Origin of the sequence: Bradyrhizobium sp. in8p8, assembly GCF_000426845.1 — a bacterium.
Taxonomy (GTDB): Bacteria; Pseudomonadota; Alphaproteobacteria; order Rhizobiales; family Xanthobacteraceae; genus Bradyrhizobium; species Bradyrhizobium japonicum_C.
This window is the reverse complement of the sequence record NZ_AUGD01000001.1, coordinates 459,161-514,079: the sequence shown is the minus strand read 5'-3', so window position 1 is coordinate 514,079 and position 54,919 is coordinate 459,161. Positions and strand designations below refer to the sequence as shown.

The 54,919-nt window shown below is 64.5% G+C and carries 59 protein-coding genes and 1 pseudogene (2 of these 60 cut by a window edge); 41 read left to right on the top strand and 19 right to left on the bottom strand.

Annotated elements, in window-relative coordinates; genetic code table 11:
• The 4 genes and pseudogenes from K408_RS37525 to K408_RS0102420 form a co-directional block, all read right to left on the bottom strand.
• Positions 1-412: pseudogene (locus K408_RS37525) on the bottom strand (NAD(P)H-dependent oxidoreductase) (it extends 902 nt beyond the left edge of the window).
• Positions 413-573: 161 nt separating this feature from the next.
• Positions 574-1,374, bottom strand: coding sequence for a phytanoyl-CoA dioxygenase family protein (locus K408_RS0102430; RefSeq protein WP_024337308.1), 801 nt, complete (start codon positions 1,372-1,374; stop codon positions 574-576).
• A gap of 141 nt (positions 1,375-1,515) precedes the next feature.
• Positions 1,516-2,193: a GntR family transcriptional regulator gene (locus K408_RS0102425; protein ID WP_024337309.1), complete on the bottom strand. Its 678-nt coding sequence runs from the start codon at positions 2,191-2,193 to the stop codon at positions 1,516-1,518.
• Between the two features lie 184 nt (positions 2,194-2,377).
• Positions 2,378-3,235 carry a sigma-70 family RNA polymerase sigma factor gene (locus K408_RS0102420; protein ID WP_024337310.1) on the bottom strand — a complete coding sequence of 286 codons (858 nt, stop codon included), beginning with the start codon at positions 3,233-3,235 and terminating at the stop codon, positions 2,378-2,380.
• A gap of 99 nt (positions 3,236-3,334) precedes the next feature.
• Here K408_RS0102420 and K408_RS0102415 point away from each other — a divergent pair, with 99 nt between their 5' ends.
• On the top strand, positions 3,335-3,790 hold the full coding sequence (locus K408_RS0102415) for a carboxymuconolactone decarboxylase family protein (RefSeq protein WP_024337311.1): 456 nt from the start codon (positions 3,335-3,337) through the stop codon (positions 3,788-3,790).
• Positions 3,791-3,838: 48 nt separating this feature from the next.
• Here the strand turns inward: K408_RS0102415 and K408_RS0102410 are convergent, their stop codons facing one another.
• A complete protein-coding gene (locus tag K408_RS0102410) occupies positions 3,839-4,651 on the bottom strand; it encodes an alpha/beta fold hydrolase (RefSeq protein ID WP_024337312.1) in 813 nt (270 codons plus the stop codon).
• A gap of 2 nt (positions 4,652-4,653) precedes the next feature.
• Positions 4,654-5,472 carry an alpha/beta fold hydrolase gene (locus K408_RS0102405; RefSeq protein WP_024337313.1) on the bottom strand — a complete coding sequence of 273 codons (819 nt, stop codon included), beginning with the start codon at positions 5,470-5,472 and terminating at the stop codon, positions 4,654-4,656.
• 132 nt (positions 5,473-5,604) lie between these two features.
• On the opposite strand from K408_RS0102405, the gene K408_RS0102400 reads away from it, so the two are divergent.
• Positions 5,605-6,147 carry a methylated-DNA--[protein]-cysteine S-methyltransferase gene (locus K408_RS0102400; protein ID WP_024337314.1) on the top strand — a complete coding sequence of 181 codons (543 nt, stop codon included), beginning with the start codon at positions 5,605-5,607 and terminating at the stop codon, positions 6,145-6,147.
• Positions 6,148-6,209: 62 nt separating this feature from the next.
• Here the strand turns inward: K408_RS0102400 and K408_RS0102395 are convergent, their stop codons facing one another.
• Positions 6,210-7,757 (bottom strand): acyl-CoA synthetase, encoded by a 1,548-nt coding sequence (locus tag K408_RS0102395; RefSeq protein ID WP_024337315.1) that lies wholly within the window; start codon positions 7,755-7,757, stop codon positions 6,210-6,212.
• Positions 7,758-7,871: 114 nt separating this feature from the next.
• Entirely contained in the window at positions 7,872-9,044 is a 1,173-nt protein-coding gene (locus K408_RS0102390; protein ID WP_024337316.1) for an acetyl-CoA C-acetyltransferase, read from the bottom strand.
• A gap of 233 nt (positions 9,045-9,277) precedes the next feature.
• Here K408_RS0102390 and K408_RS0102385 point away from each other — a divergent pair, with 233 nt between their 5' ends.
• The 8 genes from K408_RS0102385 (at position 9,278) to K408_RS0102350 (ending at position 18,260) form a co-directional block, all read left to right on the top strand.
• Entirely contained in the window at positions 9,278-9,856 is a 579-nt protein-coding gene (locus K408_RS0102385) for a TetR family transcriptional regulator (protein WP_230646534.1), read from the top strand.
• A 66-nt stretch (positions 9,857-9,922) separates the two neighbouring features.
• Positions 9,923-10,681, top strand: coding sequence for an SDR family NAD(P)-dependent oxidoreductase (locus tag K408_RS0102380; protein ID WP_024337318.1), 759 nt, complete (start codon positions 9,923-9,925; stop codon positions 10,679-10,681).
• 188 nt (positions 10,682-10,869) lie between these two features.
• The gene (locus tag K408_RS0102375; protein ID WP_024337319.1) at positions 10,870-11,676 is read left to right on the top strand and encodes an enoyl-CoA hydratase/isomerase family protein; all 807 of its coding nucleotides are present in this window, start codon (positions 10,870-10,872) and stop codon (positions 11,674-11,676) included.
• A gap of 44 nt (positions 11,677-11,720) precedes the next feature.
• Positions 11,721-13,592, top strand: coding sequence for an AMP-binding protein (locus K408_RS0102370; RefSeq protein ID WP_024337320.1), 1,872 nt, complete (start codon positions 11,721-11,723; stop codon positions 13,590-13,592).
• Between the two features lie 97 nt (positions 13,593-13,689).
• Positions 13,690-14,817: an acyl-CoA dehydrogenase family protein gene (locus K408_RS0102365; RefSeq protein ID WP_024337321.1), complete on the top strand. Its 1,128-nt coding sequence runs from the start codon at positions 13,690-13,692 to the stop codon at positions 14,815-14,817.
• A 118-nt stretch (positions 14,818-14,935) separates the two neighbouring features.
• Positions 14,936-16,183, top strand: coding sequence for an acyl-CoA dehydrogenase (locus K408_RS0102360; RefSeq protein WP_024337322.1), 1,248 nt, complete (start codon positions 14,936-14,938; stop codon positions 16,181-16,183).
• A gap of 9 nt (positions 16,184-16,192) precedes the next feature.
• Positions 16,193-17,437 carry an acyl-CoA dehydrogenase gene (locus tag K408_RS0102355; RefSeq protein ID WP_024337323.1) on the top strand — a complete coding sequence of 415 codons (1,245 nt, stop codon included), beginning with the start codon at positions 16,193-16,195 and terminating at the stop codon, positions 17,435-17,437.
• A gap of 109 nt (positions 17,438-17,546) precedes the next feature.
• On the top strand, positions 17,547-18,260 hold the full coding sequence (locus K408_RS0102350) for a nitroreductase (RefSeq protein WP_024337324.1): 714 nt from the start codon (positions 17,547-17,549) through the stop codon (positions 18,258-18,260).
• Positions 18,261-18,343: 83 nt separating this feature from the next.
• On the opposite strand, the gene K408_RS0102345 is transcribed toward K408_RS0102350, so the two are convergent.
• Together K408_RS0102345 and K408_RS0102340 are read right to left on the bottom strand one after the other, a co-directional pair.
• Complete coding sequence (locus K408_RS0102345) at positions 18,344-18,892, bottom strand: sigma-70 family RNA polymerase sigma factor (RefSeq protein ID WP_018316216.1); 549 nt, start codon at positions 18,890-18,892, stop codon at positions 18,344-18,346.
• Complete coding sequence (locus K408_RS0102340) at positions 18,892-19,125, bottom strand: NepR family anti-sigma factor (RefSeq protein ID WP_024337325.1); 234 nt, start codon at positions 19,123-19,125, stop codon at positions 18,892-18,894. Before K408_RS0102340 ends, K408_RS0102345 begins: the two co-directional genes overlap by 1 nt.
• Positions 19,126-19,345: 220 nt before the next feature.
• Here K408_RS0102340 and K408_RS0102335 point away from each other — a divergent pair, with 220 nt between their 5' ends.
• The 11 genes from K408_RS0102335 to K408_RS37520 all read left to right on the top strand — a co-directional run bounded on the left by K408_RS0102335 (position 19,346) and on the right by K408_RS37520 (position 29,140).
• A complete protein-coding gene (locus K408_RS0102335; RefSeq protein WP_024337326.1) occupies positions 19,346-20,152 on the top strand; it encodes a response regulator in 807 nt (268 codons plus the stop codon).
• 133 nt (positions 20,153-20,285) lie between these two features.
• Positions 20,286-20,885 carry a nuclear transport factor 2 family protein gene (locus K408_RS0102330; RefSeq protein ID WP_024337327.1) on the top strand — a complete coding sequence of 200 codons (600 nt, stop codon included), beginning with the start codon at positions 20,286-20,288 and terminating at the stop codon, positions 20,883-20,885.
• Between the two features lie 248 nt (positions 20,886-21,133).
• Complete coding sequence (locus tag K408_RS0102325) at positions 21,134-21,556, top strand: hypothetical protein (RefSeq protein ID WP_024337328.1); 423 nt, start codon at positions 21,134-21,136, stop codon at positions 21,554-21,556.
• Between the two features lie 113 nt (positions 21,557-21,669).
• On the top strand, positions 21,670-23,547 hold the full coding sequence (gene htpG, locus K408_RS0102320) for a molecular chaperone HtpG (RefSeq protein WP_024337329.1): 1,878 nt from the start codon (positions 21,670-21,672) through the stop codon (positions 23,545-23,547).
• A 179-nt stretch (positions 23,548-23,726) separates the two neighbouring features.
• Positions 23,727-24,005 (top strand): DUF3551 domain-containing protein, encoded by a 279-nt coding sequence (locus tag K408_RS0102315; RefSeq protein ID WP_024337330.1) that lies wholly within the window; start codon positions 23,727-23,729, stop codon positions 24,003-24,005.
• Between the two features lie 10 nt (positions 24,006-24,015).
• On the top strand, positions 24,016-24,309 hold the full coding sequence (locus K408_RS0102310) for a DUF3551 domain-containing protein (protein WP_024337331.1): 294 nt from the start codon (positions 24,016-24,018) through the stop codon (positions 24,307-24,309).
• Between the two features lie 216 nt (positions 24,310-24,525).
• Complete coding sequence (locus K408_RS0102305) at positions 24,526-26,331, top strand: long-chain-acyl-CoA synthetase (protein WP_029673882.1); 1,806 nt, start codon at positions 24,526-24,528, stop codon at positions 26,329-26,331.
• Between the two features lie 143 nt (positions 26,332-26,474).
• The gene (locus K408_RS0102300; protein ID WP_007597226.1) at positions 26,475-26,720 is read left to right on the top strand and encodes an acyl carrier protein; all 246 of its coding nucleotides are present in this window, start codon (positions 26,475-26,477) and stop codon (positions 26,718-26,720) included.
• The gene (locus tag K408_RS0102295; protein WP_024337333.1) at positions 26,707-28,089 is read left to right on the top strand and encodes a class I adenylate-forming enzyme family protein; all 1,383 of its coding nucleotides are present in this window, start codon (positions 26,707-26,709) and stop codon (positions 28,087-28,089) included. The genes K408_RS0102300 and K408_RS0102295 overlap by 14 nt, the downstream gene beginning before the upstream one ends.
• A complete protein-coding gene (locus tag K408_RS0102290) occupies positions 28,082-28,804 on the top strand; it encodes an SDR family NAD(P)-dependent oxidoreductase (RefSeq protein ID WP_024337334.1) in 723 nt (240 codons plus the stop codon). Before K408_RS0102295 ends, K408_RS0102290 begins: the two co-directional genes overlap by 8 nt.
• A 126-nt stretch (positions 28,805-28,930) precedes the next feature.
• Positions 28,931-29,140 carry a hypothetical protein gene (locus K408_RS37520; protein ID WP_035697809.1) on the top strand — a complete coding sequence of 70 codons (210 nt, stop codon included), beginning with the start codon at positions 28,931-28,933 and terminating at the stop codon, positions 29,138-29,140.
• Positions 29,141-29,144: 4 nt separating this feature from the next.
• Here K408_RS37520 and K408_RS0102285 read toward each other — a convergent pair whose 3' ends face one another.
• Positions 29,145-29,543: a hypothetical protein gene (locus K408_RS0102285; protein ID WP_024337335.1), complete on the bottom strand. Its 399-nt coding sequence runs from the start codon at positions 29,541-29,543 to the stop codon at positions 29,145-29,147.
• A 214-nt stretch (positions 29,544-29,757) separates the two neighbouring features.
• Here K408_RS0102285 and K408_RS0102280 point away from each other — a divergent pair, with 214 nt between their 5' ends.
• Entirely contained in the window at positions 29,758-30,909 is a 1,152-nt protein-coding gene (locus tag K408_RS0102280; protein WP_024337336.1) for a DUF3095 domain-containing protein, read from the top strand.
• A 146-nt stretch (positions 30,910-31,055) separates the two neighbouring features.
• Here K408_RS0102280 and K408_RS0102275 read toward each other — a convergent pair whose 3' ends face one another.
• Both K408_RS0102275 and K408_RS0102270 read right to left on the bottom strand, forming a co-directional pair.
• Entirely contained in the window at positions 31,056-32,441 is a 1,386-nt protein-coding gene (locus tag K408_RS0102275; protein ID WP_024337337.1) for an MATE family efflux transporter, read from the bottom strand.
• Between the two features lie 81 nt (positions 32,442-32,522).
• Positions 32,523-33,050, bottom strand: a complete 528-nt coding sequence (locus K408_RS0102270) for a GNAT family N-acetyltransferase (RefSeq protein ID WP_024337338.1) — start codon at positions 33,048-33,050, stop codon at positions 32,523-32,525.
• A 246-nt stretch (positions 33,051-33,296) separates the two neighbouring features.
• On the opposite strand from K408_RS0102270, the gene K408_RS0102265 reads away from it, so the two are divergent.
• The 11 genes from K408_RS0102265 to K408_RS42610 all read left to right on the top strand — a co-directional run bounded on the left by K408_RS0102265 (position 33,297) and on the right by K408_RS42610 (position 41,308).
• Entirely contained in the window at positions 33,297-33,893 is a 597-nt protein-coding gene (locus tag K408_RS0102265) for a superoxide dismutase (protein WP_024337339.1), read from the top strand.
• Between the two features lie 253 nt (positions 33,894-34,146).
• Positions 34,147-34,752, top strand: a complete 606-nt coding sequence (locus K408_RS0102260; protein ID WP_024337340.1) for a permease — start codon at positions 34,147-34,149, stop codon at positions 34,750-34,752.
• Positions 34,749-35,249: a hypothetical protein gene (locus K408_RS0102255; RefSeq protein WP_024337341.1), complete on the top strand. Its 501-nt coding sequence runs from the start codon at positions 34,749-34,751 to the stop codon at positions 35,247-35,249. The genes K408_RS0102260 and K408_RS0102255 overlap by 4 nt, the downstream gene beginning before the upstream one ends.
• 43 nt (positions 35,250-35,292) lie before the next feature.
• Positions 35,293-35,517 (top strand): hypothetical protein, encoded by a 225-nt coding sequence (locus K408_RS43270; RefSeq protein WP_035728841.1) that lies wholly within the window; start codon positions 35,293-35,295, stop codon positions 35,515-35,517.
• A 2-nt stretch (positions 35,518-35,519) separates the two neighbouring features.
• A complete protein-coding gene (locus K408_RS0102250) occupies positions 35,520-36,275 on the top strand; it encodes a metal ABC transporter ATP-binding protein (RefSeq protein WP_024337342.1) in 756 nt (251 codons plus the stop codon).
• 6 nt (positions 36,276-36,281) lie between these two features.
• On the top strand, positions 36,282-37,151 hold the full coding sequence (locus K408_RS0102245; protein ID WP_024337343.1) for a metal ABC transporter permease: 870 nt from the start codon (positions 36,282-36,284) through the stop codon (positions 37,149-37,151).
• 2 nt (positions 37,152-37,153) lie between these two features.
• A complete protein-coding gene (locus K408_RS0102240) occupies positions 37,154-38,017 on the top strand; it encodes a metal ABC transporter solute-binding protein, Zn/Mn family (protein WP_024337344.1) in 864 nt (287 codons plus the stop codon).
• 53 nt (positions 38,018-38,070) lie between these two features.
• Positions 38,071-39,111 carry a CobW family GTP-binding protein gene (locus K408_RS0102235; protein WP_024337345.1) on the top strand — a complete coding sequence of 347 codons (1,041 nt, stop codon included), beginning with the start codon at positions 38,071-38,073 and terminating at the stop codon, positions 39,109-39,111.
• Complete coding sequence (locus K408_RS0102230) at positions 39,111-40,130, top strand: WD40 repeat domain-containing protein (protein ID WP_024337346.1); 1,020 nt, start codon at positions 39,111-39,113, stop codon at positions 40,128-40,130. Before K408_RS0102235 ends, K408_RS0102230 begins: the two co-directional genes overlap by 1 nt.
• Before the next feature lie 30 nt (positions 40,131-40,160).
• Positions 40,161-40,877: an MgtC/SapB family protein gene (locus K408_RS0102225; RefSeq protein WP_024337347.1), complete on the top strand. Its 717-nt coding sequence runs from the start codon at positions 40,161-40,163 to the stop codon at positions 40,875-40,877.
• A gap of 101 nt (positions 40,878-40,978) precedes the next feature.
• Positions 40,979-41,308, top strand: coding sequence for a hypothetical protein (locus tag K408_RS42610; protein WP_024337348.1), 330 nt, complete (start codon positions 40,979-40,981; stop codon positions 41,306-41,308).
• A gap of 130 nt (positions 41,309-41,438) precedes the next feature.
• Here K408_RS42610 and K408_RS0102215 read toward each other — a convergent pair whose 3' ends face one another.
• From K408_RS0102215 to K408_RS0102195, 5 genes are all read right to left on the bottom strand, one after another.
• A complete protein-coding gene (locus K408_RS0102215) occupies positions 41,439-42,881 on the bottom strand; it encodes a homospermidine synthase (protein WP_024337349.1) in 1,443 nt (480 codons plus the stop codon).
• A gap of 66 nt (positions 42,882-42,947) precedes the next feature.
• Positions 42,948-43,337: a RidA family protein gene (locus tag K408_RS0102210; RefSeq protein ID WP_024337350.1), complete on the bottom strand. Its 390-nt coding sequence runs from the start codon at positions 43,335-43,337 to the stop codon at positions 42,948-42,950.
• 146 nt (positions 43,338-43,483) lie between these two features.
• The gene (locus tag K408_RS0102205) at positions 43,484-44,071 is read right to left on the bottom strand and encodes a GNAT family N-acetyltransferase (RefSeq protein ID WP_024337351.1); all 588 of its coding nucleotides are present in this window, start codon (positions 44,069-44,071) and stop codon (positions 43,484-43,486) included.
• 144 nt (positions 44,072-44,215) lie between these two features.
• Positions 44,216-45,358 carry a type III PLP-dependent enzyme gene (locus tag K408_RS0102200; protein WP_024337352.1) on the bottom strand — a complete coding sequence of 381 codons (1,143 nt, stop codon included), beginning with the start codon at positions 45,356-45,358 and terminating at the stop codon, positions 44,216-44,218.
• A gap of 659 nt (positions 45,359-46,017) precedes the next feature.
• On the bottom strand, positions 46,018-46,272 hold the full coding sequence (locus K408_RS0102195) for a hypothetical protein (protein WP_024337353.1): 255 nt from the start codon (positions 46,270-46,272) through the stop codon (positions 46,018-46,020).
• A 133-nt stretch (positions 46,273-46,405) separates the two neighbouring features.
• On the opposite strand from K408_RS0102195, the gene K408_RS0102190 reads away from it, so the two are divergent.
• The 4 genes from K408_RS0102190 (at position 46,406) to K408_RS0102175 (ending at position 50,810) form a co-directional block, all read left to right on the top strand.
• The gene (locus tag K408_RS0102190; RefSeq protein ID WP_024337354.1) at positions 46,406-48,487 is read left to right on the top strand and encodes a M3 family metallopeptidase; all 2,082 of its coding nucleotides are present in this window, start codon (positions 46,406-46,408) and stop codon (positions 48,485-48,487) included.
• Positions 48,487-49,125 (top strand): DUF1007 family protein, encoded by a 639-nt coding sequence (locus K408_RS0102185; RefSeq protein WP_024337355.1) that lies wholly within the window; start codon positions 48,487-48,489, stop codon positions 49,123-49,125. The genes K408_RS0102190 and K408_RS0102185 overlap by 1 nt, the downstream gene beginning before the upstream one ends.
• A complete protein-coding gene (locus K408_RS0102180; protein ID WP_024337356.1) occupies positions 49,122-50,255 on the top strand; it encodes a nickel/cobalt transporter in 1,134 nt (377 codons plus the stop codon). The genes K408_RS0102185 and K408_RS0102180 overlap by 4 nt, the downstream gene beginning before the upstream one ends.
• Before the next feature lie 117 nt (positions 50,256-50,372).
• On the top strand, positions 50,373-50,810 hold the full coding sequence (locus K408_RS0102175) for an acyl-CoA thioesterase (protein ID WP_024337357.1): 438 nt from the start codon (positions 50,373-50,375) through the stop codon (positions 50,808-50,810).
• A 10-nt stretch (positions 50,811-50,820) separates the two neighbouring features.
• Here K408_RS0102175 and K408_RS0102170 read toward each other — a convergent pair whose 3' ends face one another.
• Positions 50,821-51,219, bottom strand: coding sequence for an MAPEG family protein (locus K408_RS0102170; RefSeq protein WP_024337358.1), 399 nt, complete (start codon positions 51,217-51,219; stop codon positions 50,821-50,823).
• A gap of 83 nt (positions 51,220-51,302) precedes the next feature.
• Between K408_RS0102170 and hemH the strand changes: the two genes are divergently transcribed.
• From hemH to K408_RS0102150, 4 genes are all read left to right on the top strand, one after another.
• Positions 51,303-52,340, top strand: coding sequence for a ferrochelatase (gene hemH, locus K408_RS0102165; protein WP_024337359.1), 1,038 nt, complete (start codon positions 51,303-51,305; stop codon positions 52,338-52,340).
• Between the two features lie 10 nt (positions 52,341-52,350).
• On the top strand, positions 52,351-53,328 hold the full coding sequence (locus tag K408_RS0102160; protein WP_024337360.1) for an ABC transporter substrate-binding protein: 978 nt from the start codon (positions 52,351-52,353) through the stop codon (positions 53,326-53,328).
• 188 nt (positions 53,329-53,516) lie between these two features.
• Positions 53,517-54,515: an SPFH domain-containing protein gene (locus K408_RS0102155; RefSeq protein ID WP_024337361.1), complete on the top strand. Its 999-nt coding sequence runs from the start codon at positions 53,517-53,519 to the stop codon at positions 54,513-54,515.
• A gap of 16 nt (positions 54,516-54,531) precedes the next feature.
• On the top strand, positions 54,532-54,919 hold the 5' portion of the coding sequence (locus K408_RS0102150) for an NfeD family protein (protein WP_024337362.1). It continues 56 nt past the right edge of the window; 388 of the gene's 444 nt are visible here — the first part of the coding sequence; it begins with the start codon at positions 54,532-54,534; its stop codon lies off the right edge, out of view.

Genomic DNA, 54,919 nt, shown 5'->3' with positions numbered 1-54,919 from the left:
CCACGCCCGCCTCGCGCGCTTCATCCGCGAGCAAAGGGCCCGCCAGCACGTCGGCCTCGACATTGACCATCACGATATGCTTGCCCGCCGCAATCGCGGCGCGCGCATGCCTGATGCCGGCGGCGGGATTGCCGGTCGCTTCCACCACCACGTCGATCGCGTCGCCGGCGATCGCGCGCACACCGTCATCGGTGAAGGCGGTCGCGGCGATGCGCTCTGGCTCCCAGCCGACGGTGCGGCACGCCTCGCGCGCACGGTCGCGGTCGATGTCGACGATGACAGCGACCTCCAGTCCCGGCGTGTGAGGCACCTGTGCCAGAAACATCGAGCCGAACTTGCCGGCGCCAATCAACGCAACGCGGACCGGCTTGCCGGCGGCGGCACGGGCCTGCAGGAGGCGGAAGAGGTTCATGGAGAAGAATCCGTGAGCGTTAAGGCTGCTAGGCGACGCGAACTATCAACGTTCGTCATCCCGGGGGCGCGCGAAGCGCGAGTCCGGAATCCATTTTTCCACAATCTCTGTCGCCCGATGGATTCCGGGCCCGACACTCCGCGTCGCTCCGGGATGACAGCTTACTCCGCCGCTTGTCGCGGCGCACGTGCGAGCCGCAGCAGCGCGTCGTCCGCCACCGTCTTTATCGGCGTAAAGTCGCGATGCGCAATGTAGTCCGGCCGCGTGGGGTTACGGATGTGGTTCGAGACGGCATTCAGCGTCAGATAAACGATCTTGCGCGGATAAGGCGTGATGTTGCCGCTGGACCCGTGCACGAGATTGCCGTGGAACATCAGCATGCCGCCGGGCTTGCCCGTAGGCGCGACGATCCCGCCCTGCTTGACGAGGCGCGTCACCGTATCCTCGTCAAGCGTCCACAGCGGATAGGACGTGGTGGCGAGGTCGTGCGAGGCTTCGAGATCACCGGCGTTCTGGCTGCGAGGCACCAGCATCAGCGGGCCGTTGATCGGCATCACCTCGTCGAGGAAGATCGCAATATTCATCGCCCGCGGCTCCGGCATGCCGTCGTCGCGCTTCCAGGTGCCGTAATCCTGATGCCACTGCCAGACATCGCCGGTGAAGGCCGATTTGGCGTTGATCTTGAACTGATGCATGTAGACAGGCTCGCCGAACACCTGTTCGACCGGCTCGATCATGCGCGGATGGGCGCCGAGGATGCCGAACGCTTCGTTGTAGAGATGCGCAGCAAAGGCCGTGCGTGGCGCGCCGCTCTTCTCACGCCAGACCTCCGGCCGGTTGGCGTCGTAGATGCCGACCGCCTCGCGCGCGAGCAGGTCGACCTCCTCCTGGCTGAACAATTCGGGCAGGAACAGCCAGCCCTCGCGATGGAAGAACTCCAATTGCTCCTGAGACAGTTTCATGGGTCGTCCTCCTGTAGCTTGTTTGTTGGTCTTTTCTCGTCGTGCCCGGGCTTGTCCCGGGCACCCAAGTTCTTCGAGCGTCGGGCAAAGGCGGGGATAGCCGGGTCAAGCCCGGCCATGACGGGCCGCAGCCGCGAACGGCTACGCCGCCGCCTCGTCCGCCGCCCGCAACCGCACCTCAGTCATCCGTCCCGCCGTCTGCGCATGGGCCAGCGCGGCGCGTTCGGCTCCATCCGCGTCACCCGCGAGAATGCGTCCGGCGATATCGGCATGCTCCGCCCAGGCGCTGCCGCGATAGTCGAGCTCCGACAGCACCGTCGCCATCGAGCGCCGCATATGCGGCCATTGCGGCGCGATGGTCTCCTCGATCACGGGATTTCCGGCCAGTTGGTAGATCGCGCGATGAAAATCGACGTCGAGGCCGATCAGATCGGCCAGCGTGGTGTCGCCGTCGATGCTGCGTCCTGCGGCGAGCGCCCCGTTCAGCCGCGCGCGCCCCGCAGCGTCGGTGCCCGCGCGCTCCGCGGCAAGCCGGGCCGCGAGAGCATCGATGGCACCGCGCACCTCGTAGAGCTGGCGGATGCGTGAGGGGTCGAGCTGGGTGACTTCGAAGCCGCGCTTGCCGCTCTCGGCCACGAGACCCTGCCGGTGCAACAGATGCAGCGCATGCGATACCGGCTGGCGCGAGACGCCGAGCCTGTCGGCGAGTTCGTTCTGCCTGATGCGCTGGCCGGGGCGCAGCGTGCGGTCGGAGATCGCCTCCAGGATCCGGGCGTAGACCTGGTCGATCAGATTCGGGAGCGGGTCGAGAGGGATCACGCCGGCAGCTCCGATAAAACCAAAAAGGAATACGGAATTCCGTATTCGAAGCTACGTCTCGTAAGCACGGACGTCAAGCGGTATCTCAGGGTGGCCGATAACCTCTCATCAGGTCCGCTAAGCCTCTGATTTTGCGGGGCTCGCTACTGTGCATGGGGTTGTTTCCGCGATATTGCGGGCGGCCTCAGCCCTCCAGCACCTCCACATGCAGCGCGGCGATTCGCTCCAGATCGGCCAGCGCCTCGATCCCAGCAATGCGGTCGCCCTTGAATGCCACGCGCAGCGCGACGCGCAGCTGTCCCCCAAGGATGACGGCAACACCGATCTCACCATCGACCAGCGCCGTCCGCGCGGCCTGGGCGCGACCTTTATAGAGCTGCGCCACCCGTTCGGCGCCGCGGACTTCTGCCAGCGTGCCGAGCCGCACCGCGGCCTGATCGGCGCGGAAGACGACATCCGGATCGAGCACGGCCAAAAGCCCTTCGAAATCGCCCTCACGCGATGCCTTGAGGAAGGCATCGAGGATACCGCGCCGCCGTGACAGGTCGGTCTCGGGCACCGGCGCCCCCTGCACGCGCCGCCGTGCCCGGCTCGCGAGCTGCCGCGACGCCTCGACCGAGCGGCCGACGATCGGCGCGATCTCCTCGAAGGGCACGGCGAACATGTCGTGCAGCACGAAGGCGAGCCGCTCCGCGGGCTGCAGCGTTTCCAGGACGACGAGCAGCGCCGCGCCGACGGAATCAGCCATCTCCGCCTCGCGCTCCCGCGTCTCGTCTACCGGTTCCGGCACATGCGGACCCATCGGGCTCTCGCGGCGCGATTTGCGCGCGCGCAGCATGTCGAGGCAGATGCGCGCGACCACGGTGGTCAGCCAGCCGCGCAGGTTCGCGACGTCGGACATGTCGTAGCGGCTGACCCGCAGCCAAGCCTCCTGCACGGCATCGTCGACCTCGGCGCGCGAGCCTAGCATGCGGTAGGCGACCGCGCGCAAATGGTCCCGGCTGGCCTCGAACTGTTCAGCGAGAAAAATCTGTTCGGTCATCGGTCACATTCCCTCGTCGCGATCCGTCATGCCCATGACGAAGCCAGTCCGGCCGATGTGACCGGAAACTTCGAGATTTGTGAGATGGAGACCAAAGCGATGCACGCCCGCATGAAACACCCTGTCATGGTCCTGCCCGAGGCCATGAATCTTCTTCAGTCCCTTGGCGGTCTGACCAAGCAGGGCCTGCCGGAAAAGCTTCTGGAACTGGTGCACCTGCGCGCCAGCCAGATCAATGGTTGCAGCGTCTGCGTCGACATGCATCCCAAGACCGCCCGCAAGCTGGGCGAAACCGACGAGCGCTTGTTTGCCGTGTCTGCCTGGCGCGAGGCGCCCTATTTCACCAACCCCGAGCGCGCCGCGCTGGCCCTGACCGAGGCGGTCACACGCCTCGCCGACCGCGAGGACCCGGTGCCGGACGCGATCTGGGACGAGGCCGCGAAGCATTTCGATGAACGCGAACTCGCGACGCTGATTCTCTCGATTGCGACCATCAATGTCTGGAACCGGCTGAACGCGACCATCAAGATGCCGGTCGGCGTGTGGAAGGTATGAGGTCTCACTTCTCCTCTCCCTGCATGCGGGGAGAGGAGAAAGGATCTCCTATTCCGCCAAGAACCTGCTCACCACCTCAGCGAACCCCAGCGGGTCCTGCTCGAACATCCAATGCCCGGCGTTCGGAATCACGGCCGTCTTGGCACCTGCGATGTGCGTGGCCAGCACGCGCCACAACACCGACAGGCTGCCGGTGGTGGCACCGCCGCCGATCAGCAACGTTTGCGTCCTGATCGCCTGCGCATCGCCGAGCGTGTAGGGCCGGCGCTGCTCGTTGACCTGGCCGAGGAAGGTCAGCGCGTTGTCACGCAGTTGCTGCTTCGCGGCGGCCGGCACACGCCGCCAGGAGCCATCGCCTTCGATGCCTTCATAGAAATTCTGAAGCGCACCCTCGACATCGCCGCCGCGGATCATTTCGACCGAGCGCACGGTGCGTGCAGCAAGTGAGGGGTGCGCGGGCGTGCCTTCCGGGGGCGGCAGGCTGGCATCGAGATCGCCGCCGGGCTCGGCCAGCACGAGCTTGCGCAGCAAATCCGGGCGCGTCTGCGCGACGCGGAAAGCGATGTGGCCGCCGCGCGAATGGCCCATCAGATCGACGGGGGCGGGCCGCACCTGCTCGATGAAGGCGATCGTATCAGCGACATGCTGGGCCATCTTGTAGTCGTCGCCGACGGCGTCCCAATGCTCCGGAAAGAAGTGCCGCAGGCTGACCGAGATCACGAGATGGTTCTTCGATAGCGGCCCAAGCACCGGATACCAGGTGCGGAAATCACTGAGCGTGCCGTGCACGCAAACCAGCGGCGGGCCGCTTCCCACTTCGAGATAGGCCATGTCGTAACCGTTGACACGAAAGCTCTGCATGTTCAGCTCGCCAGGAAGTCCAGCACGACGTCGGAATATTTCTGCGGCGCCTGCTCGAACATCGGATGCGTCGCGTTCGGGATGATCGCCGTCTTCGAATAGGGCACATGCGCCGCGAGCGCGTGCAGCACCTTCGGCAGCAGCCCCTTGGTCCTCGCGCCCAGGATGAACAGGGTCGGCATCTTGATCGACACCGCATCCGCCTTCGAGAACGGCGGGCGGTTGTCGCGGATCTGGCCGATCAGCGTCATGGCGTTGTCCCGCAGATTCTGCTTCACCATTGCCGGCAGCCGCGGCCAAGTGCCGGCACCCTCCAGCGTGTCGACGAAGACGGCAAGCCCGCCGTCGATATCGCCGGACGCGATCTTCTCCGCCGAGGCGGTGAAGCGGGCCAGCAGCGGCGAGGGACCGCCCACGTAATCCGGATCGAGGCTCGCATCCAGCTCGCCGCCGGGCTCGGCCAGGATCAGCCGCCGCAGCAGATCCGGCCGCTGCTGCGCCACGCGGAAGGAGATATGCCCGCCTCTTGAATGGCCCATCAGGTCGACCGGGCCGAGGTCGAGCTTTTCGATGAAAGCGATGACGTCTTGGACATGCTGGGCAATCGAATAGGTGACTCCGACGCCGTCCCAATGGTCGGGGAAGAAGTGCCGCAAGCTGACCGCGAGCACCCGGTGTCGCTGCGTCAATGGCCCGAGAACACAGCCCCAGACGCGGAAGTCGTTGAGCGAGCCGTGCACGCACACCAGAGGCGGCCGGCCTCGGTCTTCGCCCACGTCGAGATAGAACATGTCGTAACCGTTGACGTGGACGCTCTGCATTGTCGGGCCCGCGAGGGAATAGGAACTCCTGTGCAAGATCCCCGGAAACCGGGTGGATCGCAACTATTTCCAAGCCTAGATTTCGCTGGAGATGAAAGAGGGGGCCTGCACGAGAAGCAAGCCAGGACAGCCATGACCGACCACCATTTTGCCCTGTTCAACACCCGCATTGGCCTCTGCGCCATCGCTTGGGGCCCGCGCGGCATCAACGGCACGCAACTGCCGATGGGCGGCGAAGAGAAGATCCGCACCAGAATCCACCAGCGCCATGCCGAGGCGACCGAAACCGAGCCGACGGCCGAGGTGCAACAGGCCATCGGCCGCATCGTCAAGCTGCTCGCGGGCGAGCCGGATGATCTCACCGATATCCTGCTCGATCTCGACGGCGTCCCCGAGTTCAACCGCGGCGTCTATGACATCGCCCGCGCGATACCGCCCGGCAAGACCGTCACCTATGGCGACATCGCCAAGCAGCTTGGCGGCGTTCAGCTGTCGCGCGACGTCGGCCAGGCGCTCGGCCGCAACCCGTGCCCGATCGTCGTGCCATGCCATCGCGTGCTGGCGGCCGGCAACAAGCCCGGCGGCTTCTCGGCGAACGGCGGCGTGGTGACCAAGCTGAAGATGCTCGAGATCGAAGGCGCACTGGTGAACCACACGCCGAGCCTGTTCGACTGAAGTGGTCTGCACCAGCGCCGTAGGGGGATTTGCCGAAGGCGTAATCCCCCCTACCAACCCTTCTAGATCTTCGCGGCCGTCTTCGGCCAATATTTGTCGCGCAGATGCCGCTTCACCAGCTTGCCCGTCGGCGTCCGCGGCAGCTCGGCTTCGAAATCGATCGAGCGCGGGCACTTGATAGCTGAGAGGCGGGTCTTGCAATAGGCGATCAGGTCGGCCTCGAGCTCCTTGCCCGCGCGGCTCAGGTCGTGCGGTTGCACCACCGCTTTCACCTCCTCGCCCATCTCCTCGTTCGGCACGCCGAACACGGCGACGTCGGCGACGTCGGGGTGCGTGATCAGCACGTCCTCGGTCTCCTGCGGATAGATGTTCACGCCGCCCGAGATGATCATGTAGGACTTGCGATCGGTGAGATAGAGGAAGCCGTCCTTGTCGAGATAGCCGACATCGCCGAGCGTCGACCAGCCCTTGGCATTGTAGGCCTGTTTCGTCTTCTCGGGATCGTTGTGATAGGTGAACGCGGGCGCGTCGGCGAAATAGACTGTGCCGATTTCGCCGACCGGCTGCTCCTCGTCGTTTTCGTCCAGAATCTTGATCTTGCCGACTACGGCGCGGCCGACGCTGCCGCGATGCTCCAGCCATTGCTGCGAATTGCAAACGGTTACGCCGTTGCCTTCCGAGCCTGCATAATATTCGATCAGGATCGGTCCCCACCATTCGATCATCTTGGCCTTGACCTCGATGGGGCAGGGCGCGGCGGCGTGGATCGCGCCCTTCAGCGTGGAGACGTCGTACTTGGTGCGCACCTCATCCGGCAGCTTCAGCATGCGCACGAACATTGTCGGCACCAGCTGGGACTGCGTTACCTTGTATTTCTCGACCAGCCTCAGGAATTCTTCGGCATCGAAGTGCTCCATGATGATGGAGGTGCCGCCGAGCACGATTGCCATCATGTTGAAGCGCAAGGGGGCGGCGTGATAGAGCGGCGCCGGCGAGAGGTAAGTGCTGTCGGCATTCATGCCGCACATGTCGGCGCAGAGCACGCGCAGGAAGGCATTCGGTACGTCGATCCTGTTGCCCTCGAACGCCTTCTTGATGCCCTTGGGCCGGCCGGTGGTGCCGGATGAGTACAGCATATCGTAGCCGGCGACCTCGTCGGCGATGGGCGTGATCGGCTGCGCAGCCGCTTCCTTGTCGTAGGAGCGGAACCCCGGCAGCGGCTCGTCCATCATGTAGAAGATCGGCTCACCGGGAGTACTACCCCTGATCAGGCCCTTGATCTGATCGGCGCATTTCGGTGTGGTGATCACGAGCTTGGCGCCGCAATCCTTGATGATGTAGTCGATCTCGTCCTGCTTCAGATAGCGGCTGATCGCCGTGTAGTAGAGCCCGCTGCGCTGTGCCGCCCAGCAGATCTCCATGAAGGCGAGCCGGTTCTCCATCAATAGCGCGATGTGGTCACCGGCCTTGAGGCCGAGCGAGCGGAACAGATGCGCGCCCTGGTTCGAGAGCTCGTCGAGCTCGCGATAGGTGATCGCTTTGCCGGTCCCGGCCATCTGGTAGGCGATCTTGCTTGGCGTGGTCTTTGCGTAGACGGACGGATGGGTCATGGCGTTTCCTCAAAACGCGAATGGCGAGTAGCGAGGGGCGAACAGGGAAGGGCAAACCGCTCTTCGCCTACTCACCCTTCGCTACTCGCCACTCACGACTCGCTTTTGCTTTTCTTAGAGCCGCTCGACGATCGTCACGTTGGCCATACCGCCGCCTTCGCACATGGTCTGCAGGCCATAGCGCTTGCCGCGCTGATGCAGGGCATGGACCAGCGTGGTCATCAGCTTGGTGCCTGAGCCACCGAGGGGGTGGCCGAGTGCGATGGCGCCGCCGTTGACGTTAAGGCGCTCCGGATCTGCGCCGGTGGTCTTCAGCCACGCGGTCGGCACCGACGCGAAGGCTTCGTTGACCTCGAACAGGTCGATGTCGCCGATCTTCATGCCGGCCTTCTCCAGCGCGCGCTTGGTCGCGTGCAGCGGAGCGTCGAGCATGATCACGGGATCGCCGCCCGTCATCGTCATGTGATGGATGCGGGCGAGCGGCTTGACGCCGAGTTGCTTGAGACCACGTTCGTTCACCACCATCACGCCAGAGGCGCCGTCGCAGATCTGGCTGGCGCTGGCCGCGCTGAGCTTGCCATTCTCGGCGATCAGCTTGACGCCCTTGATGCCGTCGAGGCTGACGTCGAAGCGGATGCCTTCGTCGATATGGTGGGTGTCCTTGCTGCCATCGGCGCGCGTGATCTCGAGCGGCACGATTTCCTTCTTGAAGTGGCCGGCCTGGGTCGCTGCGATCGCGCGCTGATGGCTGTTGTAGGAGTATTCGTCGAGCTCATCCTTGGAGAGGCCGTACTTCTCGGCCATCATCTCCGCGCCGGTGAACTGGCTGAACACGATGTTCGGATACTTCTTCTCGATGCCCGGGCTCTTGTAATTGCCGAAGCCGTTCTTGGCCGGCAGCTGCGAGGACAGCCCCATCGGAACCCGCGTCATCGATTCCACGCCGGCGGCGATCACAACGTCCATCGCGCCCGACATCACGGCTTGCGCGGCGAAGTGCAGCGCCTGCTGTGAGGAGCCGCACTGGCGGTCGATCGATGTGCCGGGCACGCTTTCCGGCAGCTTCGAGGCCATCACGGCGTTACGCGCAACGTTGTTGGACTGCTCGCCGACCTGCATCACGCAGCCCATGATCACGTCCTCGACCAGGGCGGGATCGACCTTGGTCCGATCGACCAGCTCGTCCAGCACTTTCGCGGCGAGATCAGCCGGATGCCAGCCGGCGAGGCGGCCCCCCTTGCGCCCGCCCGCAGTGCGCGCAGCGGCGACGATGTATGCCTCGGCCATGTCGGTCTCTCCCTGAATTCTTGATGAGGTTGGTTGTCGGGACGGATTTAAGGGACGCCAGGACGTTTAGTCAATCGATCAATTAACTCTTGTGGTGAGGCGCCGCTTGGGCTTATCTGCGCCGCGCCTCCAGCGGCCAAACAGGGATTTCAGTGGCTACCAGCGTACCGAACAGGCTCCCCGCAGGGAAAAATTCCACGGCAGAGAAATTGCTGGTGGCCGCGAGCGAGCTGATGATCGAACGCTCTTCGATCGAGATCTCCCTGTCCGATATCGCGCAGAAGTCGGGCGCCAACGCCGCGCTGGTCAAGTATCACTTCGGCAACAAGGACGGTCTCCTTCTGGCGCTGCTCGCGCGGGATGCTGCGACCGAGATGTCGAACCTCGAATTTCTCCTGGCGCAACCGATCACGTCGACGGCGAAGCTGAAGCTGCACATCGCCGGCATCATCCGCGCCTATCACCGGTTTCCCTACATGAACCGGCTGATCCACTATCTGCTGCACGAGACCAGCGCGAGCTCTGCCGATGAAGTCTCGAAATTCTTCGTGGCGCCGCTGCTGGACTTCCACCGCCGCCTGCTGGCCGAGGGCGTCAGTCGAGGCGAATTCCGCCAGACCGACCCTGTGTTGTTCTACACCAGCCTGATCGGGGCCTGCGATCATCTGTTCTTCGGCCGGCATGCGATGTCCCGCGCGACCGGTGTCGGCCCGGTCACCGACGAAGTCTGCCGACAGTACATCAAGCATATGGAAACGCTGATCTGTGGCGGCATCCTCACGCAAGCCGAGGAAGCTGCCGCGGCCGGATAATCGGCCGAGCTCTTAAGAGTCTAGAGAAGAAACGCCCAAGGAAAAGGTAGAGGAAAGGTACAAGCGATGCAGTTGAAGGACGTAGCCGTTCTCATCACCGGTGGTGGTTCGGGCCTGGGTGCCGCGACCGCCCGCGCCATGGCCGCGAAAGGTGCCAAGATCGGCGTGATCGACCAGAGCAAGGAAAACGCCGAGAAGGTCGCCGCCGAGGTGAAGGGCGTTGCCCTCCACGCCGACGTCACCAGCGAGGAGCAGATCAAGGCGGCGATTGCGAAGGCGGAAGCCGCGCACGGCGTCGCGCGCGTGCTGATGAACTGCGCCGGCATCGGCGGCTCGCAGCGTATCGTCGGCCGTGACGGCGTCTACCCGCTCGAGAAGTTCGCGCGCATCATCAACGTCAATCTGATCGGCACCTTCAACTGCTTGCGGCTGTTCGCCGAGCGTCTCGTCACTGCGGAGCCCATCGGCGAGGAGCGCGGCGTCATCATCAACACCGCTTCAGTCGCCGCTTATGAAGGTCAGATCGGCCAGATCGCCTATTCGGCTTCGAAGGGTGGCGTTGTCGGCCTGACGCTGCCGGCCGCACGCGATCTCGCCAGCCAGAAGATCCGTGTCAACACCATCGCGCCCGGCCTGTTCTTCACGCCGCTGCTGATGGGATTGAACGAAGAGGCTCGCAAGAGCCTGGGTGCGCAGGTGCCGCATCCCTCGCGTCTCGGCGATGCCAACGAATACGGCATGCTCGCCGTGCACATTGTCGAGAACCCGATGCTGAACGGTGAGACCATCCGCCTCGACGGCGCGATCCGTATGGCGCCGCGGTAGGCGGCTCTCTCCTTAACCCTGCCCGGAGGGGGAGGGGCGGCGCGACGCGCCGGGGTGGGGTGATCTCTCCACTCGGGCATTGTTCGGTGCAGAGAGACCATCACCCCACCCCGGCGCTGCGCGCGATCGACCCTCCCCCTCCAGGGGGAGGGTGGCAATCCGGCTCATGACCGATGTGCGAGGCCCCCATGTCCCAACCGCTGCTGATCGAGCATGACGACGGCGTCGACCGGGTGACGCTCAATCGTCCCGAGAGTCTCAATGCGCTCGATCATGCGCTGATCGATGCGCTCAACGACTATTTCCAGGGCCTGCAGCGCAATCGCGACACGCGTGTCGTCGTGCTAAAGGGCGCCGGCAAAAACTTCTGCGCCGGTCTCGATCTCAAGGCGGCGATGGCGCGCCGCGCCGGGCAGCAGGAACCGCCTGGTGTGACGGAGTCGCTGGACTCACAAAGGCGTATCGCCGATATCGTGATGCTGATGCGGCGCTGCCCGCAGCCAATCATCTCGCTGGTGCAGGGCGCGGCAGCCGGCGGCGGGTTTGCACTGGCGCTCGCCTCAGACATCCGTATCGCGACGAAATCGGCGCGGATGAACTGCGCCTTCATCAAGCTCGGCCTCGGCGGCTGCGACATCGGCACCAGCTACTTTCTGCCGCGGCTCGTTGGCGTCTCCGTCGCATCGGAGCTGATACTGACGGGACACTTCATCGGTGCCGAGCGCGCGATGGCGGTCGGTCTCGTCTCGGAGGTCGTGGACGAGGACAAGCTCGATGCGGCGGCCGAGCCCTACGTCGAGGCGATGACGACGGCGTCGCCCGTGGGCCTGCGCCTGTCCAAGGAATGTCTCAACATGAGTGTCGATGCCGGATCGCTGGAAGCGGCGATCGCGATGGAGGACCGCAACCAGGTCCTGTGCAGCCGCTCGGAAGAGTTTTCGGAAGGAATCAGGGCCTTCCTTGAGAAGCGAAAGCCTGTCTATATCAAGCGCTGAACGGCGAAGATCCGCAAAGGACGAGTAATTCCGGGAGACGCAAAATGAGTGGAAGCGCGGCGGCGGTGATGACGAAGCCCGCCTTTCGCAAGGTCGAATGGCTCAAGCGCGACATCGATGTCGAGCGCCGCGCCGACGGCACGGTGGTGCTGAAGTCGCGCATTCCTCTTCAGGTCTACGAGGAGCATATTCCGGCGTCGCTAGCGAAATGGGCGCGGGAAGCGCCTGAGCGCATCTGGCTGGCGCAGCGCGGCGGTCCAAACCGCGAATGGCGCAAGGTGTCTTACGGCGATGCCAAGCGCATCGTCGATGCGCTGACGCAAGCGCTGCTGGACCTCAAGCTCGAGGGACGGCCCGTCACGATCCTCTCCGGCAACTCCATCGAGCATGCGCTGATGACGCAGGCGGCGATGCAGGCGCGCTCGCCCGCGGCTCCGGTGTCGCCGGCCTATTCCCTGATGAGCCACGATCACCTCAAGCTGAAGTACCTGTTCGACCTGATCAAGCCAGCCGTGGTAATGGTCCAGGACGGCCCGACCTTCGAGAAGGCGCTGAAGGCCCTCGACCTCAGCGGCGTCACCGTCGTTCATGTCGCGCGGCCCTGCGATGGCATCAAGAGCGTCAGCTTTGCCGAGCTTGCCGCGACGCCTGTCACCGCCGATGTCGAGGCCTCGATTGCGCAGATCACGCCGCGGACCGTCGGCAAGCTGCTGTTCACGTCGGGCTCCACGGGCATGCCCAAGGCGGTCATCAACACGCAGGAGATGATGTGCGCCAACGCGGCAATGATGATGCAGGTGCGGCCGCGCGATCCCAGCGGCCCGATCCCGACCATGCTGGACTGGATGCCGTGGAATCACACTATGGGCGGCAACGCGGCTTTCCACCCGATCCTGGTCGATGGCGGCACGCTCTATATCGATGATGGCCGGCCGATGCCGGGCCAGTTCGAGGAAACGCTGCGCAACCTCCGTGAGATCTCGCCGACCTATTACGCCAACGTGCCCGCCGGCTACGCCGCGCTTGCGGCGGCGATGGAGAAGGACGACGCGCTATGTCGCTCTTTCTTCAAGAACCTGTCGATCATGGCCTATGGCGGCGCGCGGTTGCCTGATGATCTCTACGATCGGATGCAGGCGCTGGCGGTGAAGACCACCGGCGAGCGCATCGTGTTCTACACCGGCTGGGGTTCGACCGAGACCGCGCCGACCTCGACCGGCACCTATTGGGACACCGAGCGCGTCGGCCTGATCGGCCTGCCGTTTCCGGGCGTCGAGTTGAAGATGGTGCCGTGCGGCTCGAAATACGAGCTGCGCCTGCGCGGCGTCAACGTCACGCCCGGCTATTTCGGCCAGCCGGAGCTGACCAAGAAGATGTTCGACGACGAAGGCTTCTACTGCATCGGTGACGCCGGGATCTTCGTCGACGATTCCAATCCGGTGCAGGGCATCATCTTCGCCGGCCGTGTCGTGGAAGACTTCAAGCTCACCACCGGCACGTTCGTGCATGTCGGCTCGCTCCGCACCGACGCGATCGCGGCTGCGTCTCCTGTCGTGCACGACGCGCTGGTCGCAGGCCAGGATCGTGCCTTTATCGGCCTGCTGGCCTGGCCGAACCTGCATGCCTGCCGGCAGCTCGTCGGCAACGCCGATCTGAGCTTTGCGGAGGCGGTGCAGCATCCTGAGGTGATCGCCTGCTTCCGCCGTGGGCTGGAAGCGCACAACAGAGAATGCGAAGGCGCCAGCAGCCGCATCATCGCGCGCGCGATGCTGATGGTCGAGCCGCCCTCGATCGACGGCAATGAGCTCACCGACAAGGGGTACATCAACCAGCGCGCCGGCTTGGAGCGCCGCGCTGCGCTGGTGGAGCGGCTCTACGCGGATCAGCCGGATCAGGATGTGATTGTGCTGAAATGAGTGCGCAACTCCCTCCACGTCATTCCGGGCTCGCGCTCCGCGAGCCCCGCAATGACGGCACCGATGAATGACAAGGAATAGACAAGGATAGCCCGCCATGAACTTCGATTTCTCCGACGACCAGAAGCAGCTCCGCGACCAGGCACGCAAGTTCCTCACCGAGAAGTGTTCGTCCAAGGCGGTGCGTGTCGTGCTCGACGGCAAGGCGCCGTATGACAAGGAGCTGTGGAAAGGCCTCGCCGAGATGGGTTTCCTTGGCGTCGCAATTCCGGAAGAGTTCGGCGGCGCGGGCGCCGGCCATCTCGAGCTCTGCGTGATTGCGGAGGAAATGGGACGGGCCAACGCGCCGGTGCCGTTCTCCTCGACCGTGTATCTCGCCGCCGAGGCGCTGCTGATCGCCGGCAGCGACGCGCAGAAGAAGAAATGGTTGCCCGCCATTGCTTCCGGCGAAGCGATCGGCACTCTGGCGCTGTTCGAGGGCAAGGGCAATCCGTCGCCGAAGAACGTCAAGCTCACGGCTGCGAACGGCGTGCTCAACGGCGTCAAGAGGCCGGTCGCCGATGGTGCTGTCGCCGATTTCGCGGTGGTTGCCGCGCGCACGGCATCGAGCGGGCGTGACAACGACATCTCGTTGTTCCTGATTGACCTCAAGGCCGGCGGGGTCGAAGTGAAGAGCCTCACCAATCTCGATCCGACCCGCGGGCAGGCCGAGATGACCTTCAAGGACTGCAAGGCGGAGCCGCTCGGCGCGGTCGGCGAAGGCTGGAGCATCCTCACCCAGGTGCTCGACCGTGCTGCGGTGCTGTGCGCGTTCGAGCAGGTCGGCGGTGCTGATCGCGCGCTGGAGATGGGACGGGACTACGCGCTCGACCGCATCGCCTTTGGCCGGCAGATCGGCTCGTTTCAGGCGGTCAAGCACATGCTCGCCGACATGTATGTCTCGGCGACGCTGGCACGCTCCAACAGCTATTACGGTGCCTGGGCGCTCTCGACCAATGCGGCCGAGCTGCCGGAAGCCGCAGCCGCTGCGCGCATCAGCGCGACGCAGGCGTTCCAGCATTGCGCCAAGAACAACATCCAGGTTCACGGCGGCATGGGTTTCACCTGGGAGTTCGACTGCCACATGTACTATCGCCGCGCCAATGCGATGGCGCTTGGGCTGGGTAGCTTGTCCTACTGGGAGGATCAGCTGATCGACCGCATGCGGAAGAAGAACGCGGCGTAATGTCATTCCGGGGCGGCGCGATGGCGTCGGACCCGGATCTCGAGACGAGTCGGTAACCTCCGGATTTCGGGTTCGATGCTCCGCATCGCCCTGGAATGACGGAAGAGAGAATAAAACCATGAACTTCGACGACACTCCGCAGGAAGCCGAATTCCGCGCCACCGCCCGCGCGTGGATCGCCGCGAATGCGCCCAAGCAATATGAGGAGGAGCTGCGCAAATCCTCGCTCGGCCGCACGCAACTGAAGAGCGCCAACATTCTGGAGGTCGCAAAGGCCTGGCAGAAGAAGAAGGCCGATGCAGGTTGGGCGTGTCTGCACTGGCCGAAGGAATATGGCGGCCGTGGCTCGTCGCCCATCGAGCGCGTGATCTGGCAGCAGGAGGAGGGCCCGTTCGGCAAGCTCTCGCAGATGTTCATCATCGGCCACGGCATGTGCGGGCCGACCATGATGGCGTTCGCGCGGGAGGAGCATAAGCGCACCTATCTGCCGCCGCTCGCGTCCGGCGAGAAGGTCTGGTGCCAGCTCTTCTCCGAGCCTGCCGGCGGCTCGGACGTTGCCGGCCTGCGCACGCGTGCCGAGAAGGACGGCGACGACTGGGTCATCAATGGCCAGAAGATCTGGACCTCAGGCGCGCATTATTCCGACTACGGCATCCTGTTGACGCGCACAGATCCGACCGTGCCCAAGCACAAGGGTCTCACCATGTTCTTCCTCGACATGAAGAGTCCGGGCGTCGAGGTCAGGCCGATCAAGCAGGCGAGTGGCGCCTCCGACTTCAACGAGGTCTACTTCACCAATGTCCGCATTCCCGATCACCAGCGACTCGGCGAGGTCGGTGACGGCTGGAACGTTTCGCTGACCACGCTGATGAACGAGCGCATGTCGATCGGCGCCGGTGTTGCGACCGGCTTTCCGGAGCTGTTCGAGTACTGCTCGAGCCTGATGCTCGATGACGGCCCGGCGATCGAGGATCGCGCGGTGCGCTCGAAATTGGCGAACTGGGCGGTGAAGGCGAGCGGCCTGCGCTATACCAGCATGCGCGCGATCTCGGCGCTGTCGAAGGGCGAGCGCCCGGGACCTGAAAATTCGATCGGCAAGCTGGTGGCGGGCTCGATGATCCAGGATGTGGCGACATACGCATTGGATTTGCAGGGCGCGGCGGGCGTTGTCAGCGGCCCCGAAGACGCCGAAGTGGCCGGCCGTTTCCAGGCCATGCTGCTGCGCGCGCCAGGCACCCGCGTCGAAGGCGGTACCGACGAGATCATGCGCAACATCATCGCCGAGCGGGTACTGGGCTTGCCCGGCGATATCCGGGTCGACAAGGACGTGCCGTTCAACAAGATCCCGACGAAGGGAAGAGGGTAGAGGTCCGCCATGAATTTCGATGACACCCCGCAGGAAGCCGCATTCCGCGAGACCGCGCGCAAATGGATCGAGGCCAATGCGCCGAAGGAGCTCCATGCCGAGCTGTCGAAATCCTCGCTCGGCCGCATCCGCCTGGCCAATCACGACATCGTCGATGTCGGCAGGGCCTGGCAGAAGAAGAAGTTCGAGGGCAATTGGGCCTGTCTGCACTGGCCCAGGGAGTATGGCGGCCGGGGTGCGACGCCGATCGAGAAGGTGATCTGGCAGCAGGAGGAGGGCGTCTACGGCAAGCTGACGCAACCATTTCAGATCGGCGAGGGCATGTGCGGGCCGACCGTGATGGCGTTCGGCAGCGAGGACGCCAAGCGGCGGTACTTGCCCAAGCTCGCCTCTGGTGAGGAGATCTGGTGCCAGCTGTTCTCCGAACCGTCCGCCGGCTCCGACGTCGCGGGTCTGCGCACCCGCGCGGAGAAGAAGGGCGACAACTGGATCGTCAACGGCCAGAAGATCTGGACCTCGGGTGCGCATTATTCCGACTATGGCCTTTTGATCGCGCGCACCGATCCGAACGTGCCCAAGCACAAGGGCCTCACCATGTTCTTCCTGGACATGAAGAGCCCCGGCGTCGAGGTGCGACCGATCAAGCAGGCCAACGGCATGCAGGAGTTCAACGAGGTCTACTTCACAGATGTCGTGATCCCTGACAGCCAGCGGCTCGGCGCCGTCGGCGAGGGCTGGAACGTCTCGCTGACCACGCTGATGAACGAGCGCATGTCGATCGGCGCGCGGCTCGCGACCGGTGTCCCCGAGATGTTCGAGTTCTGCTCCAACCTGATGCTCGAGGACGGGCTTGCCATCGACGATCCCGCCGTGCGCTCCAAACTCGCGACCTGGGCGGCGAAGTCGAATGGGCTTAAATACACCAGCTACCGCACGATCTCGGCGCTGTCGAAGGGCGAGCGGCCCGGCCCGGAGAATTCGATCGGCAAGCTGGTCTCCGGCATGATGCTCCAGGACATCGCGACCTATGCCATGGACCTCCAGGGCGCGGCCGGTGTTCTCACCGGCAATGACGAGGAGACTGTGCAGGGCCAGTTCCAGCAGATGCTGCTGTCCGCGCCCTCGATGCGCATCGCCGGCGGCACGGACGAGATCCTGCGCAACATCATCGCCGAGCGCGTGCTGGGCCTGCCCGGCGACATCCGCGTCGACAAGGACGTGCCGTACAACAAGATCCCGACCAAAGGGCGGTGATCTCTCTTTTGTCCCGGATGCGGTGCGGCGCGAAGTGCTGCTCCGCTGAGCGGGGATGCAGGAGTCACAATGGGCCTCGGCTCGGCGGGGCACGAAAGCGAGACTAGTCATGGACGCCAAAGGGCCCAACGCCAACTACTCCACCGAAGACCGCATCGGCGTGCTCGAAGAGCTTCTCAATGAGCGCTACTCCGTCCGCGCGTTCCTTGCCAAGGAAGTCGATCGCGCGATCATCGAGCATGTGCTGACCACCGCGCAGCGCACCGCGTCATGGTGCAACAGCCAGCCCTGGCAGGTCGTCATCGCCAGCGGCGAGGCCAAGGAGCGCTTTCGCAAGGCGATCTACGCGGAGGCCTCCAAGGGGCTCGGTGATGACTACGACTTCACCCCGCCGCGCGAATATGTCGGGATATATCTGGAGCGTCGCCGCGAGAGCGGCTTCCAGCTCTACAACACGCTCGGCATCGCCCGCGGCGACAAGATGGCTTATGCCAAGCAGGCGCTGGAGAACTACAATTTCTTCGGCGCGCCGCACGTCGCCGTCATCCACACCAACGAGCCGCTCGGCATCTACGGTGCGATCGATTGCGGCGCCTATGTCAGCAATTTCATGCTGGCCGCGCAGGCGCTCGGGCTCGGCACGATACCGCAGGCCGCGCTCGCGCGGCATTCCGGGTTGATCCGCCGCCACTTCAATCTGTCCGACGATCGCCGCGTCGTCTGCGGCATTTCGTTCGGCTATGCGGACAATGCGCACAAGGTCAACAGTTATCGCACCTCGCGGGCGAGCTTGGGCGAGACCGTAACGTTCGTGGACACGTGAACGCCTGCCCTGAGCTCGACGCCCTCGGTGTAGACGTGCCAAAGACGGCCGTCGATACGGCCGTCTTTCAGCATTTCCGGCTCTTAGCCGCCGCTGCCGCCGATCACGGCGCGCACCGTCTCGTCGGGCCCGAAATCCTCGGCGCCGTCGACATAGAGCAGCGCGGCGAGCTTCGAACGGGCTCGGTTGACGCGGCTCTTGATGGTGCCGACCGCGCAGCCGCAGATCGAGGCTGCGTCCTCATAGGAGAAGCCGGACGCGCCGACCAGGATCAAGGCTTCCCGCTGATCTTGCGGAAGCTTATCGAGCGCGGTGCGAAACTCCTCGAATTCGAGGTGCGCATTCTGCGAAGGCTGCGTCTTCAGAGTCTTCGCATAGTTGCCTTCGGCATCCTCGACCTCGCGCCGCCGCTTGCGATAATCGGAGCGGAACAGGTTGCGCAGGATCGTAAACAGCCAGGCCGGCAGGTTTGAGCCGGGCTGGAACGAGTCGATGTTGGCGAGGGCACGCAGCAGCGTCTCCTGGACGAGGTCGTCCGCGCGGTCCGCATTGCCGCTGAGCGATATGGCGAAGGCGCGCAGGCTGGGCACGGCCGCCAAGATGTCGTTGCGCAGGGAGTCCGTGAGAGGCATTAATCCCTCCCATTGTTGTTGTCGTTGGATCCACCCTCATTTTCCACGTGGGGAGTCGCTCCTGGCGCATCAAGCTTCTTGATCAGTTCTGCGAACCGATCGGGAACCCCTTGCCGCACGACATCATCGTACATGGCCCGCAACTGGTGCCCGATCCGGGATTGAATCTCCGGAGTGAGGCCTCCCTTGCCGGGGGTCGTGCTTCTGCTGGCTTGAGACTTGAGATCTTTCATGACCTGTTCCACGTTTCCCCGAGTTAAGTTACTGTGAAATCGAGAAGTTTTCTCAACCGGGAGCCGTTCCCTGGATAGGCACAATTCCAGCTGCGCTAAAAAGTTCCCAGTTCGTCGGAACTTTTCTCGGCCAGAGGCGTAGTCAGCCCAGCAGGGGAACCTGGGCCCCCCGCGTGACGCCTCGTCGTGTAAGGTTGGCCCGAAGACGAATGGAGTGGGGATGTCCCGTTCACAGCTTGTTGCTGAACACTTGCCGTTGTTGCGCCGGTACGCGCGCGCCCTGACGGGCAGCCAGGCCTCCGGTGACGCCTATGTCGCAGCCATGTTGGAGGCCATGCTGGGAGACCCGTCGGTGCTCGATGAGAGCCATGGGCCCAGGGCTGGCCTGTTCCGGCTGTTCACGCAGATCTGGAATTCGGTCTCCGTCAACGACGATGCCGAGGTGACGACCCTGCCGATGCCGCCGGAGCGGCGGCTGTCGAACATCACGCCGTTGCCGCGCCAGGCCTTTCTGCTGCTTTCGCTCGAGGGCTTTTCGGAAGAGGAAGTTGCCTTCATTCTCGGGACCGACGTCGCGGAGACGCGGCGGCTCGCGGATGCTGCAGGACGCGAGATGGCCGCCGAAATCGCGACCGATGTCCTGATCATCGAGGACGAGACCTTCATCGCGATGGACCTCGAGAGCCTGGTGAAGAATCTCGGCCACAACGTCGTCGGCGTCGCCCGCACCCATGCCGACGCGGTGGCCCTCGCCAAGAACAAGCGGCCCGGCCTGATCCTCGCCGACATCCAGCTCGCAGATGGCTCGTCGGGCCTCGATGCCGTCAACGAGCTGCTGCGCACCTTCGAGGTGCCGGTGGTCTTCATCACGGCCTATCCGGAGCGCTTCCTCACCGGCGAGCGGCCCGAGCCGGCATTTCTGATCTCAAAACCGTTCCAGCCCGCGATGGTGTCGGCGGTCGCGAGCCAGGCCCTGTTCTTCCAGCGCAACTCGCGCAACCGCACGCCGAAAGCGCCGGCGGCATAAGGCGCCATTTCGCGAAACGATCTGATCCGGCGTGCTGCAAGGCACGCCGGATTTTTCATGCCGCCGCTCGCGCTTGACGCGGATCGACTTCGCCGCTCATACCTCATGCCTTGATCCCCGTCGGAGATTTGCAATGGACCAGCGGCTCCTCGATCGTCTCACCATCCGCGACCTCGTCGAAAACTGGGCGGTGTGGCGCGACGCTGGCGACTGGGAGCGCTTCGCCACGGTGTGGCACGAAGAGGGCTGGATGTCCGCGACCTGGTTTCAGGGACCGGCGCGGGATTTCATGCGTGTCAGCCAGGAGGGATTTGCCAAAGGCGTGCGCATCCTGCACTTCCTCGGCGGCACCAGCATCGACCTCTCCGGCGCACGCGCGATCGCCCAGACCAAGATGACGATCTCGCAGCGCGCACTCGTGCACGACGTGCTCTGCGACGTCGTCTGCACCGGGCGCTTCTATGATTTCCTGGAGAAGAGGCAGGGCCGATGGGGCATCGTCCGGCGCCAGCCAATCTACGAGAAGGATCGGATCGATCCGGTCGATCCCGCCGCGACGCTGCGCCTCGATCAGCAGGCGCTCGCCGTGCTGCCCGAAGGCTACCGTCACCTCGCCTATATGCAGGAGCTGATCGGCTATAAGGTCAAGCGCGACATGCCGGGCCTCACCGGATCCGAAGTCGAGAAGCTCTATGACGAAGGACGGGCGTGGCTGGCGCGGCCGGCGGAATGACACCAGACAAAAGTAAGGCGCGACTGGCATCACCACAGTCGCGCCCTACGTCGCCGGCCTATGGGGCAGGGGGGAATAGCCGGCTGCTGAGACGACTCCTGGTCGCGGAAGTCGTTCCCCCAAGTGCGAAATATTTTTGTGCCTGCGGCCCTTTTCGCACACGGTTAAGTGATCGTAACGGTCAAGAACTCCCGCTCCTGCGGCGGCGTTGTTCCCGCGATCGCCATGGGGGCGAGGGATCGACAGCCATGTCACAGATTCAAAAGGTCTTTTTGGGTGCCGTCGCGATCGTCGCGACGCTGGGTGCCGTGCAATTGGCGTCTGGGCACGATCTGGCCGACCGTTGGCAGGCAGTCGCCGATATCCCCAGCCACAGCTCGATTTCCGCGCCCAGCCAGAACGTCAATCGCGCCGCGAAGGCGGACCGTCTCGCTGGGCTTAAGCCGGCGCCGGTTGCCACGCGCACGGTGTCGATGCGGCTGAACGACCTCGCCGAGACGTCCGTGCTGCTGCGGGTCCCCGCGACCATCGAGACCGGCAACGCCAAGCCGCCACTGCTGCTCCAGAACCAGAAGAAGGTGCGCAGCAAGCCAACGATCGCCTGTGAGCCGATGGTGAGCTCCCTGACCGAAGTCGCCAAGCTTCTCCAGCCCGGCCGCTGCGTGACCTGATCTGCGCTCTCAGGACGACAGCACCGCCGGGCGATCGCTTCACATCCTCTTGATCCGTCATTGCCTCGCGCTATATCCGGGTTCCTTCCCTTTTGTTTTGACCGGGTAAGCGCATGACGACGTCAGATACGGCTGTGCATACGCAGCCTTTCCAGGCCGAAGTTTCCGAACTGCTGCACCTGATGGTGCATTCCGTCTATTCGGAAACCGACATCTTCCTCCGCGAGCTCATCTCCAATGCCTCCGATGCGTGCGACAAGCTGCGCTACGAGGCCATCGGCAGTCCCGCCCTGCTGGGTGAGGGCGACGCCCTCAAGATCCGCATCATCCCGAACAAGACCGCCAAGACGCTCACGATCGCCGACAACGGCATCGGCATGGAGCGGCAGGAGCTGATCGACCACCTCGGCACCATCGCCCGCTCCGGCACCAAGGCGTTCGTGGCGAAGCTGAAAGAGGCCAAGGACGGGCTCGGCCTGATCGGGCAGTTCGGCGTCGGCTTCTACTCCGCCTTCATGGTCGCCGAGAAGATCGTCGTCGTCAGCCGCCGCGCCGGCGAGAGCGACGTCTGGACCTGGAGCTCCCAAGGCGGCTCCGGCTTCGAGATCGCCCGCGCGAGCGACGAGGACGCCGCGCGCGTGACGCGCGGCACCGAGATCGTCCTGCACCTGAAGGACGATGCCAAGAAATATCTCGAGACCTACGAGATCGAGCGCATCGTCACGGCCTATTCCGACAACATCCTGTTCCCGATCGAGCTCGTGCCCGAAGAGGGCGAGCCGCGCCAGATCAATTCGGCGAGCGCGCTATGGCAGCGGTCGAAATCCGAGCTGACGGCGGAGGACTACAAGAAGGCCTATCATCAGATCGCCTCCGCCTTCGACGACCCCGCGATGACGCTGCATTACCGTGCCGAAGGCCGGTATTCCTACGCCGTGCTGCTGTTCGCGCCCTCGACCAAGCCGTTCGACCTGTTCGAGCCGAACCGTAAGGGCCGGGTCAAGCTCTACGTCCGCCGCGTCTTCATCACCGATGACGCCGATCTGTTGCCGGGCTATCTGCGCTTTGTCCGCGGCGTCGTCGACAGCGAGGATCTTCCGCTCAACATCTCGCGCGAGATGCTCCAGAACAATCCGCAGCTCGCGCAGATCCGCAAAGCCGTGGCGACCCGTGTCGTATCCGAGCTGGAAAGCCTTGCCGAGAAGGACCCGGAGAATTTTGCCAAGATCTGGGACGCCTTCGGCGCGGTGCTGAAGGAAGGCATCTATGAGGATTTCGAGCGGCGCGAAAAGCTGCTCGCGCTGTCGCGCTTCACCACCACATCGGGCGAGAAGCGGTCGCTGAAGCAGGTCATCGCCGATTTCAAGCCGAACCAGACCGAAATATATTACCTGGTCGGCGACAGCATCGAGCGGCTGAAATCCAACCCACGGCTCGAGGCCGCGACCGCGCGCGGCATCGAGGTGCTGCTGCTGTCCGACCCGGTCGATGCCTTCTGGACTTCGATGCCGTCGGAGTTCGACGGCAAGCCGCTGAAATCGTTGAGCCAGGGCGATCTTAATCTCGACCTGATCCCACGCATTGACGACAAGGATGAGGCGAAGAAGGAAGAACCGGCCGCGGATGAGGCCGCCACCATCGCCGTGATCAAGGCTGCGCTCGGCGAACGCGTCAGCGACGTCAAGGCCTCGACGCGGCTCACCAGCTCGGCCTCCTGCCTCGTCGCCGACAGCCAGGGGCCGAGCCGCGAGCTGGAGCGAATCCTGGCGCAGCAGAACCGCGGCATGAAGACCAAGCCGATCCTCGAGATCAATTTGCGGCATCCGCTGGTTACCGCGGTCACCAAGGCGCAAGCAGGCTCGAAGGTCGTGGACGATCTCAGCCTGCTTCTGCTCGAGCAGGCGCAGATCCTGGACGGCGAATTGCCGGAAGATCCGGCGGCGTTCGCGGCAAGGCTGAACCGGCTGGTGTTGCAAGGGCTCGGCGCGTAGCCGCTGGTTCGGCCGTCAACCCCGGCTATGGCGAGGGCGAGTGCTGCGAGAGCGCTCCACTCACCTTGCCGTCATCTCTCTCTAGGAACAGTCGCCTCCAGCGTGGTGTTATGCCATATGAGGTGACTGAGGTGACCGGCATCCGTGCCGGCGCCGTGTTCGATTCGAGGATTTTTTCCATGCGCTTGCCGATACTGACCGTCACCGCAATTGTGACCCTATTCGTCGCGGCCGATGCCAGCGCCCAGACCTATGATCCGCGCTATCCCGTGTGCATGCATGTCTATACGCCCGGCGGCTTCGGCGGCGGCGGCGATTATTTCGACTGCTCCTTCACCTCACTGCCGCAGTGCCGAGCCTCCGCCTCGGGCCGCTCGGCGAGCTGTGACCTGAATCCCTATTACGCCTTCGACCAACCCCCGCCGCGCCCGCGCAAGCGACAGAGGCAACAGTACTAGCGGTCCCACGATGCGGTTTCCTCGGATCTTCTCGTCCTGTGCTTCGCTCGCCCTGCTCCCCGCCGTCGGCGCTTCGCTTGTGATTGCGCCCTCCCACGCGCAGACCTTCGATCCACGCTACCCCGTCTGCATGCACGTTTATTCCGGCGCGAATGGCGGTGGCGGGGAGTGGTACGACTGCTCCTTCACATCCATCCCGCAATGCCGCGCCACCGCTTCGGGCCGCGCCGCGACCTGTGACCTCAATCCATATTATCCCGTCAACGCACCGCCGCGCCATTTGCGCCGCGGGCGAAGCGGCTAGCGCCTGCCTGGCGTTTCGGCGCCGGTGCTGGCGTAACAGCTGAGCCGCCAATTTCGTTGGCCTTGTGCGGGCCGTCTCGTGCAGCCGGCGGGCTGGTAAGGAATGACTAGCGTTAATCGCGCACTAACCGGCTTTTACCCTGCCCCTTAACACCTGGGCAGGGCGGTGCGGGCTAAGATCGGCGAACCAGCAGCCATGGCCCGAGAGAACAACAGCATGACCACCGCTGTCATCGAGCAAGCGAAATCCGCGCGCGCGCCGTCGGCGTCGAAGATCTGGCTGAAGGCGATCGAGCTCACCGCACGGATCGAGACGCTGCCGGGACGTCTGTTCGCCGACGTCGTCGACGATTGGGCGCGACGCCAGCCCGATCGCGCGGCGCTGGTCACCGACATTGGCGCGCTCGATTACGAAGGCCTGTCGAAGCGTATCAATCGCTACGCGCGCTGGGCGCGCTCGGTCGGCCTCGTCAAGGGTGATACCGTCGCACTGATCATGCCGAACGGCATCGACTATCTCGCGGCATGGCTCGGCATCAGCCGCGTCGGCTCTGTGGTCGCGCTGCTCAACACAAAGCTGGTGGGGCAGTCGCTTGCGCATTGCATCGATGTCGCCGCACCCCGACACATCATCGTCGCGCATGATCTTTCGGAGGTGCTGGAGAGCGCGAAGCCGCATCTGAAGACGCAAGCCAAGGTCTGGACCCATGGCGATGCCCGCGGCGAACGTGCGATCGACGTCGCGCTTGCCGTCCTGGACGACGGCCCGCTCGCGCCGGACGAGCACGGCGATGTCAGCATCGAAGATCGCGCTCTGCTGATCTACACATCGGGCACCACGGGCCTGCCGAAAGCGGCCAGTATCAGTCACCGCCGCATCCTCAACTGGGGCTTCTGGTTCGCTGGTCTCACAGGCGCGACACCGCAGGATCGGCTCTACAACTGTCTGCCGCTATTCCATTCGGTTGGCGGCATCGTCGCCCCATGCAGCATGCTGGCTGCCGGCGGCTCCGTGGTGATTGCGGATAAGTTTTCGGCTTCGAACTTCTGGTCCGACATCGTGCGCCACGACTGCACGCTGTTCCAGTATATCGGGGAGCTCTGTCGCTATCTGCTGAAGGCGCCGCCGTCGGAATATGAGAACCGCCATCGCCTACGGCTGGTCTGCGGTAACGGCTTGCGCGGCGACATCTGGGAAGACTTTCAGGCTCGTTTCGCCATTCCGCGCATCCTCGAATTCTACGCGGCAACGGAAGGCAATTTCTCGCTGTTCAATGTCGAGGGGCAACCTGGCGCAATCGGGCGCATCCCGCCGCTGCTCGCGCATCGCTTTCCGGCCAGTCTCGTCAAGCTCGACCCCGATAGCGGCGCGCCGCTGCGCAGTGACGAGGGCCTCTGCATGGCCTGCGCCCGCGGCGAGGCCGGCGAGGCCATCGGCCGCATCGGCACCGCGGACCAGGGCGGCGGCCGATTCGAGGGCTACACCGATGCCGACGAGACCGAGAAGAAGATCCTGCGCGACGTCTTTGCCAAGGGCGACGCCTGGTTTCGCACCGGCGACTTGATGCGGATGGACGACAAGGGCTTTTTCCATTTCGTCGACCGCATCGGCGACACCTTCCGCTGGAAGGGCGAGAATGTCGCGACCTCGGAGGTCAACGACGCCGTGCGCGATTTCACCGGCGTGGTCGACGCCACCACCTATGGCGTCAGCATACCCGGCGCCGACGGTCGGGCCGGGATGAGTGCGATAGTCGTGAACGAGGGTTTTGACATCACCGCGCTGCCTGCTCATCTCGCACTTCGCCTCCCGGCTTACGCCCGCCCGGTCTTCATCCGTATCTCGCGGGAGCTCGACGCCACCGAAACGTTCAAGCAGAAGAAAGGCGTTCTCGCGCGGCAGGGGTTTGACCCCAGCGCGATCTCCGATCCGCTGTTCATGCTCGAGCCGAAATCCGGCGCCTACGTCGCGCTGGATGCCGAGGTCAATGCACACATCAACGACGGCACGATCAGGCTGTAGGCCTGCGGAAATCAGCAGATAGGTCCAATTTTATCTGAATTGTCCAAGAAGCCATTTACTTCTGTCGGGTAAACAGACGGTCATGGGGAGGCGGTCATCAAGAGCCGCCGTAACACGAATTGATAATGAAAAGCGAGCCAGCCATGTCGGTAAGGTCAAAGGTCATCGAAGCCATTCAGCAGATCGCCAAGGAACAGCACGTCGCGCTTCCTGCGCTCTCGGACGATCTGTCCCTGCACGAGACGGGCTTCGACTCGCTCGCCTTCGCGATCCTGGTCGCGCGTCTCGAGGACGAGACCGGCGTCGACCCCTTCACCATTTCCGAGGACGCAGCGTTTCCCGCCACCGTCGGCGATTTCGTGCGGGCCTACGAAAATGTCCCCGCGTGAGATCTTCGCGCTTCGCGATCATCTCGGCGCGGAGCTGAAAGGCCGCACGATCTCCGATGCGCACGACGTCGTGTCGCTGACCGACATCCTGTCGCATACGGTTCTGGGCGGCCGGCTGCGCGAGCTGTCGGGCCGCGCCGTGCTGCTCAAGCTGTCGGACCAGCTCCGGTCGGGCCTTGCCATGATCGAACTCGACGGCGTCGCCCGTCGCATGCTGCTGTGCCCGCCCGATCTCAACCCGGCGCATCTCGACGCGTTGGTCGCGGATGCCGGAATCGATGCCGTCGTGACGGACGAGCCGGATCGTTGGGCCGGCACTGGCGTGCCGCTGGTCGTCACCGCGCAGTTGCCGCTTCAAGCCACCGCGCGGACCAGGACCGAACGCGCCACCGAATGGCTGATGCTCACCTCGGGCACCTCGGGCGTGCCAAAGATCGCCGGCCATACGCTGGAAGCGCTGACAGGCGCGATCGTTGCCGAAGGCCCCGCACGCGGGCCTGCGCCGGTATGGGCGACGTTCTACGACATCCGCCGTTATGGCGGTTTGCAGATATTCCTCCGCGCCGTCCTCTCCGGCGGTTCGATGGTGCTGTCCGATCCCCATGAGGCACTCACCGATCACATCGCGCGGCTGAACGCGCGCGGCGTGTCGCACATCTCCGGCACGCCCTCGCACTGGCGCAAGCTCCTGATGAGCGGCTCGGCCGCGCAGTTCGCCCCGGCTTACGTCCGTCTCTCCGGCGAGATCGCCGACCAGGCCGTGCTCGACGGCCTCAAAGTGGCGTTTCCCCATGCCTCCGTCGGCCACGCCTATGCCTCGACCGAGGCCGGCGTCGGTTTCGCCGTCAATGACGGGCTCGAGGGATTTCCGGCCGACTATCTCGGCAACCGCAATGGCGTCGAGATGAAGGTCGTGGACGGCTCGCTGCGGATCCGGTCGACACGAACAGCCCACGCCTATATCGGCCGCAACGCCGCGGCGCTCACCGATGATGAGGGGTTTGTCGACACCGGCGATATCGTCGAGCTGCGCGGTGATCGTTATTACTTCGTCGGCCGCCGTGGCGGCATCATCAACATCGGCGGGCTGAAGGTCCACCCTGAGGAGATCGAGGCGGTGATCAACCGCCATCCCGCCGTGCGGATGTCGCGCGCCAAGTCTCGCCGCAGCCCTATCACCGGCGGCATCGTCGTCGCCGATGTAATTCTTGCCGAGGGTACCGATCCGGCGCACGCGAAGGGGATCCGGGATCAGATCCTGGAGCAGTGCCGCGCCCAGCTCGCCTCGCACAAGGTGCCGGCCGTGATCCGCTTCGTCGAGGCGCTCGATGTCACCCCGGCCGGAAAACTGGCGCGCACCGATGCATAATATTCTCGTCACCGGCGGCAGCCGCGGCATTGGCCTGGCGATCGCCAGGCGGCTCGCCGGCGCCGGCTTCAACGTGGTTGCGGCCGCACGGCGCGAGAGCGAGGAGCTCAAGAGCGCGATTGCCGAATCCGAGGGGCGCCTGCATTTCCGCTCCTGCGATCTCGCCGTGATTGATGCAATTCCGGCTTTCGCGAAACTCGTGCGCGACGAGTTCGGCCCGATCTACGGCCTCGTCAACAATGCCGGCCTCGGCACCGAGGGCCTGCTTGCCACCATGCACAATTCCGAGATCGAGGCGCTGGTGCAGCTCAATGTGCTGTCTCCGATCATCCTCACAAAATATGTTGCGCGGCAGATGATGGCGGATGGTGCGGGGCGCATCATCAACATCTCCTCGATCATCGCGACCACAGGCTACAACGGCTTGTCGGTCTACGGCGCGACCAAGGCCGCCGCCACCGGCTTCACCCGCTCGCTTGCGCGCGAGGTCGGCAAGCTCGGCATCACCGTGAACGCGATCGCTCCGGGCTTCATAGACACCGAACTCACCCACAATCTCTCCGACGAGGGCCGCAAGCGCATCGCCGGCCGCAGCGCGCTGCGCCGCTTGCCGGAAACGGACGACATCGCTCGGATGGTGGAATATCTGCTGGGGGAAGGCGGCCGCAATGTCACCGGGACGGTGTTCACCGTCGACGCGGGGAATACGGCATAAGCGGAACCCGCCCGTCGTGATCGTGTTGATCCGGCACAATGACATCTGTCCGGATCTGGTCGTAAGATGCCCCGCAATCGATTGGGTTACGTCAACCGATCTGCCCTAATCGACAGGGAGCAGTCCATGACCCCGCCAAACATGACCGCTTCACACCGGAGTCTGCCGGAGCAATCCCGGACGGAGCCGGATGATGTCCGCTGTCCGCCGATGACGCATCAGAATTCCGGCAGTCACGGCCATGAAATGTACCCACAGCAATTCGTGCGCCTGGTCGGCTGTCGTGATGCGTCGCTCGACAGCCTACGCAAGCGTCAAGAGGACAAGCTGCACTAGCCGCTCACGTTCGCTGCTTCGGCGAGTCCTTCGGCAGGTCAATTCGCTGCTGTGAGAATTCCGGCGGCCCCTCGGTCAGGCGGCGAATGCGGCGTTCGCGTTCGTCGGCCGGCAATGCGGGATCGAGCAGCGCCTCGATCTCGTGTACTGCGATCTCCTCGATCCTGGTGGCGCTCGATTCCGTCGGGTGTACCGGCGGGACGACCGGGGGCGTCATCTTCAGGCCCAGTTCGATCAGCTTGCAGATCGCATCCGAGCGGGTCAGGCCATGAGCTTCGGCCCAGGCATCGACGGCTGCCGTCAGTCTTTCGGGCATCTTCACCGCGCTGACTGGGTCAATGCCCGTGCGCCGGCGGACTGGAGAGCCTGAGTCCTTGCGGCCAAAGTCGGACACCTCGATCATCCCATGCACCCCTTTGAGCTGAATGACGATATCCGGTCTCCCCAGACGGCCGTTTGACGCCGATCAATGACCCGCCGCGGAATCGCAAGCGCCGGCATCTTGTTGTCCGTGTCCTTTTCGGCCAAATGATCGAAAAGGCTGCCGGCCGGCGAACCCGGATCGGTCCTGCCGCGTATTCTGTTCCGACGCGCATTCCAACCACCCGGCATTCCGAATGATTTCAGGCGAGTCTTTCTATCGCGGCATTCCCGTCTTCAGAGGCTTCACCAGCCTGATGGATCCCGCGCTCTACTCGCCGCTGCCCGACGACTGGAGCATCGGCGTTGCCGATATCGTCGATTCGACCAGGGCGATCGCGGCGCAGCGCTACAAGGCGGTGAACATGGCAGGCGCTGCGGTGATCGCGGCGGTGACGAACGCGTTGGCGGGACGCGAATTTCCCTTCGTATTCGGGGGCGACGGCGCAAGCTTTGCGGTTTCGCCGGATGATGTCGAACTGGCCCGCGAGGCGCTGGCTGCGACTGCGACCTGGGTGCGGGAAGATCTCGATCTGACCATGCGCGTCGCACTAGTGCCGGTCAGCGCCATTCGTGCGCAGGCCCTGGACGTGCGCGTCGCCCGGTTCGGGCCTTCGGCCAACCTGTCCTATGCGATGTTCTCGGGCGGCGGCCTCGCCTGGGCCGAGGCCGCGATGAAGCGCGGCGAGTTTGCGGTCGAGGCGGCGCCCGCGGGCACGCAACCCGACCTGTCGGGCCTGTCCTGCCGATTCGAGGTGATTCCGGCCTCCCGCGGATTGATCCTATCGCTGCTGGTGATGCCGACACGGGGTGCCGATCCGCGCGCCTTCCGCAAGGTAATCGAGGACGTCATCGATCTGGTCGAGCTCAGTCCGGATGGCGGCCGCCCGGTGCCGCCGCAAGGGCCGCCGCTGAAATGGCCGCCGCAGGGGGTGGACTTCGAGGCCCGCACCAAGCGTGGCGGTTCGCTGCTCGCACGCAGGGTCAGCGTGCTCGCCTACACGCTGTTCGCCTATCTGATCATGCGCTTCGACCTCAAGGCCGGCGGCTTCATGCCTGGCGTCTACAAGCGTCAGGTGGCTGAGAACTCGGACTTCAGGAAATATGATGACGGCTTGCGCATGGTCATCGACTGTACGGTCGAGCTTGAACGTGCCCTCACCGATCGTCTCGCTGCGGCGGCGCGCGAGGGTATCGTGCGCTACGGCGTCCACCGGCAGGATGCGGCCATGATGACCTGCTTCACACCCTCGCTGCTGCGGAGCGATCACGTCCATTTCATCGACGGCGCGCGTGGCGGCTATGCCTCGGCGGCGACGGCGTTGAAGGCGATGATGGCAGCGAGCTAGCGCCCGGCGCGCGTCCAGATCTCGCCGCCGCAGAGCGCACCGACGCAGCCTGGACAAGGGCCCTAGAATGGAGCGCCTCGATAGCAGCCCGGCAGGATAGTGCAACGCTGGCTTGGAATCACATTCCCGCGCCTACCGCCCTATGATCATTTGCCCCATCGCACGAAGGCGACAGACGCCGCGGTCGACAGTCCGAACACGACCATGGCGCCACCGACCAGCGCGAACAGAGTCCAGGCCGGAGCTTGCGCGGTCATCAGTCCGACGCCGCCGATCGCGACCATCAGGAGCCGCACCGTGGAGGCGAGCACGGGGCCGCCGACTCGCGCCGCACCCTGTGACGAGAAGTACAACGACACGCCCATGCCGAAGAACACGAAGGCCGGTCCTGCCCAATGGAAATAGCTGTGCGCTGCCGCGGTGACGCCGGGATCCCGCGTGAAGAGCCCGACCCACAGCGACGGAGCGAGCGCAACGGCGAGGCCGATCAGGCCGATGGTGAGTCCGGAGGCCGCCGCCGCAGTCCAGGCCACCCGCCGCGCGCGCTTCACGTCTCCGGCGCCGATCGCCATGCCGACCATCGGCACCGAGGCTATGCCGAAGGCGAAGGTGATCGGGATGAGCAAGAATTCCAGCCGCGATCCGATGCCGTAGCCCGCCAGTGTTTCGGTGCCGAAGGTCGCCAGGATCTTGGTAAATATCAGGATGGTGAGCACGGTCTGGAGCGGCGACAGACAGGCCAACGCGCCGACCTTGAGAATGTCCACGAACATCGCGCGCTCGAAATGGAAGGCACGAAGAGCCAGCGGCAGCCGGCTGCGTCCGGACAACAGATACCAGAGGAAGAAGATCGCCGCGCAGCTGAACGCAATCAACTGGCCGCTCGCGACGCCCGGCATGCCGAATTGCGGCACTCCGAACAGCCCGAGCCCGAGCGTGCCGCCGAGCGCGATTTGGAGCACGCTCGCTCCGATCAGCGTCATCGAAGGCAGGCGCATGTCCCCGGTGCCACGGATGACCGAGGCCAGCGTGTTGACGAGCCAGATCGCCACCGCGCCGGAGAACAGCACCTGCGAATAGCTGCTGGCCTCCTCCAGCACCTGCTCGCGTCCGCCGAGGAGCGCGAAGAAGGAGCGGCCAAAGACGAGCATCATCACCGTGAAGAACAGCCCGCCGCAGAGGCCGATGATGGCAGCGTGCAGCGCCAGCGTCGCAGCGCGGTCGCGATTCCCAGCGCCCAGCGCGCGGCTGATGGCGGAGGAGACGCCGCCGCCCATCGCGCCAGCGCTCATCATCTGCGTCAGCATCGCGAACGGAAACACCAGCGCGATCGCCGCGAGCGGAATGGTGCCGAGCCGGCCGATATAGGAGGTCTCGGCCACCGCAACCAGCGTGCTGCCGACCATCGCGATCATGTTGGGAATCGCGAGCCGCAGCAGCGTCGGGAGAATCGGTGCGGTCAGCAGGCTGGCGATGGGGGAGACGACCGGCGCAACCGGCGGGACGGCATCTAGGGGGGCGTCGATCGTCATGTTCACCGGGCGGAATATTAAATGATGGTCGACATATTATAGAACGTGGGTCGACCCGCGCAGCCCTTGCTCACGCAGGGCTCACCAGGGCAGGCCGCATAGGTCGATGGTGCCCAGCGTCGGCGCGCGGACGATGTTGAAGACGTAGGGCGCCATCTGGGTAAAGCGGATCCGCCCTTCCGGCTGCTCGCAATAGACCTCGCCCTCGAAGGGGAGCCAGCTGCGGGTCTCGTAGAATGCGAAATTGTGCGGCTCGCAGAACAGCAGGGCGAAGCGGACCGCTTCGTTGGCCCTGATCGTGTGCACGGCCGCGTCGAGTGCGATCGTTGCATAACCGCGGCCGCGTCGGTCCTCGCGCGTGCAGACCCCGCCGATGCCGCCAATGTGGACCTTCTGTCCGTTCCAGGTGACGGTTCGGAAGTAGATGCCGACATGGCAAACGAGACCGTCCTCGGGCGTCTCGATCAGAACGCGCAGATCGGCATTGGCCCATTTGACGTGCGCCCAGGGCTTGTCCGCAATCACATGTGGTCCCCACACTGCCTGATGCAGCGGCTCCGCTATCGGCCACGAGGCGTCACCGTTCAGAATGTCGATCTCGATGCTCATGGCTCCGTCTTTCGCACTGGCGCTGCGCAGGGCATTCGTTCCGCCATAAGCGCTTCAAAGGCAATGGTATTTTGCATCGGCCCGCCACGACTGCCGCAGATGTCCTTGTCCTGCGACGATTTTATGCAATCGTGCCAAGCGTCGGCACCACGCGTTTGCGAAATTCTGAGGTATTTAACGGCTGCGGAACCTTCTATAAGGGGTGACCGTTAGAACTCGTTCCCCACCAGTTGCGGACAAGAACCCATGACCTTTACGCTGCCCCCACTCCCTTACGCCTATGACGCCCTCGGTCAGTACATGTCGAAGGAGACGCTCGAATATCACCACGACAAACATCACCAGGCCTACGTCACCAACGGCAACAACGCGCTCAAGGGGACCGAATGGGAAGGCAAGTCCCTTGAAGAGATCGTCAAGGGCTCGTTCGGCAAGAACCCGGCCGTGTTCAACAATGCCGGCCAGCACTACAACCACATTCACTTCTGGAGCTGGATGAAGCCCAATGGCGGCGGCACCAAGCTGCCCAGCAAGCTCGAGAAGAAGATCAACGAGGACCTCGGCGGCTTCGAGAAGTTCAAGGCGGACTTCCAGGCGGCCGGCATCGGCCAGTTCGGCTCCGGCTGGTGCTGGCTCCAGGTCAAGAACGGCAAGCTCGAGATCTCCAAGACCCCGAACGGCGAGAATCCGCTGGTGCACGGTGCTACCCCGATTCTCGGCTGCGACGTCTGGGAGCACTCCTATTACATCGATTATCGCAACCGTCGCCCCGACTATCTCAAGGCGTTCGTCGAGAACCTCGTGAACTGGGAATACGTGGAGTCCCTGTTCGAGAAGGCGTGACGATGTCATTCCGGGCCGCGCGAAGCGTGAGCCCGGAGTTCATTTGAATGCTAGGGCTCGCGCCCGATGGGTTCCGGGTCGGCGTCGGCGCGCCGCCCGAGACTGACAAAAGGCGGTCGCTGGCGCGGCCGCCTTTTTGCTGTGCGGAATTGCCCTGCGTGGTACGCGCATGGGTCTGTCATCACGCCGTTTGCATCGCCTCGGCGGCGCCCTTAATCAGAAAAGGATTCACCCTCGAGCCGCCCCACACCCATTGTCAGAACCTTCCCCGAACACGCCGGCGCCTGCCGAGGACTCCGAGCCGCGTCCGGGGCGTGTGCGTAAGCCGATCGGCTGGTCGACTATCATCATCGCGGTCCTGGTGGCGGTGAGCGCAGGCCTTGTCTGGCGTCGCGACGGCACCGATGGCGTTCTCGACATTCTGACCCACGACCTCTCGCTCTTCTCCGGCATCCTGCCGCGCGTGCTGGCCGGCTGCCTGCTCGGCGCTTTCATCTCGGAGATCCTGCCGCACGAGAAAGTCTCGCGCTCGCTCGGGCCGAAGTCCGGCTTGATGGGTCTTTTGATTGGTACCGCGTTCGGCGCGATCCTGCCCGGTGGTCCCTTTACCGCCTACCCCGTGGCGAGCGCGCTGCTCGCGGTCGGTGCCGATTTCGGTGCCACCATCGCCATGGTCGTGAGCTGGACCCTGATCGGCTACGGCCGGGCGGTGGCCTGGGAGATCCCGATCATGGGCACCGATTTCACCTTGTGGCGGATCGTGATCTCGCTGCCGCTGCCGGTGCTCGCAGGCGCTCTCGGCCGCTTCGTCTACGTGAGGATGTATCCGAAGCCCGCCATCAAGGACGACGAGACTTGAGCGCAGCGCTTCTGATCGACATCCTGTTGTGGGGCTCGGTGCTAGGCGTCGGCCTGATCGCATTCCGCCGCGGCCCTCCCGTATTCAAAGCCTCGCTTCGAGAAGGCGCGATGGACTTCATCAACATCGTGCCGCGGATCGCGCTCGGTGTGATCGGCTCCGGCTACATCGCCGCCATCATACCGCAGGAGGTGATCACAGGTTGGCTCGGACCGGACAGCGGTTGGCTCGGGGTAGCGACCGCCGTGGTCGCTGGCGCCGCGACGCCCGGCGGTCCTGTGGTTGGCTTCTCCATCGGCACGGTGGCGCTGAAGTCCGGTGGCGGCGTGCCTCAGGTGGTCGCCTATGTCGTCGCCTGGGCCCTGTTCGCCTTCCAGCGGGTGATCTTGTGGGAGATCCCGTTCATGCCGGCCCGTTTCGTCTGGTTCCGCTGCGCCGTATCGGTGCCGTTTCCATTCGTGGCCGCGGCGGTCGCGATGGTGATCGGCAAGCCGTGAGCCGGGCGTGGACAGGGGTAATGTTATAATATAACGTCACATCATGGTTCCTGCTGCGTCCCGCGCCGATCATCATGACCATGCCCACAGCCACCCTCATGGCTACAGGCATTCGCACGACCACGCCCATAGCCATGATGAGGCCTCACCGCATCCGGCCCAAGCGGCGCCCTGGTCGATCCTGCGCATGACCATGGCGGGTCGCCTTGCGGCCGCAGTCGGCGTCTGTGCCGTTCTCTGGGGCATCGTCTTGCTGGCGATGAGGTGACCATGGCGGCCCTGCACTTCCACAACGTTACGCTCGGCTACGACCGGCATCCGGCCGTGCACCATCTCAACGGCGAGATTGCACAAGGCGCGCTGGTCGCGGTGATCGGTCCCAACGGCGCCGGCAAGTCGACGTTGTTGCGCGGCATCGTCGGCATCCTCAAGCCGCTCGACGGGAGCATCCATCTCGGCGGTCTCGACCGCAGGGACATCGCCTACCTGCCCCAGAGCGCCGAGATCGACCGCAGCTTCCCGATCTCGGTGTTCGATTTCGTCGGCACCGGGTTGTGGCGCGCCACCTCCCTGTTCGGTGGCGTTGGCAAGGCTGCCCGCGAAAAGATCCTCCGCGCGATCGCGTCCGTCGGACTCAATGGATTCGAGAACCGACCGATCGGCACGCTCTCGGGTGGCCAGATGCAGCGCGTGCTGTTCGCGCGCGTGCTGCTCCAGGACGCTCGTCTGATCGTGCTCGACGAGCCCTTCAATGCCATCGACAGCAAGACCACGGCCGACCTGCTCGCGCTGGTGCAGCGCTGGCACGGCGAAGGCCGGACTGTGCTCGCTGCGCTGCACGACATGGAGATGGTGCGCAACCACTTCGCCGAGACTCTGGTGCTGGCCCGCGGCCCTGTGGCGTGGGGTCCGACGGCGGAGGTGCTGACGCCGGAAAATCTGCTGGTTGCGATGCGGATGTGCGAGGCGTTCGATGACAGCGCCGCGGCCTGCGCAGCCGATGATATCAGCTCGCGGGCGGCTTGATATCCGATGATCTATGACGTGCTGATCGGCCCGTTCACCGAATTCGAGTTCATGCGGCGGGCGCTCGCCGCCGTGATCGCGCTAGCGCTCGCGGGCGCGCCGATCGGCATGTTCCTGATGTTGCGGCGGATGAGCCTCGTCGGCGATGCCATGGCGCATGCAATCCTCCCGGGCGCGGCGGTCGGCTTCCTGCTCTCGGGCCTCAATCTGTTCGCGATGACGGCGGGCGGCCTGATCGCCGGCTTTGCGGTCGCGATCCTCGCGGGCGTGGTGGCACGCTCGACGGGACTGAAGGAGGACGCTTCGCTCGCCACGTTCTATCTCGCCTCGCTCGCGCTCGGCGTCACCATCGTCTCGATCAAGGGTACCAATATCGATCTGCTGCATGTGCTGTTCGGCAACATTCTGGCGATGGACGACCAGACGCTGTTGGTGGTGGCCATCAACGCCACGATCACGCTGCTGGTGCTCGCGGTGATCTACCGGCCACTCGTGATCGAGAGCGTCGATCCGCTGTTTCTGCGCACGGTCAGCCGCGCGGGGGGACCTGCGCACCTCGCGTTTCTCGCGCTCGTCGTCATCAACCTGGTCAACGGCTTTCAAGCGCTCGGCACGCTGCTCGCTGTCGGCCTCATGATCCTGCCGGCCGGGATCGCCCGGTTCTGGTCGCACGATCTCACCGCCATGATATGCATTGCCGTGACTGCTGCTGCCGTCTCGGGCTATGCCGGCCTCGTGCTGTCGTTCCAGACCCGCGTGCCCTCAGGCCCTGCGATCATTCTCGTGGCGACGGTGATCTACGTGGTCTCCGTGCTGTTCGGCCGCGTCGGCGGCATCGTCCGGCAACTGTTTCCCGGCCGGCATCTGGAAGCGTGACGATGCGATTCATCCTGCTTTGTACGCTGTTGCTGATCGCCTCGCCGCTGCAGGCCGCGGAGCGGCTCAACGTCGTCGCGAGCTTCTCGATTCTGGCCGATTTCGTCCGCAACGTCGGCGGCGACCGCATCAATCTGACGACACTGGTTGGCGCCGACGGCGACGTCCATGTCTATACGCCGACGCCCAGCGATGCGAAACGGATCGCGGACGCCAAGCTCGTCATCGTCAACGGGCTTGGCCTCGAGGGCTGGTTGCCGCGCCTTGTGCAGTCCGCCGGCAGCAAGGCGAAAGTCGTGACCGCGAGCGCGGGCATCACACCGCTGAAACTGGGTGCGGCCGCCGATCCCCACGCCTGGCAGTCCATTCCCAACGCCAAGATCTACGTCACCGATATCGCCAATGCGCTCGCCGCGGCCGCTCCGGATGACGCCGAGTTCTTCCGTGCCCAGGCGAGCGCCTATCTGGAAAAGCTTGAAACGCTGGACCGCGAGGTCCGGCAGGCCGTGGTGAAAATCCCGCCCGAGCGGCGCAAGGTGATCTCTACCCACGACGCCTTCGGCTATTTCTCCAGCGAATACGGTATCCGGTTCATCGCCCCCCTGGGTGTCTCCACGGAAACCGAGCCCAGCGCGCGCGACATCGCCGCCATCATCAGCCAGATCAAGGCCGCGAGGATCCCGGCGGTATTCCTGGAAAATATCAGCGATGATCGGCTGATCCGGCGGATCGCGGCCGAGACAGGCGCCAAGGTCGGCGGCACCCTGATTTCGGACGGTTTGACCGGCGAAAAGGGGCTTGCACCCACTTACATTGACATGGTCAGGCACAATATAAAGGCCCTGACCAGCGCGCTTGACCACTAGGGCAGGGGCCACCCCGCCTCGCGTCGCGCGACAAGCCGAAGTCCGGAGTTGTTATGTCTGAAGCGACCTCCCAGAAGATTCCCGTGACCGTGCTGACCGGCTATCTCGGTGCCGGCAAGACCACGCTCCTGAACCGCATCCTGTCCGAAAACCACGGCAAGAAATACGCCGTCATCGTCAACGAATTCGGTGAGATCGGCATCGACAACGATCTCATCATCGGTGCCGATGAGGAAGTGTTCGAGATGAACAATGGCTGCATCTGCTGCACCGTGCGCGGCGACCTCGTGCGCATCATGGATGGCTTGATGAAGCGCAAGGGCAAGTTCGACGCCATCATCGTCGAGACCACCGGCCTTGCCGATCCGGCGCCGGTCGCGCAGACCTTCTTCGTCGACGAGGACGTGCAGAAGAATGCGCGGTTGGATGCGGTCGTCACGGTTGCCGACGCCAAGTGGCTGTCCGACCGGCTCAAGGATGCGCCCGAGGCCAAGAACCAGATCGCCTTCGCCGATGTCATCGTCCTGAACAAGACCGACCTCGTCACAAAGGGCGAGCTCGCCGAGGTCGAGGCTCGCATCCGCGGCATCAATCCCTACGCGAAGCTGCACCGCACCGAGCGCTGCTCGGTGGCGCTGTCCGATGTGCTCGATCGCGGCGCGTTCGACCTCGACCGCATCCTCGACATCGAGCCGGACTTCTTGGAAGCTGACGACCACGACCATGACCACCATCACGGCCACGCCCATGACCATCACCATGATCACGGCCATGGCCTGAAGCACTATCACGACGAGGAGATGCAATCGCTCTCGCTCAAGACCGACAAGCCGCTCGATCCGAACGTGTTCATGCCCTGGCTGCAGAACCTGGTGCAGGTCGAGGGCGGCAAGATCCTGCGCTCGAAGGGCATCCTCGCCTTCCAGGACGACGACGACCGCTACGTTTTCCAGGGCGTCCACATGATGCTGGAGGGTAACCATCAGCGGACGTGGAAGGAGGGCGAGCCACGCGAGAGCCGCCTCGTCTTCATTGGCCGCGAATTGCCGGAAGAGGCGATCCGCAAGGGTTTCGAGAGCTGCATCGTCTCGTGATGAAAGAGTTCGCGCCGGCCCCGGATTCAGCCTCGATCGTCTCCGTCACCGATCGCGTCAAGCCTATTGGGCTCGGCATGGCCGTGACCTCGGTGCATTTCCTCGGCGGCCGTGCCGCCTTCGTCGGTGGCGAGGAGAATGTCGCGTTCGTCGATAGCAAGGGCGAGATCACTACGGTTGCCGTGCACAGCGGCGGCATTCTTTCGACCGCCTCAGACGGCAAGCGCCTCGTGATGGGCGGCGATGCCGGCAAGGTCGTCTCGCTCGACGCCAAGGGCGAGGCGACGCTGCTCGCCACCGATCCGAAGCGGCGCTGGATCGACGCGGTGGCGCTGCACGCCGACGGCACCTTCGCCTGGTCGGCCGGCAAGACGGCCACGGTCAAGAGCGGCAAGGCCGAGGAGAAGTCGATCGAAGTGCCATCCACCGTCGGCGGTCTCGCATTCGCCCCGAAGGGCCTGCGGCTCGCAATCGCGCACTACAACGGCGTGACGCTGTGGTTTCCGAACATGGCGGGATCGGCCGAATTCCTGCCCTGGGCCGGTTCGCATCACGCGGTCACGTTCAGTCCGGACAACAAGTTTCTCGTCACCGCGATGCACGAGCCGGCGCTGCATGGCTGGCGGCTCGCCGACAACAGGCACATGCGCATGACAGGCTACCCCGGTCGCGTCCGCTCGATGTCGTGGAGCGCTGGCGGCAAGGGGCTCGCGACGTCAGGCGCCGACACCGTGATCGTATGGCCGTTCGGCAGCAAGGACGGCCCCATGGGCAAGGAGCCCGCGATGCTCGCGCCGCTGCAAGCACGCGTGTCGGTGGTCGCCTGCCATCCCAAGAACGATATTCTGGCCGCCGGCTACAGCGACGGCACCGTGCTGATGCTGCGGCTGGAGGACGGCGCGGAAATCCTCGTCCGCCGTAACGGCACGCCGCCCGTCGCCGCGCTCGGCTGGAACGCCAAGGGCACGCTGCTGGCCTTTGCGGACGAAAATGGGGATGGCGGCCTGCTGGAGCTTTAATTTGTCATGGTTCCCGCCTTATAGGGGGCCATGCGATTTCTGACGACATTCCAGCTTGCCGACTTCGCGGATACGCTGGCCAGCCTGACCACGGCCTTCGTGCTGGGCACGCTGATCGGCGCCGAGCGGCAATACCGTCAGCGCACGGCGGGCCTGCGCACCAACGTGCTGGTCGCGGTCGGCGCCGCCGCCTTCGTCGATCTCGCGATGAATTTGGCGGGCGCCGACGGCGCGGTGCGCGTGATCGCCTACGTGGTGTCTGGCATAGGCTTCCTCGGGGCCGGCGTCATCATGAAGCAGGGCATGGACGTGCGCGGTCTCAACACCGCGGCAACGCTGTGGGCGTCCGCCGCGGTTGGCTCCTGCGCCGGCGCCGACATGATCGCGCAGGCGTCCGCGCTGACCGTGTTCGTGATCGCCGGCAACACCATGCTGCGTCCGCTGGTCAATGCAATCAACCGTATTCCCCTGAACGAGAAGGCGCTGGAGGCAACCTACTATTTCAAGCTTGCCGTTGCGGCCGATGCTCTTCCGGATATGCGCGACCGGCTCGTCGAGAAGCTCGAGACCGCGAAATATTCGGTGGCCGATATCGATGTGGCCGAAATCGGCGATGACGTTCTGGAGATCGCCGCAAAACTGGTCGCGACCGCAGTCGACCCCAACGAGCTGAACGCGGTGGCGACTGACCTCCAGCATTTGCCGGGCGTGCGACACGCTACCTGGGAGGTCAGTACCACCGACTGAGCGCGGCGTTTTGGCGCGCAGAGGGCTGGGTTCCCGGTTCTTCAATGCCGGAACCGGCAGGTCGCGGTTTCGTTGTCCTGCGGACAAAGGCGGTGATCGACATGGCCATTCAAGGCGACAAGCGCAGACTGAAGCTCGACCTGACAATTGCTGGTTCGCTGCTCGCAGCGGGCATCGTGGTCGCCGTGATGTCGCTCGCGCAAATCCGCGCCGAAAATCGGATGGAGCTGGCGCAGGCAACGCCGCCGCTTCAGGGCACGCCTTCCGAGGATCAGAACAAGCCCGCGGAAGCCAAGCCCGGCGGCGACCGGCCGACCACGCCGGCGCCCGAGCCCGCACGTCCGGATCCGCAGACGCAGGGCGCGGCGACCAAGCCGGCATTGCCGCCGGCTCCCGCGGAGAAGATCGCGCCGCCGCTCGAGAAGAAGTAGGCTTCTACGGTCATTCGGGGTGCGCGAAGCGCGAGCTCGGAATCCATTTCCGCGCATTTTGTCTCCCGATGGATTCCGGGCTCGCGCCAAGCGGCGCGCCCCGGAATGACAAGCGGAGACAGACAGGCGTTCACCGCACCAGAATGTTCTTGAACTGCCAGGGATCGCTGGTGTCGATGTCTTCCGGAAACAGACCTGGGCGGTCCGTCAACGGCGTCCAATCGGTGTAGAAGCCCTTCACCGGGCCGAGATAGGGCATCTGAATTTCGAGCAGACGATCGAAATCCATCTCGTCGGCTTCGACGATGCCTTCGTTCGGGTTCTCCAGCGCCCACACCATGCCGCCGAGCACGGCCGAGGTCACCTGCAGGCCGGTCGCGTTCTGGTAGGGCGCGAGCCTGCGCGTCTCCTCGATGGAAAGCTGCGAGCCATACCAATAGGCGTTCTTGTCATGGCCAAACAGCAGCACGCCGAGCTCGTCTATGCCGTCGACGATCTCGTTCTCGTCGAGGATGTGGTGCTTCTCCTGCATCTTCCCGGCGCGGCCGAACATCTCGTGCAGCGACAGCACGGCATCGTCGGCGGGATGATAGGCGTAGTGGCAGGTTGGCCGGTAGATCGCCGTGCCCGAGGCGTCGCGCACGGTGAAGTAGTCGGAGATCGAGATCGACTCGTTATGGGTGACGAGGAAGCCGTACTGCGCGCCACGGGTCGGACACCACGTGCGCACGCGCGTGTTGGCGCCGGGCTGCATCAGATAGATTGCGGCGCCGCAGCCGGCCTCATGAGTTCGCGCATTGTCGGGCATCCATTTCTCATGAGTGCCCCAGCCTAGCTCGGACGGCTGCACGCCTTCGGAGAGGAAGCCTTCGACCGACCAGGTGTTGACGAAGACATCGGGCTCCTTCGGCTTCTTCGAGCGCTGGGTGTCGCGTTCGGCGATGTGGATGCCCTTGATGCCGGCCTGCCGCATCAAATCCGCCCACTCAGCCTTGGTCTTCGGCTTGGGGGCGTTGAGCTTCAAATCCGCGGCAACGTTGAGCAGCGCCTGCTTCACGAAGAACGAGACCATGCCGGGATTGGCGCCGCAGCAGGAAACGGCCGTCGTCGAGCCGGCGGGGCGCGCCCGCTTGGCAGCCAGCGTCACTTCGCGCAGGGCGTAATTGGAGCGCGCTTCCGGCCCCTTCGAGGCATCGAAATAGAAGCCGAGCCAGGGCTCGTTGACGGTGTCGATATAGAGGGCGCCGAGCTCGTTGCAGAGCTCCATGATGTCGGTCGACCCGGTATCGACCGAGAGATTGACGCAAAAGCCCTGGCCGCCGCCCTCCGTGAGCAGCGGGGTCAGCACCTCGCGATAATTGTCCTTGGTCAGGCCCTTCTGGATGAATCGGACATTGTGCTTCTCGCAAAGCGCCTTCCGGCCCTCGTCCTTCGGATCGAGCACGGTGATGCGCGACTTGTCGTAGTCGAGATGCCGCTCGATCAGCGGCAAGGTGCCTTTGCCGATGGAGCCGAAGCCGACCATGACGATGGGACCGGTGATCTTCGCGTAGACCTGCGAGGCGGGGCTCATGGGATGGTTCTCCGAAACGTGCTGGCAGACAAAGGGTGGGGGACGGATCAGGCGCGGCGGCGCTTCTCAGATGCTGCGGCGTTTGGCGGTGACTTCGATCTCGACCTTCATCTCGGGCTTGGCGAGGGCGCTGACGACAAGCAACGTCGCTGCCGGCCTGATGTCGCCGAGAACCTCGCCGCAGACGGCGAAGTGGGCATCGATGTAGCTGGGGTCGGTGACATAGTAGGTCGCACGGACAATGTCGGCGATTTCGAAGCCGCCCTCCTTCAGGGCAGCTTCGATGGTCTTGAAGCAGTTGCGTGACTGGCTCGTGACGTCGGCCGGCATCGTCATCGTCGTGTAGTCATAGCCCGTGGTTCCCGCGACGAAGGCGAACTCGCCGTCGATCACGGCGCGGCTGTAGCCGGCGGTCTTCTCGAACGGGGAGCCGGTGGAAATCAGGCGACGGGACATGCTCTCGGACCTCGACCAGGGGGATGTTTCGCGGGGTTAAAGGGCGTTTCAGGCGCCTGCGCAACCCCAAAGGAACTGGCTTGGCGCAGGCGCGGTCGGGCGTTGCCGCTCAACGCGGCCTGGGGCTTCGCGATGCAAGGGATCCCTTAAGCCGCGCGCGCCTCAGGTGCGCGAACCGCCCTCCGTTTGGGCAGGGCAGCGCCGGTCGGGACGATCATCCCGACGCAGCCATCGAGTGCGCCCTCGGCGAACTCGATTGCCAGCAGGCGGTCTCGCTCGAACGGGCCGGGCAGCGACAGCGCACCGGTTTTCTCCGTCGAGAAGCCGAACCGGGCGTAATAGGGGGCATCGCCAAGCAGGATCACGGCGGCGTGCCCGCGCGCCCGGGCGGCAGCCAGCGCCTGATGCATCAGCGCGGCGCCGATCCCGAGCTCGCGGCAGGCAGGGTCCACCGCCAGCGGTCCGAGGACCAGGGCAGGCCTGCCTCCGGCGCTGACGTGCCACAGCCGCACGGTTCCCACGAGCTTGCCCTCGCGCACCGCCGACAGGGCAAGGCCTGCGGCGGGTGCACGTCCGTCGCGCAGGCGCTGGCAGGTGCGGCCATGGCGGTTCTCGCCAAAGCAGGCATCGAGCAACGCTTCACGCATCGCGACGTCGGCAGCACGTTCCGCACGGATCACGAACGGAGCGGCCTTCGAGGTGAGGGCGATCTGTGGCTTCCGAGGAGCAGTCATGGCGCGTCAGTCCCCACTTGAACCGACGTGCGCAAAGCACGCCGGTTCAAGGCGTCGTCAGAAATCGAAATTTGAGGAAGGAGCCGGCAAGCCGGCTCCGGGTTCGTCAGGCCCCAGACCGAGAGGCGGATCTGATGTGGCAGATCAGATGTGATAGGTCTTCAGCGGCGGGATGCCGTTGAACGCCACCGACGAGTAGGTCGACGTATACGCCCCGGTGCCTTCGATCAGAACCTTGTCGCCGATCTCCAGCGTGACCGGGAGCGGATACGGGTTCTTCTCGTACAGCACGTCGGCGCTGTCGCAGGTCGGACCTGCGAGCACGCACGGCGTCATGTCCGCACCGTCGTGACGGGTGCGGATGGCGTAGCGGATCGACTCGTCCATCGTCTCGGCGAGACCGCCGAACTTGCCGATGTCCAGGTAGACCCAGCGCACCTCGTCCTCGTCGCTCTTCTTCGAGATGAGCACGACCTCGGATTCGATGACGCCGGCGTTGCCCACCATGCCGCGGCCCGGCTCGATGATGGTCTCCGGAATCTGGTTGCCGAAGTGCTTGCGCAGCGCGCGGAAGATCGAGCGGCCGTAGGTCACCACCGGCGGCACGTCCTTCAGGTACTTGGTCGGGAAGCCGCCGCCCATGTTGACCATGGACAGGTTGATGCCACGCTCGGCGCAGTCGCGGAACACCTGCGAAGCCATTGCCAGCGCACGGTCCCACGCCTTCACCTTGCGCTGCTGCGAGCCGACATGGAAGGAGATGCCGCACGGCTCCAGACCCAGGCGTTTGGCGAGGTCGAGCACCTCGACTGCCATCTCCGGGTCGCAGCCGAACTTCCGCGACAGCGGCCACTCGGCGCCGGCGCAGTCATAGAGGATGCGGCAGAACACCTTCGCGCCGGGCGCGGCGCGGGCGACCTTCTCGACCTCGGCGGCGCAATCGACCGCGAACAGCCGGATGCCGAGCGCGAAGGCGCGCGCGATGTCGCGCTCCTTCTTGATCGTGTTGCCGAAGGAGATGCGGTCGGGCGTCGCACCCGCGGCCAGCGCCATCTCGATCTCGGCGACCGTCGCGGTGTCGAAGCAGGAGCCCATGGACGCGAGCAGCGACAGCACTTCCGGCGCCGGGTTCGCCTTGACGGCATAGAACACGCGGCTGTCGGGCAGCGCCTTGGCGAAGCTTTGGTAGTTGTCGCGCACGACCTCGAGATCGACGACCAGGCACGGCTCGGTGTCGAGGCCATCCTTGCGGCGGTTGCGCAGGAATTCCTGGATACGTTCGGTCATGGCACTCTCCCAAACGGCCCAGCGACGGGCCCGTTCAAAACATGACGTCGGATAAGAGCGCTCTGGCCGATCGCGCGATGGAGGCGCGACGAAGCCACAAGACTCAAACCAGACTGTGCTGCCGTGGATTGGTTGGGAGTGTTCCCGCCCGCACACCTGGCAATGAAGGACAAGCCTTTTCAGTAGCCCGCGCCGGCGTTGGACTGCCGGTAGAGACCAAAAAAGCCCGATCCGTCGTTGCTTTAAGTCGCGTCCCCCGTTGAGAGCGGGGTGCGCCGGTTCGCCTCCGGCTGCCAGTCACGGTTGCAAAGAGCGAAGTCACCTTCGACATGGCATCCCTTTGAGAGAGATGCTGGGCGCTCCGGGTTTGCCTCGGTCTTTCGACTTCCGCGCTTCCGAAGAGCCCCTCGGCTTCTTCACCCCTTGGCGGCTGTCCGGCCTCTTGTCCGGATACCTACCGACTGACACACGACCACAGGCACGTGCGAAATTGGGCAAGTCCGCACATAAGTGTTTTGACTCTGCTTCGCAAGATTTTTTTTAGGCTGCGAGCAGAATTGCCTAACATCTGCTTGCGCGCTGTTGCGCGAGCGACGCAGAAGATGAACGAGCGTTAAGTTTTCAACGCAGCGCGTATATCTCGCGCGCGCGTGGAAGCGTCAGCGGCGCTTGGTGAAGGGCTCGATGCGCTGAGCGGCGCGGACGAACGCCGTCATCACCAGCACGCCCAGTGCGAACAGCACGGCCTGGAGGATGTGCGCGCCCTGATCGCCGAGTCCGAACAGGATCGCCAGCGCCCAACCTCCGGCGAAGGCCGCGCCGAACACCTCCGCGCCGATCAGGATGGCGGCGCTGATGACGGTGATGACGCTCGGCCAGGCGATCTGGCGGGAAGAGGAGGCAGGCGCGTTCATGAGCTGAGGTCCGTGGCTTCGAGGGCCGCAATCTCCCCGAAAAGGCGGCTCGGAGCAAGGGCAAACGGCCCAAAAAAGCCCCATCGCGTGCTATAGCTGGCCGCAACAATCGCCCATGAAAATCGGACTTGTGATGTCAGAATCCCGCCAAATTACGGATGCCGAGACCAATCCGCTGCTGAAGGCCTGGGTGACGCCGTTCGCGGCCCCGCCCTTCGACGAGATCAAGCCGGAGCACTTCCTGCCCGCTTTTGAGCAGGCCTTCGCCGACCACGCCGCCGAGATCGCGGCGATCACCAACGATCCGGCCGCGCCCGACTTCGCCAACACCATCACGGCGCTGGAGCGCTCGGGCAAGCTCCTGAGCAAGGTCGCGGCGGTCTTCTACGATCTGGTCTCTGCGCATTCCAACCCGGCCATCCTGGAGATCGACAAGGAGGTCTCCTTGCGGATGGCGCGACACTGGAATCCGATCATGATGAACGCCGTGCTGTTCGGCCGCATCGCCCAGCTGCACGAAAACCGTGCCAACCTTGGACTCACCCCCGAGCAGCTGCGCCTCTTGGAACGCACCTACACCCGCTTCCATCGCGCCGGCGCCGGCCTTTCCGAAGAGGCCAAGACCCGGATGGCCGAGATCAACGAGAGGCTCGCGCAGCTCGGCACCAGCTTCAGCCACCATCTGCTCGGCGACGAGCAGGACTGGATCATGGAGCTCGGCGAGGGCGATCGGCAGGGCCTGCCGGAGAATTTCGTCGCGGCCGCCAAGGCTGCGGCAGAAGAGCGCGGCCTGGCAGGCAAGGCGATCGTCACGCTCTCGCGCTCCTCGGTCGAGCAGTTCCTGAAGAGCTCGGCCCGGCGCGACCTGCGCGAGAAGGTCTACAAGGCCTTCATCGCGCGGGGCGACAACGGCAACGCCAACGACAACAATGAAACCATTGTCGAGATCCTGAAGCTGCGCGAGGAGAGCGCAAAGCTCCTGGGCTACCCGACTTTCGCCGCCTACCGGCTCGAGGATTCCATGGCCAAGACGCCGGAGGCGGTGCGGGGCCTGTTGGAGCGGGTCTGGAAGCCGGCCCGCGCCCGGGCGCTCGCCGACCGCGACGAGATGCAGGCCCTGATCACGGAAGAGGGCGGCAATTTCAAGCTCGCGCCGTGGGACTGGCGCTTCTATGCCGAGAAGCTGCGCCTTCAACGCGCCAATTTCGACGACGCCGCGATCAAACCGTATCTTGCGCTCGACAACATGATCGCCGCCGCCTTCGACTGCGCCACCCGCCTGTTCGGCGTCACGTTCGAGGAGCGCAAGGACGTTCCTGTCTGGCACCCGGACGTCCGTGTCTGGGAGATGAAGGGGCCGGACGGCAAGCACAAGGCACTGTTCTACGGCGACTACTTCGCCCGGCCGTCGAAGCGTTCCGGCGCCTGGATGACCTCATTGCGCGACCAGCAGAAGCTCGACGGCGACGTCGCGCCGCTCGTTCTCAACATCTGCAATTTTGCCAAGGGAGCCGGCGGCGAGCCTTCGCTGCTGTCGCCTGACGATGCCCGCACCCTGTTCCACGAGTTCGGTCACGGCCTGCACGGCATGCTCTCCAACGTGACCTATCCCTCGCTATCGGGCACCTCCGTGTTTACGGATTTCGTCGAGCTGCCGTCCCAGCTCTACGAGCACTGGCAGGAGCGGCCCGAGGTACTGCAGAAGTTCGCCCGCCATTACCAGACCGGCGAGCCGTTGCCGGACGAGCTGCTGCAACGCTTCCTTGCCGCGCGCAAATTCAACCAGGGCTTTGCCACGGTCGAATTCGTCTCCTCGGCGCTGATCGATCTCGAATTCCACACCCAGCCGGCTGCCGCCGCGCAGGATGTGTGCGCCTTCGAGAGACGCGAGCTGGAGAAGATCGGCATGCCCGAGGAGATCGCGCTGCGTCATCGTCCCACGCAATTCGGCCACATCTTCACCGGAGACCATTATGCCGCCGGCTATTACAGCTACATGTGGTCGGAAGTGATGGACGCGGACGCCTTCGGCGCTTTCGAGGAGGCCGGGGACATCTTCGATCCCAAGGTCGCAAAACGCCTGCACGATGACATCTATTCGAGCGGCGGATCGGTCGATCCGGAAGCCGCCTACGAGGCCTTCCGCGGCCGACCACCCGAGCCCGATGCGCTGCTCCGCCGTCGCGGCCTGCTCGACGACGCAAAGGCGGCCTGATGAATATGCGCGCCCTGTTCGGATGCCTGCTTGCTGCCGCGATGACGCTTGCAGCGGGTGCCGCGAATGCGCATCCGCATGTCTGGATCACCGCGACCAGCGAGCTGCTCTACGCGGCGGATGGCTCGATCACCGGCGTGCGTCACGCCTGGACCTTCGACGACATGTTCTCGGCCTATGCGGTGCAGGGGCTCGAGAGCAAGACCAAGGGGACCTATACGCGGGAGGAGCTCGGCCCGCTGGCGCAAACCAACGTCGAGTCGCTCAAGGAATACGCCTACTTCACCTTCGCGCGAGCCGACGGCAAGAAGGAACGATTCCAGGAGCCAGTCGACTATTTCCTCGACTACAAGGATACGGTGCTGACCCTGCACTTCACGCTGCCGCTGAAGGCCCCGGTCAAGCCCAAGCAGCTGGTGCTCGAAGTGTTCGACCGCTCCTTCTTTATCGACTTCAAGATGGCCAAGGACAATCCGGTCAAGCTGGTGGGCGCGCCCTCTGGCTGCCAGATGAAGCTGGATCGGCCGAACGACGGCACCGCCAGCGCGCAGCAGCTGAACGAGCAGACCTTTCTCAACGGCGAGAACTCGAATTTCGGCATGATGTTCGCCAACAAGATCACGGTGGATTGCCCTTGAAGCCGCAACTCTCCCCGCTCGCGCGCGGGCTGCTCGCCTGCGCCGCCGTTCTGCTCGTCGTTGGCGTGGCCGATGCCGCGCTCCATCATCTGCTCGCGCAGACGCCGTTCGGCGCGCCGCGGCCGGCGCAGGCGGCCGATTCGGAGGCCGGCGGCCTGATCGGCTGGCTGCTGGCGAAACAGTCGGAATTCTATCGCCAGATGTCGGCGACCATCCGGGCCGCGAAGTCCGACGGCTCGGCGGTGTGGACGCTGCTCTTCATCTCGTTCGCCTATGGAATCTTCCATGCCGCCGGTCCTGGCCACGGCAAGGCGGTCATCGCCTCCTATCTCGTCGCCAACCGCGAGACCGCGCGGCGTGGCATCGCGTTGTCGTTCGCCTCGGCGCTGATGCAGTCGCTGGTCGCGATCCTGGTCGTCGGCATCTCGGCCTGGGTGCTGAATGCCACGGCCAAGACCATGTGCAAGGCGGAGGCGGTGATCGAGATCGCGAGCTACGCCCTGATTGCGGCATTCGGTCTGAGACTGGTGTGGGTCAAGGGCGGCGCCTTCATCCGCGCGCTCCAGGTCGCCCAACCGGTGCCGGCGATTGCGGGCGTGCCGCACGATCATGATCACGGTCATCACCATCATCATGATGCGCATGACCATGACGGCCATGATCATCATCGCCACGATCACGGCCATGCACACGCCCATCATCACCACGCTCATCATCATGGGAACGATCACGTCCACGACGAGCATTGCGGCCACTCCCACGGCCCCACCCCCAGCGAGCTCGCCGGTCCCGGCGGCTGGCGGCGCGGCTTCGCTGCGATCCTGACCGTCGGTATCCGCCCTTGTTCGGGTGCGATCCTGGTCCTGGTATTCGCGCTGGCGCAGGGCCTGTTCTGGGCCGGCATCGCCGCGACCTTCCTGATGGGTTTGGGTACCGCGATCACGGTCGCGGCGATCGCTGTCGTCGCCGTTTCCGCCAAGGACATCGCCGCCCGCCTCAGCGCGGGGCGCGACGGCGGCGGCGCGCTGTTCATGCGAGGCATCGAGTTCGCCGCCGCAGGCTTCGTGCTGCTGTTCGGCGTCGGTCTCTTGTTCGGCTACATCGCCGCCGAACGGACCACGTGCTTCTAGGCTCGTTCTGACCCTTCCTCCACGGGCTAAGAGCTACCCCGTCGCGGCGTGATAGCCGCTTTGCGAACCTCCCTCCGGCCGCTATTGAGACAAGAAGGTTCCTATCGGGGGGTCTCCATGTCGCGCGAGGATTTCTGGTTCTTTCATCCGTTTCGGGTGCGTTATTCCGAGATCGACGGCCAGGGCGTCGTTTTCAACGCCCATTACCTGACCTATTTCGACACCGCCATCACCGGGTACTTTCGCGCGCTCGGCTTTGACCAGTATGCGGACGCGCAGGCGAGCGGCATCGATTTCCACGTCGTCAAGTCCGTCATCGAATACAAGGCGCCGGTCCGCTTCGACTGGGAGCTCGATGTCGGCGTGCGCGTAGCGCGGATCGGCAATTCCAGCCTCGTGTTCGAGCTCGCCATCTTCCTGAAGGGCGGCGCGGACGCGCTGGTGACCGGCGAGATCGTCTGGGTCTACACTGACCAGAAGACCCATCGTCCGGTCACGATCCCGGCATCGATGCGGTCGCTGATCGCGACGCGGGAGCGTCATCTGACGGCGTGAGGCCGGCGCCTCACACCGGCAGGAACCGCTTCAAAGCCGGCAGGAAGAAGATGCCGAGATTGATCGCGAAGCCGACGCTCCAGAGGATCGAGCGCAGCGTCGGGCGATTGCCGAGATAGGTCAGCACATACGCGATCCGCACGATCAGGAACAGCGCCGCGAGCTCGTCGATCAGCCGCTGCGGCGCATCTCTGAACTCGGCGAGCAGCACCGCGAAGGCGAAGAACGGGAAAGCCTCGATGCCGTTCTGGTGAGCGCCGAGCGCGCGCTGCGCGATGGCATCCTCATAGAAGGCTGGGTCGCGCGGCCGGGAATTATCGAAGCGGCCGAACCTGATCCATTTGATCGAGGCGATCGTTACGAGATAAAGCAGCAGCGCTCCGAATACGCACCATTCTGCGAGCGTCATCGTTCCTCCCCCCGCCGGGGTGCGACCCTAGCGAACCCCGGCTCATCTTGACAAGTTCGGACCAACGCGCGACCCAACCAGCCATGAACAGCGTCGCCCCCCCCGAGACTGCGAAGCCGGTCACCCGATCCGCCCTGCCGCGCGTCGGCGTACTCCTGGTCAATCTCGGAACGCCTGACACGGCCGATGCGCCAGGCGTGCGGGTCTACCTCAAGGAGTTCCTCAGTGACGCCCGCGTCATCGAGGATCAGGGCCTGATCTGGAAGGTGGTGCTGAATGGAATCATCCTGCGCAGCCGTCCCCGTACCAAGGCGCTGGATTACCAGAAGATCTGGAACAACGAGCAGAACGAGTCGCCGCTGAAGACCATCACGCGGTCTCAAGCCGTTAAGCTCGCCGCCGCCTTGGCGGACCGCGACCATGTCGTGGTGGATTGGGCGATGCGTTACGGCAATCCCTCGATCAAGGCCGGCATCGACGCGCTGATCGCAAAGGGCTGCGAACGCATTCTGGCTGTCCCGCTCTATCCGCAATATTCCGCTTCGACCTCGGCGACCGTCTGCGACGAGGTGTTCCGCGTGCTCGCGCAGCTTCGCAATCAGCCGACGCTGCGGGTGACGCCGCCCTATTATGAGGATTCCGCCTATATCGAGGCCCTCGCGACCTCGATCGAGGCGCATCTAGCGACGCTCTCGTTCAAGCCGGAGCTGATCGTCGCGTCGTTCCATGGCATGCCGAAAGCCTATGTCGACAAGGGCGATCCCTATCGGCAGCACTGCATCGCAACGACGGAAGCATTGCGCCGCCGGCTCGGCATGGACGAAACGAAGCTGCTGCTGACCTTCCAGTCCCGTTTCGGCAACGACGAGTGGCTCCAGCCCTACACCGACAAGACGATGGAGCGGCTCGCCAAGGAAGGCGTGCGCCGCATCGCGGTGGTGACGCCGGGCTTTTCCGCCGACTGCCTGGAGACGCTGGAGGAGATCGCGCAGGAAAACGCCGAGATATTCAAGCACAATGGCGGCGAGCAGTTTTCCGCCATCCCCTGTCTCAACGACAGCGATCCGGGCATGGACGTGATCCGGACCCTGGTGCTGCGCGAGCTTCAGGGCTGGATCTGATGGTTCACCCATGAACCGCCGCTCGTGTCTGGCGTTTCTCGGGATGATCGCGGCGCTCCCCGCCTCGGCGCCGGCCCAGCAGCGGAACGTGGTGCGGCGGCTCGGTGTGCTCTCGGTCACCGCCGCCGAGGACGCGATCGGACAGGCACGCAGCACGATCCTGGCCGAGGCGCTTGCCGGCTACGGTTGGAAGGAGCGCGACAACCTCAGGATCGAGTGGCGCAGCGGCGGTGCCGATCGCGCGCGCATCGCGCAGCTTGCGGACGAGTTGATCGCGCTCAAGCCTGACATCCTGCTCGCGGTCGGCACGCCCTCGGTGGAAGAGCTGCGCCGGCGCACCACCACGATCCCGATCGTGTTCGCCGTCGTCACCGATCCCGTCAGCCAGGGTTTTGTCGAAAACCTCGCGCATCCCGGTGGCAACATCACCGGTTTCACCGATTATGACGGCCCGCTAGCCGGCAAATGGCTGGAGATGCTGACGCAGGTCACGCCATCCGTCCGCCGCGTGTTCGTCGTCTACAATCCCGCCACCGCGCCGTTCGCGCCCTTGATGCTGCGCACGATCGAGGGCGCCGCACGGACTCTTCACGTGATGGTCGAGCCCGCGCCCGTCCATGACGCCGCCTCGATCGGAGCGCTGGCTTCGCGGAAGGACGGTGCCATCCTGGTCCTGCCGGACTTCTTCACATTGGCCAACCGCGTGCAGCTGCTCGCGACGATCGCACAGGCGCGGGTGCCCGCAGTCTTCTGGAGCCGCACCTTTGTCGATGAGGGAGGGCTGATGTCCTACAGCACCGACACTGCCGAACAGCTGCGGCAGGCCGCCTCCTATGTCGATCGCATCCTCAGGGGAGCGCAGGCGGCCGATCTTCCGGTCCAGAACCCCACCAAGCTTGAGCTGGTGATCAACCTCAAGACGGCGAGGGCGTTCGGCGTTACGCTTGCCCCCGCCCTCGTCGCGCTCGCGAACGACGTCATCGAATGAAGCTGCTGATACCGAGCTGCACGGTGTTATCTGCCGGTAGCCTGCGCCGCATCCGCTGTTCGCGGCTCTTGCAGAATCGCACCGATACCGGCGTTACTTGCGGCTGCTGAACCGGTAGGGTCGCGCTCCCGACCAATGACAGCGCGGGAAGGGCTTTTCCCGGCTTCTTTTCCTGCCTTGGAGGACGTATGAGCGGTTTCGACATCTTCGCAATTGTTCTGGTCTTGCTCGTCATCGTCACCCTCGTCGCCGGCGTGAAGACGGTGCCGCAGGGCTACGACTGGACCATCGAGCGGTTCGGTAAATACACCCAGACGCTGAGCCCCGGGCTCAATCTGATCGTGCCCTATTTCGATCGCGTCGGACGCAAGGTCAACATGATGGAGCAGGTGATCGACATTCCCGAGCAGGAGGTCATCACCAAGGACAACGCCACCGTGACGGTGGACGGAGTCGCCTTCTACCAGGTGTTCGATGCCGCGAAAGCGAGCTACGAGGTCGCCAACCTCACCCAGGCGATCACGGTCCTCACCATGACCAACATCCGTTCGGTGATGGGTTCGATGGACCTCGATCAGGTGCTCTCGCACCGCGATGAGATCAACGAACGCCTGTTGCGCGTCGTCGATGCCGCGGTCTCGCCCTGGGGCGTCAAGGTCAACCGCATCGAGATCAAGGACATCGTGCCGCCCGCCGATCTCGTCGAGGCCATGGGCCGGCAGATGAAGGCCGAGCGCGTCAAGCGCGCCGACATTTTGGCCGCCGAAGGCCAGCGCCAGTCGGAGATCCTGCGCGCCGAAGGCGCCAAGCAGGGGCAGATCCTCCAGGCCGAAGGCCGCCGCGAGGCCGCCTTCCGCGACGCGGAGGCGCGCGAGCGGTCGGCGGAAGCGGAGGCCAAAGCGACGCAGATGGTCAGCGAGGCCATCGCCAAGGGCGACGTCGCCGCCTTGAACTATTTCATCGCCGACAAGTATATCAAGGCGTTCGGCCAGTTCGCGGAGGCGCCGAACCAGAAGATCATCATGTTGCCGATGGAAGCCACCAGCATGCTCGGCTCGCTCGCCGGCATCGGCGAGATCGCCAAGGCGACGTTCGGCGAGGCTGCCGCAGCTGCTGCCGCGCGCCGCCCCGGATCGGTGCCGCCGACCGGCAGCACGCCGCCGGCGGTGCCGCCGCGGCAGGGCTAGTGAGAGAGGTCGCGTCATGACCGACATGTTCGTATCGCTGGGCAACTGGAATTGGCTGATACTCGGCTTCATCCTGATGGCGCTGGAGGTATTGGCCCCGGGCATTTTCCTGTTCTGGCTTGGCTTGGCTGCGCTGCTCGTCGGTCTGATCTCGTTCGCGCTTGCCGTGTCCTGGCAGATCCAGCTCGTGATGTTCGCGGTATTCGCCGCTGCCGCGGTGCCGGTGTGGCGCCGCCTCGCCCGGCCGAAGCCGGACGCGAATGCCAGCCCGTTCCTCAACAAGCGCACCGAAGCCTTGCTCGGTCGCGAGTTCACGCTGGAGAAGCCGATCATCGACGGTTCCGGCACGGTGCGTATCGACGACACCGTGTGGCGCGTGGCCGGCCCGGATACGCCGGCGGGGA

Bases quoted from the DNA above. Each gene is read 5' to 3' on its own strand.
- K408_RS0102170 (WP_024337358.1), bottom strand. From the start codon at position 51,219: ATGACGCTCGCAGAATGGTGCGTATTCGGAGCGCTGCTGCTTTATCTC.
- K408_RS0102275 (WP_024337337.1), bottom strand. From the start codon at position 32,441: ATGACGATCGACGCCCCCCTAGATGCCGTCCCGCCGGTTGCGCCGGTC.
- K408_RS0102175 (WP_024337357.1), top strand. From the start codon at position 50,373: ATGTCGCGCGAGGATTTCTGGTTCTTTCATCCGTTTCGGGTGCGTTAT.
- K408_RS0102160 (WP_024337360.1), top strand. From the start codon at position 52,351: ATGAACCGCCGCTCGTGTCTGGCGTTTCTCGGGATGATCGCGGCGCTC.
- K408_RS0102235 (WP_024337345.1), top strand. From the start codon at position 38,071: ATGTCTGAAGCGACCTCCCAGAAGATTCCCGTGACCGTGCTGACCGGC.
- K408_RS0102365 (WP_024337321.1), top strand. From the start codon at position 13,690: ATGAACTTCGATTTCTCCGACGACCAGAAGCAGCTCCGCGACCAGGCA.
- K408_RS0102360 (WP_024337322.1), top strand. From the start codon at position 14,936: ATGAACTTCGACGACACTCCGCAGGAAGCCGAATTCCGCGCCACCGCC.
- K408_RS0102350 (WP_024337324.1), top strand. From the start codon at position 17,547: ATGGACGCCAAAGGGCCCAACGCCAACTACTCCACCGAAGACCGCATC.
- K408_RS0102385 (WP_230646534.1), top strand. From the start codon at position 9,278: ATGATCGAACGCTCTTCGATCGAGATCTCCCTGTCCGATATCGCGCAG.
- K408_RS0102190 (WP_024337354.1), top strand. From the start codon at position 46,406: ATGTCAGAATCCCGCCAAATTACGGATGCCGAGACCAATCCGCTGCTG.
- K408_RS0102340 (WP_024337325.1), bottom strand. From the start codon at position 19,125: ATGAAAGATCTCAAGTCTCAAGCCAGCAGAAGCACGACCCCCGGCAAG.
- K408_RS0102315 (WP_024337330.1), top strand. From the start codon at position 23,727: ATGCGCTTGCCGATACTGACCGTCACCGCAATTGTGACCCTATTCGTC.
- K408_RS0102330 (WP_024337327.1), top strand. From the start codon at position 20,286: ATGGACCAGCGGCTCCTCGATCGTCTCACCATCCGCGACCTCGTCGAA.
- K408_RS0102305 (WP_029673882.1), top strand. From the start codon at position 24,526: ATGACCACCGCTGTCATCGAGCAAGCGAAATCCGCGCGCGCGCCGTCG.
- K408_RS0102345 (WP_018316216.1), bottom strand. From the start codon at position 18,892: ATGCCTCTCACGGACTCCCTGCGCAACGACATCTTGGCGGCCGTGCCC.
- K408_RS0102270 (WP_024337338.1), bottom strand. From the start codon at position 33,050: ATGAGCATCGAGATCGACATTCTGAACGGTGACGCCTCGTGGCCGATA.
- K408_RS0102265 (WP_024337339.1), top strand. From the start codon at position 33,297: ATGACCTTTACGCTGCCCCCACTCCCTTACGCCTATGACGCCCTCGGT.
- K408_RS0102410 (WP_024337312.1), bottom strand. From the start codon at position 4,651: ATGCAGAGCTTTCGTGTCAACGGTTACGACATGGCCTATCTCGAAGTG.
- K408_RS0102200 (WP_024337352.1), bottom strand. From the start codon at position 45,358: ATGACCGAACGTATCCAGGAATTCCTGCGCAACCGCCGCAAGGATGGC.
- K408_RS0102205 (WP_024337351.1), bottom strand. From the start codon at position 44,071: ATGACTGCTCCTCGGAAGCCACAGATCGCCCTCACCTCGAAGGCCGCT.
- htpG (WP_024337329.1), top strand. From the start codon at position 21,670: ATGACGACGTCAGATACGGCTGTGCATACGCAGCCTTTCCAGGCCGAA.
- K408_RS0102195 (WP_024337353.1), bottom strand. From the start codon at position 46,272: ATGAACGCGCCTGCCTCCTCTTCCCGCCAGATCGCCTGGCCGAGCGTC.
- K408_RS0102395 (WP_024337315.1), bottom strand. From the start codon at position 7,757: ATGACCCATCCGTCCGTCTACGCAAAGACCACGCCAAGCAAGATCGCC.
- K408_RS0102210 (WP_024337350.1), bottom strand. From the start codon at position 43,337: ATGTCCCGTCGCCTGATTTCCACCGGCTCCCCGTTCGAGAAGACCGCC.
- K408_RS0102355 (WP_024337323.1), top strand. From the start codon at position 16,193: ATGAATTTCGATGACACCCCGCAGGAAGCCGCATTCCGCGAGACCGCG.
- K408_RS0102390 (WP_024337316.1), bottom strand. From the start codon at position 9,044: ATGGCCGAGGCATACATCGTCGCCGCTGCGCGCACTGCGGGCGGGCGC.
- K408_RS0102300 (WP_007597226.1), top strand. From the start codon at position 26,475: ATGTCGGTAAGGTCAAAGGTCATCGAAGCCATTCAGCAGATCGCCAAG.
- K408_RS0102335 (WP_024337326.1), top strand. From the start codon at position 19,346: ATGTCCCGTTCACAGCTTGTTGCTGAACACTTGCCGTTGTTGCGCCGG.
- K408_RS0102285 (WP_024337335.1), bottom strand. From the start codon at position 29,543: ATGATCGAGGTGTCCGACTTTGGCCGCAAGGACTCAGGCTCTCCAGTC.
- K408_RS0102430 (WP_024337308.1), bottom strand. From the start codon at position 1,374: ATGAAACTGTCTCAGGAGCAATTGGAGTTCTTCCATCGCGAGGGCTGG.
- K408_RS37520 (WP_035697809.1), top strand. From the start codon at position 28,931: ATGACCCCGCCAAACATGACCGCTTCACACCGGAGTCTGCCGGAGCAA.
- K408_RS0102405 (WP_024337313.1), bottom strand. From the start codon at position 5,472: ATGCAGAGCGTCCACGTCAACGGTTACGACATGTTCTATCTCGACGTG.
- K408_RS0102155 (WP_024337361.1), top strand. From the start codon at position 53,517: ATGAGCGGTTTCGACATCTTCGCAATTGTTCTGGTCTTGCTCGTCATC.
- hemH (WP_024337359.1), top strand. From the start codon at position 51,303: ATGAACAGCGTCGCCCCCCCCGAGACTGCGAAGCCGGTCACCCGATCC.
- K408_RS0102400 (WP_024337314.1), top strand. From the start codon at position 5,605: ATGACCGACCACCATTTTGCCCTGTTCAACACCCGCATTGGCCTCTGC.
- K408_RS42610 (WP_024337348.1), top strand. From the start codon at position 40,979: ATGGCCATTCAAGGCGACAAGCGCAGACTGAAGCTCGACCTGACAATT.
- K408_RS0102325 (WP_024337328.1), top strand. From the start codon at position 21,134: ATGTCACAGATTCAAAAGGTCTTTTTGGGTGCCGTCGCGATCGTCGCG.
- K408_RS0102230 (WP_024337346.1), top strand. From the start codon at position 39,111: ATGAAAGAGTTCGCGCCGGCCCCGGATTCAGCCTCGATCGTCTCCGTC.
- K408_RS0102240 (WP_024337344.1), top strand. From the start codon at position 37,154: ATGCGATTCATCCTGCTTTGTACGCTGTTGCTGATCGCCTCGCCGCTG.
- K408_RS0102245 (WP_024337343.1), top strand. From the start codon at position 36,282: ATGATCTATGACGTGCTGATCGGCCCGTTCACCGAATTCGAGTTCATG.
- K408_RS0102310 (WP_024337331.1), top strand. From the start codon at position 24,016: ATGCGGTTTCCTCGGATCTTCTCGTCCTGTGCTTCGCTCGCCCTGCTC.
- K408_RS43270 (WP_035728841.1), top strand. From the start codon at position 35,293: ATGGTTCCTGCTGCGTCCCGCGCCGATCATCATGACCATGCCCACAGC.
- K408_RS0102185 (WP_024337355.1), top strand. From the start codon at position 48,487: ATGAATATGCGCGCCCTGTTCGGATGCCTGCTTGCTGCCGCGATGACG.
- K408_RS0102215 (WP_024337349.1), bottom strand. From the start codon at position 42,881: ATGAGCCCCGCCTCGCAGGTCTACGCGAAGATCACCGGTCCCATCGTC.
- K408_RS0102280 (WP_024337336.1), top strand. From the start codon at position 29,758: ATGATTTCAGGCGAGTCTTTCTATCGCGGCATTCCCGTCTTCAGAGGC.
- K408_RS0102250 (WP_024337342.1), top strand. From the start codon at position 35,520: ATGGCGGCCCTGCACTTCCACAACGTTACGCTCGGCTACGACCGGCAT.
- K408_RS0102375 (WP_024337319.1), top strand. From the start codon at position 10,870: ATGTCCCAACCGCTGCTGATCGAGCATGACGACGGCGTCGACCGGGTG.
- K408_RS0102225 (WP_024337347.1), top strand. From the start codon at position 40,161: ATGCGATTTCTGACGACATTCCAGCTTGCCGACTTCGCGGATACGCTG.
- K408_RS0102420 (WP_024337310.1), bottom strand. From the start codon at position 3,235: ATGACCGAACAGATTTTTCTCGCTGAACAGTTCGAGGCCAGCCGGGAC.
- K408_RS0102295 (WP_024337333.1), top strand. From the start codon at position 26,707: ATGTCCCCGCGTGAGATCTTCGCGCTTCGCGATCATCTCGGCGCGGAG.
- K408_RS0102370 (WP_024337320.1), top strand. From the start codon at position 11,721: ATGAGTGGAAGCGCGGCGGCGGTGATGACGAAGCCCGCCTTTCGCAAG.
- K408_RS0102415 (WP_024337311.1), top strand. From the start codon at position 3,335: ATGCACGCCCGCATGAAACACCCTGTCATGGTCCTGCCCGAGGCCATG.
- K408_RS0102290 (WP_024337334.1), top strand. From the start codon at position 28,082: ATGCATAATATTCTCGTCACCGGCGGCAGCCGCGGCATTGGCCTGGCG.
- K408_RS0102380 (WP_024337318.1), top strand. From the start codon at position 9,923: ATGCAGTTGAAGGACGTAGCCGTTCTCATCACCGGTGGTGGTTCGGGC.